This window comes from Blautia sp. OM07-19, from assembly GCF_003481595.1.
Taxonomy (GTDB): domain Bacteria; phylum Bacillota; class Clostridia; order Lachnospirales; family Lachnospiraceae; genus Blautia_A; species Blautia_A intestinihominis.
This window is the reverse complement of record NZ_QULA01000030.1, coordinates 1-42446: the sequence shown is the minus strand read 5'-3', so window position 1 is coordinate 42446 and position 42446 is coordinate 1. Positions and strand designations below refer to the sequence as shown.

Sequence of the window (42446 nt, the reverse complement as noted above, 5' to 3'; positions counted from 1 at the left end):
AAACACTAAAAAATCCTTGATTTTCAAGGAAAAAAGACTTGACTATATAGGGAGGAAAGTGATTTTCCAGATATAAAAATAGGACAGGTATTTGAATGTGTTGTTGTAAAATTTAGTGAACATTTTACAGCACCGCCGAAGCATTATACGGAGGACTTATATTGTAAAGGGTAGTTAAGAAAAAAGCACAAGAAAGGACAAAAAATGAGAACAAAAAAAGCAGAAAATGAAAAGATTACTGCCCTCTACGAAAGACTTTCTCGTGATGATGAAATGGTAGGGGACAGTAACAGTATCGTCAACCAGAAGAAGATGCTTGAGGATTATGCAAAACAGAATGGCTATACTAACATAGAGCATTTCACAGATGACGGTTATTCCGGCGGTTCATTTGACAGACCGGACTGGAAAAGAATGATAGCAGGAATTGAGAACGGAAGCATTGGCACAGTTATTGTAAAGGATATGAGCCGGATAGGGCGTGACTATCTGCAGGTGGGCTTTTATACGGAGGTCATGTCCAAGGAAAAGGAAGTCCACTTTATTGCGATTGCAAACGGAGTTGATAATCAGAAAAGGGAGAGCAGTGAGTTCGCCCCGTTTCTAAACATCATGAATGAGTGGTACATTCGTGACTCCAGCCGGAAAGTGACTACGGTGCTTCGTGCAAGGGGAATGGAGGGAAAACACACCACCAATAATGCCATTTACGGTTACCGGAAAAGTGAGGAAGATAAAAACCAGTGGGTAATTGACGAAGAAGCTGCCGAGGTGGTGCGCAGGATATACCGGATGTCTCTGGAGGGGAAAGGACCCTATGAGATTGCGAGGATACTGTCGGAGGAACAAATCGAGCGTCCATCCTATTATCTTGCCAAGCGGGGACTTGGAACCTGTCGTTCCAACAATAATACTGCAACCCCTTATGTGTGGCGTGGGGCAACGGTGAGGGATATTCTTTCCAAGCCGGAGTATATGGGGCATACCGTAAATTTCCGCTCTTATAAAGAGTCCTACAAGGATAAGAGGGCAAAAAAGACACCAAAAGAGGACTGGGTTATTTTCAAGAATACACAGGAAGCAATCGTTTCTGAAGAAATGTGGAATAAGGTGCAGGAACTGAGAAAGACCGTCCGCAGGACGGATACAGTCGGCGAAGCCAATCCATTTACGGGGCTTTTGTATTGTGCTGATTGCGGTGCGAAAATGTACAACCATCGTGGCGGAGCAGGAAGGGCAAGAAATTGGAAAGGGGAATTAAACGGAAAACGCAGACCGGATCGTGATGAGTATAACTGCTCCACCTATAACTTAAGCAGACAGAGTTATGACAAACAGTGCAGCCAGCATTATATCAGGACAGAGGTTGTAAGAAAGTTGGTGCTGGAAACCATCAAAGCGGTCAGTGATTATGTGATTACCAATGAGGAGGAATTTATCAACAGGATATATTCCTCTTCGAGAGACAAGCAGAAAGAGAGCATAAGGTCTTTAAAGCGAAAAATTGCACAGGATACCAAGCGTGTAAACGAGCTGAATATGCTGATGAAGAAACTGTATGAGGATAATATCAGCGGAAAGCTGTCTGACAAGCGTTTTGAATTTATGCTCAGCGAGTTTGAAAATGAACAGGACACCATTGAAATATCTATGGAAAATGCCAAAGCCGAGATTGAAAAATATGAGAGTGATACAGTCCGGGCAGACAAATTTATAGAACTTGTGAAACGCTATACGGATTTCAGTGAATTAACTACCCCCATGCTGAATGAATTTGTGGAAAAGATACTTGTCCATGAAGCGGATTATTCCAGCGGAGAAAGGGTACAGGAAGTGGAGATTTACCTGAACTTTATCGGGAAGTTTGAACTGCCTGTAAAAGAACCGACTGCGGAAGAAATTGCAGAGCATGAAAAGCTGAAAGCACGCAGGGCAAAAAAAGCAGAATATAACCGCAGATACATGGAAAAGCGGAGAAAGCGTATCGCAGGGGAAGAACAGAAATCAAAGGAAGTCACAGTAAACGGTTAAGGGTATGGAGGATAGAGAGCTTATGAAACAGGAAGAAATCAGAAAGTGTACAAAGGTTGTGGAACTGTTCCGCAGTATGATGGATGAATTGGGAGATATGTGTGTGGTATATGATGTTAGGTTCGGCTTTATTGTACTGGAGTATTACATGGATGGATATTTTGAGAATAATTCCAACTACGACAATGTAGAGGACTTGTATCATCACTTGTTGGATAAATGGAAATTCTGCTGGATTGTGGATAAGGCAAAGGTCAACGGGACAGAAGAATTTGAAGATTATGAACGGTCATTGACAAAGGAACAGCAGACAGAAAGGGATAAGGCTTTAGCACATTTTGAAGCAGCATTCCGGCAGATACAGACGGAATAAGAAAGTGTCACAACATCTGAGGGGGCAATCGGTTTGAACACTGATTGCCTTTCCTGACAGGAAATTGACGATTTAAGGCGTTCCTGATGAAGTGACAGGGAAATATGCCTTGCATATCTTTTGATACGCTTAAAGGGCATAAAAAACGAAAAAAGGCTACATAATTTGAACATTTTGCAGGAGGGTATCGCAGTGGCGAGGATGGGCAAAAAAGAAAAACGGTTGTGGGTGTTCTTTTTGAATGATAAGAACAGGATACAATATAATGATCAGTGCAAGAAGTGTGTGTATGAATGTAAGCAGAGCTTCCGGTGCAGGATTGTGTGGTGTGGGAAATATTACTCTAAGCGGAGGAAATGGGTAGAAGTTTGATACGTTGGTTTTGGAAATCCTTGAGTGATATATCAGCATAGTAGAGTATAATCTTGTTTTGTTCGAGAAAGCGAATTATAATAATATTCGGAGGGATAGATATGGATTATATGACATTAAAAGAAGCTAGTGAAAAATGGGGTGTAACACCTCGTTGGATAAATTATTATTGCTCTGCCGGACGTATTCCCGGCGCTGTAAAGATGGGAACGGTTTGGCTGATACCCAAATCAGCACAAAAACCTAAGGATGGTAGAAGAAAGGAAAATAAACATGAGTAAAATATTACTGCTTGAAGATGATTTAAGTTTGATTAATGGGCTTTCCTTTGCTTTTAGAAAGCAGGGATTTGAGTTAGCTGTTGTCAGAACATTAAAAGAAGCAAATGAGTTATGGGGTGAGGGCAAGTATGATTTACTGGTTTTGGATGTATCTTTGCCCGATGGTACAGGTTATGAATTTTGCAAAAAAGTTAGGCAAGTTTCAAAAGTGCCGATTATCTTTTTGACTGCTTCTGACGAGGAAATGAATATTATTATGGGGCTGGATATTGGCGGTGATGATTACATCACAAAACCATTTAAGTTGGGAGTTTTGGTGTCAAGGATAAATGCTTTGCTTCGGAGAGCAAAGGGCTTTAATTCAACTGATACAGAACTGCAATCAAATGGAATTAAGGTGCTTATGCTGCAAGGACAAGTATTCAAAAATGAGAAGTTGATTGATTTGACTGCCGCAGAATATAAGCTGCTTTGTTTGTTCATGAAAAATCCCAATGTTGTACTTACAAAGGAACAGATACTGGATAAGCTGTGGGATTGTGAGGGTAACTATATTGACAGCAGTACGCTTACTGTATATATGCGCAGATTGAGAATGAAGATTGAAGATAATCCGAGTGAACCGCAAATGTTATTAACGGTACGACGTATGGGTTATAAGTGGAATGTTTTGGGTTGAGGTATTCTATGAAAATATTTGTAAATAAAGACATAAAGCATTTTTTCCTTGCAATAATGGTCGTTCTTGTAAATTTCCTTGTTCTGACAGAAGTATTGATTTGGGTGCTGTATGAGAAATTTTCTTTTTGGTTATTGTTTCTTTCTTTATTGACAACGTTTGCAATTTTGATGGTCTGTTTTTTGTATTTTCGCAGACAAAACAAAATGTTGGAGGATGCAGTGTCACAGATTAATTCTTATCTTGGAGGAAATGCAAATGCCCGTATTGAATGTGATGATGAGGGCGAATTATATAGATTATTCCATTCGGTAAATTCACTAGCTGCGGTGTTAAATGCCCATGCAGCGAATGAAGCAAGGGAAAAGCAATTTTTGAAAAATACCATATCTGATATATCGCATCAATTGAAAACACCGTTGGCAGCACTGAATATATATAATGGTTTGTTGCAGGATGAAGCGGAGAAACTGCCAAATATAAAAGAATTTGCCACACTATCAGAACAGGAACTTGATCGTATTGAAACATTGGTTCAAAGTCTTTTAAAGATTACAAAGCTGGATGCTGGCTCCATTGTGATTGAGAAAAGTATGGAGAGCGTAGCTGATATGATGCAGGATGTTGAACAACATTTTGCATATAGGGCTAGACAGGAACAGAAGGAAATCCTTTTGTCTGAATCAGAGGATATTTCACTCCTTTGTGACCGTGACTGGCTGATCGAAGCCATAGATAATATTGTAAAAAATGCGCTCGACCATACAGCCAATGGAGATACAGTTCGCATTGAATGGAAAGCTTTATCCAATGCCGTTCAAATCGTTGTAAAAGATAACGGCTGCGGGATTCACCCAGAGGATTTACACCATATTTTCAAGCGGTTTTATCGTAGCCGCTTTTCAAAGGATAAGCAAGGAATTGGACTTGGTTTACCTTTGGCAAAAGCAATCGTTGAAGCACATAGCGGCTCCATTGAGGTTGACAGCGAATTAGGCAGAGGGACGACTTTCACAATGAATTTTCTGATTCCTACAAAATTGTAGGCTGACTGTAGCCTTGCAGTAATATTCATGTGCTATTCTTTCAGACATAGGACAGGGGGAAAGTCAACCTGCCTAATATTAAAATCATTGAGAAAGAGGTGTTTGCACTATGAACTTATTAGAGGTCAATAATATTTGTAAGACCTATGGCAGCGGAGAGACTGCTGTGAAGGCATTGAAAAATGTCAGTTTTTCCGTTCCAAAAGGTGAGTATGTAGCGATTGTCGGAGAGTCTGGTTCTGGAAAAAGTACACTCCTAAACATGATTGGTGCTCTGGACACGCCAACATCGGGCAAGGTAATGATTGATGGAAAGGATATTTTCTCCATGAATGATCGAAACCTTACTGTGTTCCGGCGCAGAAATATTGGCTTTATCTTTCAGGCGTTCAATCTTGTTCCAGAGCTTACTGTAGAGCAGAATATTATTTTTCCGGTGCTTCTTGATTATCAGAAACCCGACAAGAAGTATCTGGAAGAACTGCTTACTGTTCTGAACTTGCAGGAGCGCAGAAATCACTTGCCGAGCCAGTTATCCGGTGGTCAACAGCAGAGAGTAGCGATTGGACGAGCACTTATTACCAGACCGTCACTCATACTCGCCGATGAGCCGACAGGAAATCTGGACACACAGAACAGTAGTGAGGTCATTGCATTGCTGAAAGAGGCATCGAAAAAATACGAACAGACTATCATTATGATTACTCACAATCGTAGCATCGCACAGACTGCAGATCGTGTATTGCAGGTATCGGATGGTGTATTGACTGATTTCGGGAGGTGTAGGGAATGAGAAGTTATTTAAGTCTTGTGCCCATCTCTGCAAAAGTGCATAAACGTCAGAGTCGAATGACACGAATTTGTATTATTCTTGCGGTGTTTCTCGTAACATCTATCTTCTCTATGGCTGAGATGTGGACGGATGCAGAAACAACAGCAATGCGTCATAATCATGGGGACTGGCATATTGCTTTACAAAATGTTTCGAAGGATGAAGCAGAACAGATTAGAAAGAACTCTAATGTTGCAGTTTCTTCTTGGTACGATGAGATAAATACCGATGCAGAACAGAATTATTACATAGATGGTAAAAATGCAGTTTTATATGGCATTGAGGAAAGCTACATTACAGATATTATGAAGTATCCGACAGAGGGAGTGTATCCGCAGAATGAAAATGAAGTTGCTCTTAGTGCTGATGCAAAAGAACTTTTTAGTGTTAAGATTGGAGATGAAATTACTTTAGATACTCCTGTGGGAGACGTTAAATATACTATTTCCGGATTTTACGAGGATGATACAGAGTTTAACGATATTATTGGTGGATGCTGTGTGTTTATGAATCGGAAGACTTTTGACGAAATTCGTAGGCTTAATGGTGTAGAGTCTGAGTCTCAATTCTATATTCGTTTCCAAAATGAAAACGGTCTGAAGAAAACGATTGCAGATATGATGCAACAATATAATCTGACTGCAGAAAATGTAAAGGAGAATACAGCTGTTTTAGGAATGTTGGGAGCCAGCAGTAACGAAAGTGTAAATGAACTTTATCCATTGGCAGCGGCTTGTTTTGTTATTATATTGATTGCAGGTGTATTTATGATTTCAAGCTGTATGAATAGCAATGTGGCACAACGGACAAAGTTTTTCGGTATGATGCGTTGTATTGGTGCAAGCAAGCAGCAGATAATCCGTTTTGTCAGGCTTGAAGCACTAAACTGGTGTAAAACGGCAATCCCGATAGGCTGTGCATTGGGGACAGTGACCTGTTGGATATTATGTGCAATCTTAAGGTTTTTTGTGAAAGGTGAATGGGTTGATATGCCACTTTTTGCAGTAAGTATAAACGGTATTCTTTGCGGTGCTTTAGTTGGTGTCATTACTGTATTTATTGCAGCCCATTCTCCGGCAAAGCAAGCGGCTATGGTTTCTCCAGTTGCGGCGGTATCCGGCAATGCAGATATGTCTAAAAATGTTAATCATGCAGCTAAAACAAGATTTTTAAAAGTTGAAACATCTCTGGGCATCCATCATGCAACTGGTACGAAGAAAAATCTATTCCTTATGACAGGATCCTTCGCACTTATGATCGTGCTGTTTTTGGCATTTTCTGCCTGCCTTGATTTTGTGCATAAGCTTCTCCCATCAGTGACCAGCAAATTCACGCCGGATATTACAATTGCAAGCCAAGATGACACGAATTCTTTGGATGGTAATCTTCCGGACAAAATTGCTGAAATAGAGGGCGTAGAATCGGCTTTTGGTATGATGACACGCACAGCATTTTCTGTAGAGGTTAATGGCAATGAGACAGAAATTGATTTGTTTTCCCATGATAAGACTCTGCTTGATACATTCAAGAAGTCAGTAATCAGCGGTGATATATCAAGAGTTTATGAAGATGGAAATTATGCGATGGCAGTGTATAATCAAGATTACCGTTTGGGTGTCGGGGATAAAATTAAGATTGGAAACCAGGAACTTGAGATTGTCTGCGTTACATCCGAGGGTGTAGGAAGTGTCAGCGGTGCACCGACCGTGGTCTGCTCGGAAAAAACCTTTATGCGTCTGACGGGAGAGTGCAGATTTGCTATGATAAGCGTAGTATTGAAAAAAGATGTATCGGAGGCGGCAGTAAGTAAAATTCGTGATTTGGTGGGCGATTGTTTATTTGTAGATAACCGGGAAGAAAATAGTGACATCAACGGTTCTTATTGGGTATTCCGAATTGCATCATATGGCTTTCTGGCAATCATTTCTCTGATTACGGTGCTGAATATTACAAACAGTATTTCCATGGGGGTATCTGCAAGGATAAAGCAATATGGAGCTATGCGTGCTGTTGGTATGGGAAGCGGACAGGTTGCGAAGATGATAACTGCTGAAGCAGTCACATATGCTATCTGTGGCACCGCTGCCGGAATTATACTTGGGCTGCTACTTCACTATCTGATTTATGCAAAGATTGTTATTACTCATTTTGGTGGTTCATGGAATATTCCTTTTGCTACCATTGCAATTGTACTTTTACTGGTTGTTTTCTCATGTATTGTGGCAATATATGCTCCAGCAAAACGTATTCGCAATATGGCAATTACGGCAACAATCAACGAATTATGATGCATAGTTGGTAGGAGAGATATAAAAATGTGAAAGTTTTATTATTAACTTTTGAGGAGAATGAAGAGGATATTCTTACCCGTATTTTGTCGTGTATAGGTAATAGAACAGAGATTTTGGAATATGAAGATAGAGGTATACTTCAATTTGAAGGACTTTGTATTGATAAGTATAAGCGGAACGTGGTTCGTGAGGAAAATGAGATTGAACTGACATATACTGAGTTTGAAATTCTATTGTTGTTAGCTCAAAATGCCGGAGTAGTATTTAGCAAAGAGCAGATATATGATACTGTATGGAAAGAACCATATTTCGGCGATTATAACATTGTCATGAGCCATATCCGCAACATAAGGGAAAAGATAGAGGACAATCCTAGCAAGCCAATTTACATTCAAACGGTCTGGGGAGTTGGCTATCGTTTTAACAAAAATTTAGTAAAGTAATACAAGTATGGAGCAATTAAGAAATAAAAATCTTAGTTGCTCTTTTTATTTACAGCGACAGGGGCAGAAAGGAGACAGGAGTACATTGCAGAAATCAAAACGAATACGGGCAGTCATTTAGGCGGTGTTATCCAATAAAACGGAAGCACCGCTTTTCTGTTTTACCGACAAAAAATATAAAAAAGCAGAGGTAATGAAAGATGAATTTAGAAAATAAAATCGAAGCACAGCGGAAACGCATGGAGCAGGAAAAGAACAAGCTGGATATGCTGATGAAAAAGGCAAAGATGGAGCAGAGGAAAGCAGATAACCACAGAAAGATTGTGGTGGGTGCAAACTTTGAAACATTCCTTAATGAGCCGAGGAGATACAGCGAGGAGCAGACCAGACGGATTATGCAGGTGGCATTTGCCACAAGAGAGGTCAAGAACTGCATGGAGCAGATTGAACGGGAGCTTGCAAGGGCGGAGGAAAAAATGCCGGATACGGCGATAAATGAGGAAGCAGACGAGGACGAAAACGAAGAAGAATAGGGAATGTGCAGCGTTGTAGCCAATTCCCTCAACTTTGTTGAGGGCGCACAGATACACCACCCTTTGGGGCGGTGCTGTGCGTTCTCCGAAGGGTGCAGGATGTCCGGGGGACATCCGTTTGCACGGACCGAAGCGGAGCGGAGACCTTGCAGAGGGCAGTCGGCTACTTCGTATCCGATAACAAGGTGCAGGCACCTTGTTGAACAAAAGGCAAGCCTTTTGTTATAAGGGAGCTACACTCCCTTCGGCGGTAAAAAGAACCGCCTACCCTAGTGAACTTTGCGTTCAGATGAAATCACAAAAAGACGTGCTTTCATCTGCCCACAAAGTCTGCCGATGCAACCCGCTACGTTGTGGGAAAGGAGAGGACAGTGAAGAACGGAACAATTAGCAGCAGGGCATCCATAGTCCAGCGGAGCAAAGGACAGTCGGCGGTTGAGCAGTCAGCCTATATCAGCAGGACATCCCTTTACAGTGATTATTATGGCATGACCTATAACAGAACTGCCAAAGAGGATTTAGTCGGTGCAGGTGTGCTTCTGCCGGAACACGCACCACCGGAATTTGCAGACAGGGCAGTATTATGGAACTCTGTAGAAAAGAACGAGAAAGCGAAGAATGCCCAGCTTGCAAGGAGCCTGAAATATTCCCTGCCCAATGAGTGGGACGAAGCCACCGCAAGGCAGGTCATGGAGCGTTTTATCAAAGAGCAGTTTGTAGATAAGGGAATGTGTGCAGATTATGGTATTCATCGTTCGTACAACGATAAAGGACAGCCTAATCTGCATATCCATATCCTTCTTACCCTCAGACCTCTCAATGAGGATGGTACATGGGGAGCAAAATCAAGAAAAGAATATGTCCTTGACGCAGACGGTAACCAGATACCCAATGCCAGCGGAAAAGGCTATAAAAGCCGGAAAGTAAATGTGATTGACTGGAATGAGAAAGGCAAGGCAAAGGAATGGAGAAATGCCATTGCTGAGGTTATCAATGCCACCAATGAAAAAGCAGGCATAGCCGAGCGTGTTGATCCACGTTCCTATAAGGACAGAGGAATACCTCTTATTCCGACCATTCATTTAGGGGAAAGAGCAAGTGCATTGGAACGAAAAGGCATTCGGACAGAAAGGGGCAATATCAATCGTGCAATCGAGAAATATAATGCCATGATAATGAAGATTTGTGGATTTATCTCTGAACTCAAAGAGGAACTGAAAAAGGGAGTTTTCAGATTTGTTTTTGAGAGAAAAAACCGGACAGAAAAGGACGGTAATCAATCCATCAATCCTTCCGTACCGAAACAAAAGCCAGAGGTTCAGACCGCATTGGAGATGTTGCAGAAACAAAGGTCAGAAATGGTTGTAAGACCGATTTTCCCATATGTACAGAGATTTAAAGACAAGCGGCTTCTGGGTAATGTGGAACTGCTTGCAAAGCTGCTTGACACAAACCGTCTTGAAACATGGGAGGATGTGAGGGCGTTTGAGGAAAAGCAGACGGAGGTGTTGGAGAATTGCAGGGCAGAACTTGCAGAGTTAAGTGTGCGTTATGAGAAGTGGACGCAGGCGGTATCTGACTATGACGATTACAAGCAGTATCAGCCAGTCATGAAAGAATATCAGGCATTAAACGGATTGAGGAAAAATTCCTTTAAGAAAAAGCATGAAACAGAGCTTGAAAACTATGCGATATATCGTGACAGGGTAAAGGCAGTCATGCCGGAAAATATGAAAATATCAAAGCCATATATTGATAAGCAGTTAGCGGAGGTGTTGGCACAGCAGGAGCAGATACAGAGAAATAGCAGTAGGGTTGCTACCGACCTTGCAAGGCTTTCCGTTTTCAAAGGCAATCTCAGGGAAATGGAAGCACAGCAGAGAGCGGACGAGCAGACAAGGGAGCAGAACCCGGATAAGAAACACGAAAATACAATTTAAATACAGCGTGAGGTGCATGGAAAACAGAAGGATTTCATGCACCTTTTTTCGTTGGGAAAAGGAGATTTATGGAACAGACAGAAAAGCAGACAACAGACAAAGAACAGTGTCCGCATATCAAAAAGAAAATCGGAAGAACTACCTACAACGTGGCAATTCATTTCAGCAAAACAAGCAAGGAAACCATGACGGATAAGATTAACAGATTGATATTACATGACATAAACAGTGAAGATTTTTCTTAACTACCCTTGACAAAATCTTTCCGAGGATACACTTCTTAGTGCCATGGAACACGCTGGTAGCTCGGAAATGACAGAAGACGCAGAGAGAAAAGGTCTTGGGACTCCGGCTACCAGGGCGGCGATTATTGAGAAGCTGGTCGAGAAAGGTTTTATTGAGCGTAAAAAGAAGCAGATATTACCGACAACAGATGGAAGAAATCTGATCAGGATTCTTCCGGAAATGATCAAATCGCCAAAACTTACAGCAGAATGGGAAAATGATCTGACACTGATCGCCAAAGGTCAGAAAAATGCAGAAGAGTTTCTTTACGGAATTGAAAAAATGGTTACCAAACTGGTAAGTGATAATGGACAGCCAGTGGAAGAATACCAGAAACTATTTTCAGATGGTCGGAAAGAAATTGGAAAATGCCCAAGATGCGGCAATAAGGTTTATGTGGGAAAGAGAAATTATTATTGTTCAGGAAGTGATTGCAGTTTTACTTTATGGAAAAATAACCGATTTTTTGAGAGTCAGGGAAAAACACTTGATGAAGCAACTGTCAGGAAGCTGCTGAGTGAGAAGCAGGTGCATTTCAAAGATCTGGTATCAGAGAAAACAAAAAGGAAGTATGAAGCAACTATAAAGATGGAGGTTTCAGAAACCGGAAATCCAAAGTTTCAGTTGATTTTCCCGGAACGGAAGAAAGGAAAAAAGAATGAAGAATAAAAAAAATATGAGAAGATTTTTGTCGGGATTCTTGGCAATGCTTACAGTGTTATCTACAATTCTATCTCCAATACTGTCCTATGCGGCAGATGTAGTGCCAGTGCCAGAAGAGCCGCCGTTATACGAAGAGGTAAAAAATGAACTGGATGCAGATGAAGTGGTAAAAGCAAAAGATCTGGAACTGGAAACAGGCAGTATTTTTGAAGTGGAGAAAGATTTTACCGGACTGGAAATACCAGATGAAAAAAAGGTAAAGATCACTTTCCATGAGGCAAAAAATGAGGAAAAACAGGACTTTACAACAGATTATGAAGATACATACAAAGCTGTTTATTATGTGGAGCCAGTAAGTGGACACCCAATTTATCAGATCAATCGTAAGCTGATTGTAAAGGAAGCGGTGGTGCAGGTTGCTGAATCTGAAAATCAGGAATCTGTAAGCAACCAGGAAAATGAGAATGAAGCCGAAGACGAGGATCCAGCTATAGGCTCTGTAGAGAGTGAAGAACCTGTGCAGGATGAGGTAAATGCAGAAATTCCGTCAGAGGATGAAATTTATGAAGAAGTAACTCCGACAGAAATTCCTGTTGAGGAAGAGCCAATAGACACATTAATCCCGGAAAACCCGTCTGAGGAAGTTTCAACAGAAGAACCAGCCATAGATAATCCGGATACAGACAGCACATTTGAAGAAATTGCAGATACAGATCCGAAAGAAATGCCAGAAGCGACAGATGATTCTTTTACAGATGGAACAGAGAAAACAGAAGATGCAGATGAAAATTATCAGGTAAATATTGTTCGTGGAGAGGAATTTCATATTGAGCTGAACCATGAAGATGGACAGTATCAGCCAGGAGAAACCGTTGTATTTTCCGGAGATATGCCGCAAGGCAGCTTAATTGCAGTAGGAACAACAAAAGTACAGGCAAACCAGACAGAGAATACAGAAGATTTATTATATTCAGAGGTGACTTATCACGAAGAATCGGATAAATTCAGTTTTGAAATGCCAGCAGATGACATTGACCTAAGTGTTTCCATGGATCAGGCAGAGAACGGTATCATGTTACTTGCAGCCGATACTCCATGGGATGATGCAACAAATATTGAAGCAAATAAATATTACTATTATTCAGATGGCCAGCTTCATCCGTTTGATACAGTTATGGGTCAGGGTGGAAATGACAGCTACAAATATGTTCGTTATAAAGCAGGCGGAAAGACTTACACAGTTAATGCGTATTGTATGCAGCACTCCATGCAGTCACCTCCAAGTGGGACAACATATAAAAATATGGTTGAACTGGATGAGGGTGGAGATGATAAGTATCTGCGGAAAGCTTTGTTCTATGGATATGGCGGTCCTGGATGGGGACATACATTCAACGGGTACAATGTAAAATCCATCATGGAAAAATATGGATGCAGTTCTGAGACAAGAGCCATGCAGCATTACCTGGTTGATTATTTATATGATGGCGAATCCGGATTTGGAGGTGCGCTTTCTACAACAGCGAAAAACATGCTGAAAGAGATCAAAGCAGCTCTTGCTAAAATGCCTGATCCGACAGCAATGAAACTTCTTCCAGGACTTTCCGTTAATGCAACGGGAAAGGAAACAGAAAGTTTTACCTGGAAGGCGAATGAAGCATTTACCATTACCATTCATCTGGAGAATGGAGTAAGTCTTGTTAATGAAACCACAGGAAAAACGGCATCTGGAAATGTCACTGTAAAGGGTGGAGAGAAATTTCATCTTGTAGCTACAACTGCCAATATGGGCAGTCTGAAAGGAAAGTATGCGATCACATCTAATTTCCCTTTGGATTTCCATGCAATGCTCTTAAAATTGGAGAGTTCACAGGACATTGGTTTTGGCTACTATACAGATTCCTCTGACCTGCAGATTACAGTTAATTGGCCGGAAGAAGCAGTTATCGAAATTACAAAGAAAGACGGCGACACTGGAAAAAATCTGGCTGGAGCAGTGTATGGGGTATATAGTGATAATGCCTGCACAAAACTGATTGTTAAAATGCCACCAACAGACAGTAATGGTTCTTCACGTGTAACACTTACCAAGACACAGGATGCAGTTTACTTAAAAGAAATCACAGCACCGGAAGGTTATGTTGTCCAGGCTTCCTCTTATGGAGTGAAATTAGTAGTTGGCAGTACAACCAAACAGACTGTAACAGACAAGGAGCAGAAAGGAAATCTGACCGTTTATAAAGAAGGAGAAGTTTTTGTAGGAGCTGTATCCGATGAAAATGGAACTTCATTCCAGTATGAGAAACGTCGCCAGAAAGGGGCTGTTTATAACGTATATGCTGCCGAGGACATTGTGACAGCAGGTGGAAAAACAGTTTACAAAAAGGGCGCAGAAGTAGCAAAAAATCTGATCACAGGTGAGGACGGTTCTGTAACTGTAAAGGATCTTCCACTTGGAAGCTATAATGTAACAGAAGCACAGGCACCGGAAAATTTCTATAATGCAAAAGAAACAAAGAAAGTAACCATTTCTTATGCAGGGCAGACTGCAGAAGCGGCTTTCTCAGAGACTACTTTTACAAATGATCGTCAGAAAGCAGTGGTGCAGGTGATAAAGAAAGACAAAGATACTGAAAATGCACTTTCCGGAGGGCATTTTGCCCTGTTTGCAGCACAGGATATGAAAACTGTAGATGGAAAAGTAGCGGTAAAAAAAGATGCTTTGATTGAGACTGCAATTACTGGTTCTGATGGGAAAGCAGCATTTACAGCAGATCTTCCAGTGGGATTTTCTTATTATGTGAAAGAAGTACAGGCTCCGGCGGGCTATGTCAGAAATGAGAAAGATATTTATTCTTTCCAGTTCAATTATACCAATGATGAGCAGGCCAATATTTCTTTCAGTCATACTTTTGTAAATGACAGGATCAGTGCTGCAATCAATTTAAATAAAAAAGATGCCGAGACAAAAGAAAATAAGGCACAGGGAGATGCTTCCCTGGAAAATGCGGTGTATGGACTTTATGCAAGAAACGATATTACCCATCCAGATGGAAACACCGGCGTTATTTATAAAGCCGGAAGCCAGATTGGTACGCTAACTACCGATAAAGAAGGAAAAGCAAGGATAGAGAATCTTTATCTTGGAGAGTATTATATCAAGGAAATTACCCCTTCCGTAGGATATCTGACAGATGAGAATGAATATGACCTTGTATGCAGTGATGAAGGTGATCTGACAGCGGTTGTAGAAAAAGAATGTACTTCGATGGAAACTGTAAAAAAACAGCCGTTTGAACTTATTAAAGCTGCCAATAATGGAGATACAGATGCTGCATTATTATCCGGAGCTGGATTTAGTGCATATCTGGTATCTTCTTTGGTGGTAAAAGAGGATGGAAATTATGATTTTTCCTCTGCAGAGCCAGTTGTGATCGGTGAAAATGGAGCAACGGAAATTTTTACAAATGAGAAAGGCTATGTAAAATCCATTGCAATTCCATATGGAACATATCTGGTGAGAGAAACTACAACACCCCATAATTACAAACCTGTAGATGATTTTATTGTCCGGATTACAGAGAATAAACCAACAGAGCCGCAGACATGGAGAGTTCTTTTGGATAAAGAATTTTCTGCAAAACTGAAAATTATCAAACAGGATGATGAGACTAAAAAATCTGTTCTAATTCCGGGAACAGAGTTTAAAATTTATGATATGGATCATGAAAAATATGTAGAGCAGGTAACTACATACCCGACAACCGTTACACATATCTCTTATTTCACAGATACAGATGGATATCTGATCCTGCCGCAGAATTTAAAAATCGGTCATTATAGAATCGAAGAGGTAACAGCACCGGACGGTTATACCATTAACAAAAATTATGTCGAAATACAGGTGGACACCAATACCCTGTATCAGACTGATCCGATATCAGGTGATGCAATCATTGAAGTTGTATATGAGAATCATCCGGTGAAAGGAAAACTCACTGTACAGAAAAAAGGAGAGGTTCTTTCGACCTATAAAAATGATTTTAAGTATGAAGTTCAGAATCTTTCCGGTGCAGTATATGAAGTGTATGCTGCAGAGGATATTTATACAGCTGATTTCCAGAAAGATGACACAGCAAAAAGAATCCTGGAATATGCAAAGGGTGCAAAAGTTGCAGAACTGACAACGGATGAATCCGGAAAAGCAGATCTTGATAATCTGCCTTTAGGAGAATACAAAGTGGTAGAAAAGACTGCACCAGAGGGATTTGTATTAAATAAAGAAGAACAGAAAATTTCTTTCGTCTATGCAGACCAGGATACACCAGTGATCTCACAGAGTGCAGAGTTTATAAATGACCGCCAGAAAGTAGAAGTGTCAGTTGTGAAAAAAGATGCTGAAAATGAGAAAGGGCTTTCTGGAGCAGAGTTTGGTCTTTACGCAAAAGAGGATATAAAAGCAGGGGATAAGGTACTGGTAAAAGCAGACGAACTGCTTACAAAAGCGGTAACAGGTGAAGATGGAAAAGCTGTTTTTGAGCAGGATCTGCCATTTGGAACTTATTATGTGAAAGAACTGGCAGCCCCAGATGGTTTTGTATCTTCGGATGAGCAGATTGAGGTGACTGCGAAATATCAGGGACAGGAAGTAAAAACAGTAAAACTGGAAACTGTTTTTAGGAATGCGCCGACAACAACTGAATTTACGAAATCAGATATTACAACAGGTGTGGAACTTGACGGAGCAACACTGACGGTTTTGGATTCAGACGGAAAAGAAGTAGAAAAATGGACTTCTGTAAAAGGAAAAGCTCATGTAATAAAAAGACTCCATGTGGGAAAAACCTACACACTTCGGGAAGAGTTTGCACCATATGGTTATCTGCAGGCAGAGGAAGTGAAATTTACAGTTTCTGATACTGCAGATGTTCAAAAAGTAGAAATGAAGGATGCTGTTCCGGTTGGACGAATCATCATCAATAAAAAAGGTGAATTTGTCAAAGAAGTTACCTGGAAAGATATGCTGGCAGGCGGCATGGACGCAGCATTTGGCTATGTTACAGGTTCTTTGAAAGATGTTACTTTTGAAATTTATGCGGCGGAGGATATCAAGGCTGCAGATGGGGAAAGCAGTGATTATTATAAAAAGGACGAATTGGTAGCAACAATTACGACAGATGCTCTTGGATATGCAAGATCAGAAGATCTTCCTTTAGGCAAATATTATGTAAAGGAAAAAGAGACGGCGGATGGATATGTTCTGGATGGAGAAATCAGAGAGGTTGATCTGACTTATCGTGATCAGAATACTCCGGTTGTGACTTATGATGAGGACTGGCAGAATAACCGCCAGAAAGCAAAAGTAACTGTAGTTAAGAAAGAAAAAAATACAGACCGTGTTCTGGAAGGCGGAGTATTTGCACTTTATACAAAGAATGATATTTTAAATGCAGAAGGCGAAGTAATCCTGAAAGCAGATACCATGATCGAGCAGAAAGCTACGGATCAGGATGGAAGGATTGTATTTACGGCAGATCTTCCAATCAATGGCAACTACTATGTAAAAGAAGTGCAGGCTCCTGCTGGATTTGTGACAACAGAAGAAATCAAGGAATTTGATTTTGCTTATGCGGGAGAAGAGGTTGCAGAAGTATCCTTTGAGTTCACTTATGAAGATGAGCCAACTACTTTTGAAATCACAAAATCAGATATTACAACCGGGGAAGAATTACCAGGTGCAAAACTGAAAGTATCCGATTCAGAGGGAAACGTTGTGGATGAGTGGACTTCCGGAAGCACACCACACATCATTAAGGAACTGGAAGTTGGAAAGAAATATACATTAACAGGGACAATTCCTGCTGATGGTTATGCAACTGCAGAATCCATTACGTTTGTAGTAGAAAATACTGCAGATATACAGAAAGTAGAAATGCAGGATGATACAACAAAAATTCTGATCAGTAAAGTTGATATGACAGATGGAAGCAGCGAGGTCAAAGGTGCTAAACTGTATATTCTTAATGAAAACCAGGAAGTTATGGAAAGCTGGACATCTGGTGATCAGCCCCATTATGTAGAGAAACTTTCAGTCGGCACTTATACGTTGTTGGAGGAAACAGCACCGAAAGGCTATATTGTGGCAAATAAAGTGACATTTGAGGTTAAGGACACCGGAGATGTTCAGGGAGCCAAAATGGAAGATGAACAGGCAATGGGCAAGGTAATCTTAAATAAAACGGATAAAGATACCAAGAAGCCAATGAAAGGTGTAGAATTTGCCCTTTGTGACAGCAAAGGTAAAGTTCTGGAAACTCTGGTAACAGACAGTGCTGGCCATGCAGAATCAAAGAATTATCCGATTGCGACTTTTAAGAATGGGCAGTATAAAAAAGCAATCACATATATCCTGAAAGAAACAAAAACACTGGATGGCTATCAGCTTGATGAAACCGAGCATAAGATTCAGTTTGAATATGTCAATGACCGTACTCCTGTGATTGAATATACTCTGGATCTGACAAATAAGAAAGCTCCGGAAAAAGACACTCCGGAAACATCAGAAAACCAGGGAGTCAGCACTCCTGGTTCCCATGGTTCTGATGCGACTTCTGTATCCAATTCACCAAAAACAGGAGATAATACAAATATTGCTATTTTTGTGCTGGCACTTGCAGTATCAGCAGGATGTCTGGGAACTGTAGTGACAGTTAAGAGAAAACGCAAATGATAATATAAATAGTGTTCTGGGGCTGTGGTTACTGCACAGCCCCATTTTGAAAAGGAGAAGAAATTGAAATTAGGAGCAAGAATAAGAAAAATCCGTATGTTTCGCAACATAACTCAAAAGGAATTGGGACGCAGATTAGGATATGGGGAAAGTAGTGCGGATGTGAGAATCGCCCAATATGAAAGTGGACAGCGTACACCGAAGCAGGAAACGCTTATCCGGATAGCAGAAATATTGGAAGTTGATGTCCGAAATTTTTTAAGTCCTGGAATTGCGACAATGGACGAATTAATGGAAACTTTATTCTGGATGGATGAAGAAAATAGAGGGCTTTTTCATCTGTTCCTGCTAAATGATTCAGAAAGTGAAATAGTTGGAATCACAATGAGGGATAAAAAAACAATGTCTTATCTGCAGGAATGGATGGGGAAAAAGCAGAAATTGGGCGATGGAAGAATCACAGAAGAGGAATATCTGGAATGGAAACTGCATTGGCCAGAGGATAAGAGAAAAACAGAATATAAAACCGTATGAAGTAAAAAGGAATTGCTTTGCGGAGAGTTACCTGTTAGAATATTACTGGAGTAACCGTGTACAGGGTTGGTAAAAACCTCCTGGATTTTCAGATTCCGTTAAGGGATACAGAAGAAGGGAGGTGGAGCGAATGGATACATACGAAGTCTTGAGCTTATTGTTCTTAGGCGGTACGTTTCTGATTGCTTTGCTTGCCTATTTGGATAATAGGGACAACAAGCGAAAAAAATAGCCTACCCTGTCTGCCAACAGGATAGGCAGCTCTCTTTGAGAGCAAAATAAATTAAAACCTAATCCAGGAGCATCCACCTTGTGGGCGGTTACTCTTTTCAATTAGAATATAGCATTTTCTCTCCGAAAAGTAAAGTACATTTTATGCAGCCAATTCTAAAAAAGAGTGGGCTGTTTTTTTATTGATAGGAGGGAAGTTTAATGTCTAAACTACAGGACATCCGAAACTTGGTGCAGGAACATGCCGTATCAGTGAGCAGTTCGCCAGGGGATTGGATGGATTATATGGACACAGCATCAAGGTTATATCGTTATTCTTTTTCAGACCAGCTTCTGATCCATGCACAGCGTCCAGACGCAACAGCCTGTGCATCACTGGAACTATGGAATGAAAAGATGTTACGCTGGGTAAATCGTGGTGCAAGAGGAATTGCCTTGTTTGATGAAACCTGGCAGAATACCAAACTTCGTTATGTGTTTGATATTTCGGATACCCACATGGTAGCCGGAGGCAGAAGCCCATATCTTTGGAAGATGCAGGAACACCAGAGAGAAGAGATCCTCACCCATCTGGCAGAAGTCTATGCTCTGGAAGAAAAGGATGCGGCAACTTTGCAGGACGCATTGATGGCGGTCGCAAGGGAAATGGTCAATGACAATCTGGAGGAATACCTGGATGGATTGGAATATGCTGTAGAAGGTACTTATCTGGAAGATCTGGATGAGGTGACGATCCGCAGTGATTTTCGTCAGCTGGCAACAGACAGTGTTTACTATCTGCTTTCCAGGCGATGCGGGCTTGACCCGATGGAACTTCTGGAAGAAGAGGACTTCATGCATATCACAGATTATAACCGTCTGTCAGTTCTCACCTTCCTTGGAAATGCGGCAAGCCAGCTCAGTGAGAGTATTCTGATTGATATTGGAAAGACCGTACATAAAATTTCTCTGGAAGAAGCGAGAAAAGAGGTTGAAAATTCCAATGAAAGGAACTATAATAACTTTACCACGTTAATACGTGAAACTAAAAACCGGGATGCAGAAACGAAAAAAGAAGAAAATATTGAAAATGAAGGAGGAACCGATTATGGAACTGACATATCATCGCAAGGGAGATTACCTGTTTCCGAATCTGACCGTCGAAGAGGAAGAAGTGACGATCGGGAAATACGGGATGCTGCGGAGGACATTTCTGAAGGAACACAAGAACAGCCTTTATCAGAGCCTGTTCCTGACCGGGAAGCTGAACAGCCATCTGGAACAGATCGAGAAAGCAGCACAGGAGAGAATGGACAGCCAGATGGAGAAATTACTGGAGAAGAATCCGGCACCGGACAAGGAAGCAGATCCGATGGCATGGACAGCACACATGAACGCACTGATGGCAACAGCGGAAGAGAGCATCTTGACGGAATTGGTATACAGTTAGTCGAAGATACAAGAGAAAATGGATTGAGTAAAGCAGAGGAAGAGATCGCCTCTGCTTTATCTTTGCCCGAATATCCAACTGCAGATGAACAAAGGCGGAACATCGAGGAAAGGACGGCTGCCCTTTATGCCGGAGAAATCCCGATTCCAGAGGAAGTTGTTGATGAGATCTTACGGACAGGAGGAAACCGGAAAGCAAGCCAGCTCCGGATCATCTATAATTTCATGAGTGAACAGACACCGGAGGAATATACGGAGTTTGTGAAGCGTGAATACCGTAAAGGTGGAAAAGGTTTTCAGATTGATGGAAATGAATATTCAGTCTGGTTTGATGAAACCGGGATGCAGATCGCAGTGGGGCATACGGTTACAGACCATATCTTAGATAAGGCATTTTTATCATGGGAAGATGTCAGCGGACGTATCCATCAGCTTTTAGACCAAGGTGAATATGCACCGCAGTCTGTATTGGATGCGGCAAGAAGTAATGCAGTAAAAGAACACGCCCAGGCTCTTGCCTATATGAAAGGGGATATGGCAGAAGGAGTAGCGGAGATTGTTTTCGATGAGGAGGATTTACCACATCTTCGCAGTATCTATCCGGAGATCACGGATTATCTGGAAGAAAAGCTGGAGAATCCCCAGTGGCTTTCGGAACTGAATGAAAGACTGGATGCACTGGCAGAAGCCTATGAAGAAAATCATTCTATTATGCGTTTCCATCATTATAATCCTATAAATATCTCAAAGCAGTTTCAGAAGTTTGCGGATGAGGTGATTCCTTATCAGGCTAGGGACGGCTTTGCCTGGAAAGAACATCCGATGTTCATTACACAGGATGAGATTGATGCTTATCTTGCAGGAGGTGGAGCATATTCACAGGGCAGGCTCAGGACGTATTCCTTTTATCTGCTGCATGAGGATGAAAGAGAGAGGACAGGTTTTATCAAGGAACAGTATGGGATCGGTGGAAGCAGTCATGCACTGTCTGGTGCCGATGGTTCACATGCAAACTATGATGGAAAAGGATTGTTTCTTGCAAGAGGTACTTATGGAAATCCGCATACGTCAATTCTATTATCCTGGAATAAAGTTGCAAACAGAGTAGCTTATCTGATAAAGAATGACCAGTTCCTGCAGGCAGAAGATTATGGTCGTATGCCGGAATATGAACGGGAACAGATGGCAAATAAGGTACTCCGCTTTTATGACTGTCTTCCGGAAGAGATAGACAGACCATTTACGGATGATTTCTTCTGGGAAAAACCAAGAAAAGAAATGATGGCAGTTTTAGAGAATCCAGAGCAGACAGAAGAACTGTTACAGAAGATGGATGCAGCATTGGCAGCTCTTCCATTGGATTTTGAAGCGTATGGGACAAACTATCAGCAAAAAACAGAACTTCTTTCGGAACTCCACCAGTATGCAGAAGGAACCTATACGATATTCCCGACACCAGAAGCAGAACCATTCTTTACAGAACCGTCAGGGCACCAGATGACCATGTTTGATTTCTTGGATACGAAGGCAGTGGCAGAACCGACCGTAGTCGATATGTCAGATGTGGAGGAAATAGAAGAGGAAGAGGTTACTGCCGAAGAATCTATTCTGGAAAGTCAGGAACAGGAAACAACGAAAGATTCTGAGGGACAGGAACCAACTGAACCAGAAGAAGAGACAACAGCTAAAACAGCAGAAGAACTGGCAGAGTCCTGGGATGAGGGTGTTTTTGAGTATCAGGGGTATCACTTTGAAGCAGTAGGGGTATTGCCGGAAGGACTAGAGGGAAAAGATCTGGTTGCACAGACCCGTTCCAATACAGAACTTCATCTGTCGACCTATCATACAGAAGATTTCCCTAAATATTCGTATGATGAGTTTTATGCAGTCAGCAATGCACCAACTGCCGATGTGTTCCGGTGCCTGGAAACCGGACGCAATTATATTCCCGGAGAAAATGAACTGTTTGGATATGAAGGAGAATTCCAGCCATATTTGAAACCGGAAGCAGAAAAGATTGTAACAGAACCGCATAACTTTCGGATTCAGGATAATGACCTTGGAGCAGGCGGTCCGAAAGCAAAGTATAAAGCAAATATGGAAGCCATCCATTTGTTACAGACTTTGGAGAAAGAAGAACGTCTGGCAACACCCGAAGAACAGGAAATCTTATCCCGTTATGTTGGCTGGGGTGGTATCCCACAGGCATTTGAGGAGAGTAACAGCAGCTGGGCGAATGAGTATCTGGAATTAAAGAATACTTTATCGCCGGAAGAATACAGTGCAGCAAGGGCATCGACCTTAAATGCTTTTTATACGTCCCCGACCGTGATCCGAAGTATGTATGAAGTACTGGAAAATATGGGACTGAAACAGGGAAATATTCTGGAGCCGTCCTGTGGTGTCGGTAACTTTATGGGACTGATCCCGGAGAGTATGGGCAAAGCCAATATGTACGGTGTGGAACTCGACCCGGTTTCGGGAAGAATCGCAAAACAGCTTTACCAGAAAAACAAGATTGCAGTACAGGGATTTGAGGAAACCAGTTATCCGGACAGCTTTTTTGACTGTGTGATAGGCAATGTTCCATTTGGGGCGTATCAGGTCAGTGACCGCAGATATGACCGGCATCATTTTATGATCCATGATTATTTTATTGCAAAATCCCTTGATCTGGTCCGTCCGGGCGGTGTAGTTGCAGTGGTAACTTCCAGTGGAACGATGGATAAGCAGAACCCGGCAGTGAGACAGTATATCGCAAACCGGGCAGAACTGCTTGGAGCCATCCGATTACCGAATAATGCGTTCCAGAGAAATGCCAATACCAGCGTTGTTTCTGATATTCTGTTTTTCCAGAAAAGGGACAGGGCATCCATTGAGGAACCGGAATGGTTAAATTTAAAGGAAACACCGGAAGGCTATTCAGTCAATGCTTATTTTGCAGAGCATCCGGAAATGGTGCTTGGTGAGTTTACTACAGAAAGTACCCAGTATGGAAAGCAGGAAGTGACCGTAAAACCAAAAGAAGGAATTACCTTAGAAGAACAATTAAAAGAAGCTGTCCAGAATATCCATGGTACGATCACGGAACTGGAACTTTCGGATACAGAGCTGGAGGAGGATGTTGTCTCTATCCCGGCAGACCCGGAGGTAAAGAATTTTAGTTTTACTGTGGTAGATGATGAAGTTTATTACCGGGAAAACTCTGTGATGAACCGCATGGAGCTTCCGGCAATGACAGCGGAACGTGTCAAAGGGATGGTGAAGATTCGTGATATTACGAATGAACTGATCCAGTGCCAGATGGAAGAGGGAAGCGATGAACAGATCACAAAGCTGCAGGGAAAACTCAATGAAGAATACGATACCTTTACAGCAAAATATGGTCTTATCAGCAGCAATGCCAATAAGCGGGCATTTAGTCAGGACAGCAGCTATTGTCTTTTGACTTCTCTGGAATTTCTGGATGATAAGGGAGAACTGAAACGGAAAGCGGATATTTTTACCAAAAGGACGATCCGCCGGGCAGAAACGGTGACTTCTGTGGATACTGCCAGTGAAGCCCTTGCTGTTTCCATTGGTGAGAGGGCAGGTGTTGAACTTTCCTATATGGCACAGCTTTCCGGGAAAACAGAAGCAGAGCTTACCGAAGAACTGGCAGGGGTGATCTTTAAGAATCCGATCAGTGAAAAATGGGAGCCGTCGGATGAATATCTTTCTGGAAATGTGAGGGAGAAACTGCAGATCGCAAAACAGTTTGCAGAAGATCACCCGGAATATCAGGTGAATGTGCAGTATTTGGAGCAGGTACAGCCAAAAGATCTGGATGCATCAGAGATTGAAGCAAGACTTGGGGCAACCTGGATCTCCGAGGATTACATTACACGGTTCATGGCAGAAACATTCCATACACCAAGATATTATGTAGGGAGCAAGGTCAAAGTCCAGTATGCCGAAGTGACCGGACAGTGGAATGTTATGGGAAAAAATGTGGACAGCTACGGAAATGCCCTTGTTACTTCCACATATGGAACACAGAGAGCCAATGCCTACCGCCTTTTGGAAGATGCCTTAAACCTTAGAGATACCAAGATTTATGACACGGTACAGGATGCCGATGGGGAACACCGGGAATTAAATCGGAAGGAAACGATGCTGGCACAGCAGAAGCAGGAGCTGATCAAAGAGGAATTTAAGGAGTGGATATTTAAAGACCTGCACCGACGGGAAGATCTCTGTAAAATTTATAATGAACGATTTAACAGCATCCGTCCACGGGAATATGATGGAAGCCATATTCAGTTTGTCGGCATGAACCCGGAGATCACCTTGATGCCGCATCAGAAAAACGCAGTGGCTCATGTGCTGTATGGAAATAATACGTTACTGGCTCATTGCGTAGGAGCAGGAAAGACGTTCCAGATGATCGCAGCCGGTATGGAATCAAAACGGCTGGGACTCTCACAAAAGAATCTTTATGTTGTGCCAAACCATCTGACCGAGCAGTGGGGCAGTGATTTCCTACGTCTCTATCCGGGAGCAAATATCCTGGTGGCAACGAAGAAAGACTTTGAGCCGGCAAACCGAAAACGGTTCTGTTCCCGTATTGCGACAGGGGATTATGATGCCGTGATCATCGGCCATACGCAGTTTGAGAAAATCCCTCTTTCAAGAGAACGGCAGATTGCCATGCTGGAAGATCAGATCGCAGATATTACGTTTTCCATTGAAGAAGCGGCACATCAGGCAGGGCAGAATTATACCATCAAGCAGTTGGAAAAAACAAAGAAGAGTCTGCAGGCGAGGATGAAGAAACTCAATGACCAGACCAGAAAGGATGATGTGGTAACTTTTGAGCAGTTGGGTGTAGACCGGCTGTTTGTGGATGAGAGCCATAGTTTTAAGAACCTTTTTTTGTATACAAAAATGCGGAATGTGGCGGGTATCTCACAGACGGATGCACAGAAAAGTTCGGATATGTTTATGAAATGCCGGTATATGGATGAACTGACAGGCGGCAGAGGAATCACCTTTGCTACAGGTACTCCTGTATCAAATAGTATGACCGAGCTTTACACTATCATGCGTTATCTCCAGTATGACACACTCATGCGTATGGGTATGGGACACTTTGATTCCTGGGCGGCAACGTTTGGGGAGACAGTAACCGCAATCGAGTTCGCTCAAGTATTATAGGCATATGGAAGCAATTTTAATTCCATACAGAAATACGCTAAAAAACAAAGAAAAAGGAAATGTTGGAACAGACAGGAAGCAAGGAAGCCAGAAATAGATATGGATTAGCAAAGAAAAAAGGCAATAAATGAAGCATAAGTGAAAAGCGACAGAAGGTGCGAAAAGCATTTTCTGCTACCTCTTTCAACATTTAAAATGATAATGTAAAAGTAAGTGTTTGTTTAAGATAGTAATTTGAAAAAAGTTGATACTAAAAAAACGAAATACACAAAAACTACAAGAAAAACTGATAAAATAAAAAAAACGGAAAATAAGAGGTAGCTAAGAATGAAAAAAATTTTAATTATAGAAGATGATTTGGATATTCAAGAGCTGATACAGTTTTTTTTAGAGGATCAAGGGTATGAAGTGATTACGGCATCTGATGGAATAGATGGTATTGCGGTTTTTCTGAAAGAACAAATTGACTTGATACTGCTCGATATTTTACTTCCTAAAATGGATGGGTATGCAGTTTGTGAACTAATACGAAAAGAATCGGAAGTACCAATCATTATGATAAGTGCATTGGGAAGAGAAGAAGACCAGATAAAGGGATTTGAAATGCAAATAGATGACTATATCCCCAAGCCGATTTCTCTTCCAATTATGATAAAAAAAATAGAAGCTGTTCTGCGTAGATATGAAGGAGTAGATATAACAAAAGATCACGAGTTAAAATACAGAGAGATAATATTGATTGTAGGAAATTATCAAGTGAAAATAGGGAAAAAGTTAATTGATTTGACACAGAAAGAATATGAAATTTTGAAAGAATTGATTGAAAATCAGGGATGCGTGATAACAAGAGAGAGCTTTTTAAATCGTCTATGGAAATATGAATTTGAAGGTGAAGAACGTGCAGTTGACAATCATATCAAAAATTTGCGGAGAAAATTGGGAAAAGCAGGGGATTATATAAAAACGGTAAGAGGGGTGGGGTATCGAATTGATAAAGCTAATTAGAGAACATTTGTCTACAAAAATATTTATAATTACAGTATGCTTATTGATTACTGTTGGTAGTGCGATTTATGGAATGGTTGCATTGGGGATGTCACGGAGCTATTTTTTAGAGTTGGATAGAAGTTTGAGTAATCAGACGGAAAAAATGGTACTTCAATTATCGAATACTTCAGTGCAGGAAATAGATGGAATATTAAAAATGTTTGCATTGGAGCATGGGATTTCTATTGTCTTAAAAGATAGTGACGAAAAGGTACTTGGTATATATGGAGATATGGAATATTCACTGGCTCCTGGAACAGATGTAGAAGATATTCTGTTAGGCAGTGGGATAACGGAATCTTATTCCTGTAAGTTAACGAATGGAAAAACATATTGGATTCAAGTGTTTGGAAACAAGGAGAAAGTAAATATTGGACTGGAATCATTAAAAAGAATTTTACCTATGTTGGGGGCTATTACTTTTTTGGCAGCATTAGCTATTGCTGCTTTATACACAAAATATATTACGCGTTCAATTTTAAAGGTGAGTGAAGTTTCAAAAAAAATGGCAAATCTTGATTTTCGAGTTCGATATACAGAAGACCGGAGGGACGAGATTGGAATTTTGGGAGAAAATCTGAACGAACTTTCGGAAAAATTAGAGAGTGCTTTGGATGAATTGAAAGAAAAAAATACTGATTTAGAGAAAAGCATCAAACTTGAGCAGCAACTGGAACAACAACAAATGGCTTTTTTTTCAGCTGTTTCGCATGAATTAAAAACTCCGATTACAATTCTAAAAGGACAAATTCAGGGAATGTTATTAGAAGTAGGGGGATATAAAGACCGAGATAGATATTTAAAACGTTCTTTTGAAGTAGCTAATTCCATGGAGAATATGGTGCAGGAAATTCTGTATGTTTCAAAAATTAGAACATCGGGATTTGAGTTGAAATTGATAGATATACCACTTCACCAACTTGTTGAGAATGTGATTAAGGAACAGGAAGATATGGCTATTGATAGGGGATTACAGTTTCATATACGAATAGAAGAATCAACTTGGATACGGGCAGATGAAGCTCTTTTCACGAAGGTCATAAGTAATGTGGTAGGAAATGCAATTAAATATACGAATGAGGATGGAAATATATGGGTTGGAGTGTATAAAAGAGGTGAAGAAATAATTTTTTGGATTGAAAATGAAACGGAATCTATTGATGAGAAAGAAATTCCAAAATTATGTGATGCATTTTATCGTATTGATAAATCCAGAAATAAAAGAACTGGTGGAAGCGGCTTGGGATTATATATTACAAAAATGATTTTAGAACAGCATCAGTTTCCTTATTGTATTGAAAATACAGAAAAAGGCATAAAAGTGGAAATAAGATGTTATGAACCAACCAGAAGGCTGTTGTGACGGAAAATCACAACAGCCTTTTTATACATATAAAATACATAAAAAAAACGGGAAAATCATACATTCAATTTTTATAATATAAAGAAAAAATATGTAATGGAGGATTTTTTATAAATGAAGAAAAAAATATGTATAGTATTATGTTTGGGTTGTATAGGAACCGTATCAGTTGTTGGGTGCAGCAATAAAAATTTTGATTCAAAAGTAACAGGGGATAATCAGACAACTACCGAGAATGTATCTGATATACTGAATGATCAAGAGAAAAAAGAAGGCGGTTACGAGAACGAGTCAAGTAGTAATGCTGATGACAAAGAGAACTCAGCGGACGATTCAGAAGTGTTGGCAAATGCAGATTTGCGTGGAGCTGTTTTGGAATTTTCAGACACAGGATGTAATATCAGCATAGGGACGCAGACGGATGATGCAGAAATGGTTCCTGCTCCGGGAGCGGTTGTTGAAGAAATGAATCAGGTGAAAATAGTATATGGAGAAAATACCTATTTTCAGATTTCTCATTCAACGATGACGGGTATTACGCTTGAGGATTGCCGGAAAGAAGAAGTGAAAAAGCAGTCAATGCTCTATCTGTATGGGGATTACCAGGAGGATGGTACGTTTTTGGCTAAAAGGGTAATTATTGACCGATTTGAAAAGGAAGGAGAATGGGAATGAATTTTGCAGAAAGAGCATTCCGCTACCTTTTCAGGAAAAAAGGAAAAGCGATTATCTTGTTTTGGGTATTGCTTATTACCGAAACAATGATTTTATCTACTGTCACTATATTACGGGCATCCGAAGTAGCAAGAATTGAACTATTAGGGAAATCAAAAGCGAAATTGTTGATCGAACGGGAAAAAGCGGAGGAATTGTTTACGGATGATGAATACAAAAAACTTGAGAAACTGGAAAATGTGAAGGCGGTAAATCGAGTAGCAGAAGTGCAGTTATATCCAATGGATTTTAAAATTATAACGAAAAGTGAGAGTGTTGATGCAGACAACCAAAAATTGCGCATAATGGCCTACGATAGCCTTGAAGATGATGGCCCATTTGCTGACGGGCAAATTCATCTGACGAAAGGAAAATATCCTCGCAAAGAAGGTGAAATAGTAGTAAATCAGTTTCTTGCAGAAGTAAATCAATGGGAAATAGGGGAAACTGTTTGTTTCAAATCTCATTCAGGTGAACAATCACAGGCAAGCATATCAGGAATCTATATTTCGGGTATAGAGGAAAAGCAAGGGAAGGAACCATTAGCAGTAAACAGAATTGAAAATACAATTTATGGAAAACCCGAGTTCGTATGTCATTTACAAGAAACGTGCGGATATGAAAACTTAATCGTATATGTAGATAATCCAGAGCAGTTGAGCAGAACACAGCTAGAAGTAACACGCATTTTGAAAAACTATAGAGTGATGAAAGCAGATAACCTGTTTCAGAAAATGGAAATTCCGCTCTTACAAGTTGTTAGGGTTGTAAAAATGATGTTGGGATTATCGGTTGTATCGTCTGTACTTGTAATAACATTGCTTTTGTCTATGTGGATGAGAGCCAGAAAGAAAGAAATAGCAATTTATGTGAGTCTTGGAAAAACAAAAGTAGATTTGTTTATGCAGATTATTTTGGAATGCTTTTCAGTATTTGGATTTTCTACAATAATAGCTCTTTATACTGGAGATAAGATGCTGATAGTATTGGAAAAGTTTTTAGATTGGAAAAGTATTGGGGCTTTTACATCTATGCAAATATATGCACAAAATAAAGATATATGTTATCTCATATTATCAGGAACAATAATTTTATTGCTTTCTATTTCTATTTCACTTTTTCCAATATTATGTACAAAGCCAAAAAAAATTTTAGCAGAAATGGAGGGATAACATGAATGTTTTACAAAGAGGAGTACGTTCAGTGTTAAGAAAACCGATAAAAAGTATTATTCTATTGTTTATTGTAATTGTTATGAGTGGCCTATTTTTAGGTGCTATGGCAAGCCGTTCAGCAAGTATTTATACACAAGACGCTACAAGACAGGCAATAGGGGCTACCTTTCGCATAGAAGGAAATGAGGAGAATAGGAGAAAGCGATTAGATCAGGCAATGGATGTACTGGGTGATCGGGAGGGCAGTTATGGAGGAGTTACTCATAAATGGTTAGAAAATGGGGCGGATATGGTAGTTACAGATAACTCATTTGAGACGGTTAAGGAAGATGATGTAAAAAAAATAGCTCAGGTGGAGGGGATTGAGGAATATAATTTGATAACAATAGCAACTGTTGTGAATCCGGTCAATTTTTCGAGAATAGAAGATTCAGATATGGATCAAAGTACGGATGTAGGCGGTGTCAACCTACGAGGTAATCGCATAATGGAAATGGATATGGACGTATCTGCAGGTAAGATTTCACTGATTGAAGGAAGAATGATTGAAAAAGATGACAGGGATGTTTGTGTCATCTCGAAAGAATTGGCAGAACTAAACCATTTAAAAACTGGGAACTTATTAAAGTTTAATGATTACCATGACAAAGAACATTCCACAATATACAGTGCCGAGATTATCGGAATTTATGAAACAAAGCAAGAACGAAAATCTATTATGTATGGGGATTCTTATCGTCCAGAAAATACAATATTTACGGATATGAGTTTCCCGGAAAAACCATCCGGAAATGAAGGAAATCCTTTCTATCAGTATGCTATATTCAAAGTCCAAAATGCAGGGAAGTACGATCAAGTTAAAAAGTCTGTACAGAAAGCGAATATAGATTGGTCACGATATGACTTAATTGATAATAATGGAAATATTAAAAATATGACAGAAAATTTTGGGCAGATGGATCAGATGAGTATGGGATTATTACTAATAGTTTCAGTGTCAGGTCTTGTGATTTTAGTTTTAGTTTTTCTGTTTTGGATAAAAAATCGTACGCAAGAAATAGGAATTATGATGTCACTTGGAAAGTGCAAATTTGAAATATGGGTACAGTTTTTATGGGAAGCAGTAATGATAAGTATTATAGGGATGTTGTTATCCTTTGCAATTTCCCCAATTATTGCAGAGACTTCAGCTTCATATTTAGCGAAAGAAACGCAGACCTTAAGGTTAGAACAGCAGGAACAGGAAAATACTGGTACCTATATAGATGGATATATTGCACCGGATTTAAAAATACAAGATGTGGAGGTTCATATAACGAAAGAAATGGTTCTGATGGATATTGGGATGATATCAGGTATTTTGATTATTGCAGTATTAGTAGCAGGAATCACGATAATGAAGAAAAGGCCGAAGCAGATATTAAGTGAAATGAGCTGAATAACGGGGTAGGAGGTTATAGAAATGAGTAAAAATGCAGGAAACATTGTTCTTGAGGCAAAGAATGTTGTCTATTACTATAAGGCGAATAAAGGCAAAAAAGTTTTAGATGATATATCATATGGCTTTGAGATAGGAAAAATGTATGCCATTTTGGGACCAAGTGGTTCCGGTAAGACAACTTTTTTATCGCTTTTGGCAGGTTTGGATTCTCCGACGGATGGGGGAATTTATTATGAAGGGGTAAATATAAGAAAAAAAGGACTACACAACTATCGAAAGAAAAATATGTCATTGGTTTTTCAGAATTATAATCTGATAGATTATTTGACTCCAGAAGAAAATGTGATGCTGGGTGGAAAGAAAGACATAGAGAAAATTTTGGAAGCGGTTGGAATACCGAGGGAAGACTGGAAACGGCAGGTCTTACAGTTATCAGGAGGACAGCAGCAGCGAGTGGCTATTGCAAGAGCATTAGCAAGTCCTGCGAAGGTATTGCTTGCAGATGAACCTACAGGAAATCTGGATGAAGAAATTGCAGACGAAATTATTAAGATATTGATGAAAAGTGCGCATGAAATGGGAAAAAGTGTAATTGTCGTAACACATAGCAAAAAAATAGCTGATGCTGCAGATGTGGTACTTAAAATCCATGAGGGGAAATTGTATCATTTGGTTTAAGTGAATGTAAAGTTATAGTGTTTTATAGCATGAAATAATATGAGGTGAGCTGTATAGGAAAAATTTTATTGCTATCTTTTGATGGAGATGAAGAAAATTTAATAGAATCTGTTATTTCCATTTTGGATGCTGGTAGAGAAAAATTTATATTTCAAAAAATGAATCTAAAATCGAACTTACAACACAAGGGAATAATGCTTGACTTAGAGCGACGAGAGGTTATGCGGAATAATGATAAAATTGCCTTGACTTATACAGAGTTTGAAATCCTCCAGCTTCTCGCTCAAAATCCCGGCAGGGTATTCAGTAAAGAACAGATTTATGATATGGTCTGGCAGGAACCGTATTCCGGTGATTACAACATTGTGATGAGCCATATCAGCCATATTCGGGAAAAAATAGAGGATGATCCGAGTCATCCGGTCTATATTCAGACTGTGTGGGGAGTTGGTTATAAGTTTAATGAAAAAATGTGTGAATAATTAAATCAGATCCAGTGTTGTGTGACTGTCAAAAAATGATAGATATTTCTGATGGTTCGTGGTATGATAAAGACAGAAACATGAGTGCTATTTTAAGAAAGGGTGATGGTTATGGCATTGGCACAGGCAACGAAATCCCGTGAAACAACTTATACGATCAACGATGCAATGGATGTCCTTCTGTCAAAGCTGGATGAAGCCATTGACGATATGGAAAATGGCAGAGTGCAGACAGTGGAAGAAGCATGGGCAGAAATTGATGCAGTATAAGGGGTACGGATGGAAAACAAAAAATACAAAGTTGTCATTGCCCAGAGCGGCAAGCTGGATGTGAAAGAAAAAAAGAAATATATCCTTCAGCAATTTAAGTACCGGGAATATGCAGAAAACTTTTCCAAAAAGATTAAAAAAGCGGTTCTTGCACTTGATACACTTCCGACCGGGTATAATACAACAGGCTTCCGGTATCGTGGTTATGATATTTACATGAAACCGTGTGAATCCTATCTGCTGTTTTATACTGTGGATGAAGCAGTGAAAACAGTTACAGTTCTGCGTGTCATGCAGGATGGAATGGACTGGCAGTATATCATCAATCGGTGGCTGCGGGAAAACGCATAGGATATACAAAAAGATTATAGTGACAGGCAGTATTCAAACAGATTGGGTACCGCCTGTTTTTATGTCCGCTGAAAACAGATGGACAGCAGAAGAAAAATATTAGAAAATAACGGACAGATTGTGAAATTTAAAAGAGAAAAAACTTTTTCAAAAATATTCAAAAATATTGGAACATTTTAATGGGACTTCTGCCATGTATCAGTAGGGGGGGTGATTTTGGATGAAAGATGTAAAAGAACAGAAGCAGAATGACAATGGAGAAATCATTGAAATGAAGCAGGGACAGGTGATAAAAATTCCAAAGAACAGCGGCAAAGCATGGCTGACATTATTTTATAGTCTGCCGCAGGAGTTTGTCAGCAAACGTCCTGTTTATCTGAACTTCCCACGCTGCCCTTATGAGGTGCTGCGGACGGATAAATATGACAGTATGATAAACAATGATACATTTCTGGAACTGGTATGGGATTGTGTGGCATGGAGCGCATGGCAGTATTTTGAAGTTCCATATCAAAAAGGCGGCTACCGGGAGATACCCGGCAGTGCGGCGCAGTATTCCGGGGACTTTCCGTTGTGGCGGCTCTCTTACTCTATGCTTCCGCTCCTGCGTGACAAATTTGAGGTCAGCGGATTTTCTTTCCAGCAGCTTTACAACGTGCCGGAGGGAACGGAACTTCCGTGGCTTACTTATCAGCAGTTTGGCAACCTGATCGGTACCCTCGTGCCGGAAATTATACAGGAACAGAACTGGCAGCCTATGATCGATGAAATCTGGAACAACCGAACCATTGAGGACTTCGATAAAAGGGGAAGTCAGGTAAAACTGGACTTCATGCGTTCGTGGGAACACAGCCGTTCCAGGAAAAAGGCGGTATCCATAGAGCAGCTTGCAGAGGATGCAGAAGAAAATAGCATAGACTTTGATATTCCGGATACAAGGAGTGCGTTTGAAAATTCGGTGTTGTCAGAGCTTCAGATTGCGGAGTTTGCTGCAGGGCTTTCCGAACGTGATAAAAAGATTCTGGAAATGAAAATGAAGGGGCATAGGTTACAGGAGATTGCGGAAGCTGTAGGCTATAAGACACACGGTGCGGTGCTGAAAAGAATCCGCCATATTGCAGACTGTTATGAGGATTTTATCTCGGAAGAATATCAAAAATATCTGGAAACATTCTAATCCATCCATCCCATCGGCGGCTATCCTTACGATAGCTGCTTTCTTTTACCAATTTCCGGACAGGGGGTGATTTTTGTGGGGAAAGAATTATTTGAAACGCTGCCGGACGTGCTGGATGCAAAACTGCTGGCATCGGCCCTTTCTATTTCAAAGGCAGGAGCGTATCAGCTATTAAACCGTCCGGATTTTCCAACCTTGCAGGTGGGAGGGCGGAAACTTGTCACAAAGCAGAAGCTGGCTTTGTGGATGGAACAGCATACAAATAAAGCAAAACAGGCGGGAGCCGGAAAGGAGAAAAAAGCAGATGAAACTGACAAAGTATGAGCAGGAAACGATTATCAATTTTAATAATGATGAACAGGAAGCCAGTATTTATACAGCCAGCCCGCAGATGATGCGAAAACTGGATGCACTGGCTGCAGCTTATCCGGAGCATTACCAGGTGGTAGAGCAGACCGAAGTGAGTAAAACCTATTCCTGTGAAAAACACCTCATCAATCTTCGGAAACCGAGAAAGGTAAACGAGGAGCACAGCCAATGGGCAAGGCAGAGGATGCAGGAAATGAACCGCCATAAAAATGCGGGAAATTTATGAAAGAACCGCACACAGAGGTGACAGCTCTGTGTCAGGAAGAAAGCTGTCCGTGAAAATACGGAAATTAAGAAAAATAGAAAACCAAATGGCAGGAGAGCGGCTATGGACATGGAAAAGGTTCAGGCTGTTTTTTTATGCCATAAAATAAAAAATCAAACAGAAAAATGAGAAAAGGAGTATAAACACATGATAAAAAACAGGAATGAAACCAGTGCTGCAATGGATAAGGCACTGAAAAATCTGGAACAGGCAAAGGCAAGATATGAGGCAGAGCGCAAAAAGGAGAATGAGAAACGCAGGAAAGCACAGAACCATCATAAATATCTGATGGGCGGCATTGTTGCAAAGTATTTCCCGGAATGTTATCAGTATGAAGAAAAAGAACTGAATGTGATCTTGTCAGCGGCTCTTGCTTCGGCAGAGTGCAGGCAGGCGGTGGAAAACGTAAAAAGGATGGAGAAAAATGCGGATGAGATGGAAGATGAAAAAGACAGAAACGGCGGTCACGCCGATGAAACGAAGACAAAAGAAAACAGCGGCGGATACGCCAATTCAAAAGATTTTGCGGGTGGCAGTTTTTCGCAGGGAGTGTAAGCAGTATCTCCGGGAGTATGGGTTCACCCCAGTTATGGGGTGCGCACAGATAGACCACACTCCGTATGGTCTTGTGCGCTCTCCGAGGGCACCTGCGGTGGGCGTTGCCTGCCTTGCACCAGTCAAGAGGGGAAATAACCTTTCCCCTCCGTCCGCTGCGCTTCCTACCCCCTTGTATCCTTTGCATCTGCCCGTAACCCGGAAAACACACCCGGCTTTCGTCCATCTGCAAAGGCTTTTCTTGCAGCCCTCTATTTTACGGTAAGGGAGGAACTTTGTGAGTATGCGCACGAAATATGCCAGCACAAGGTTCAGCATTGTAAAGCGGAGCAAAGGGCAGTCGGCGGTAGATGCAGCTTCTTACATCAGCAGGAGTGTTCTTGTCAGCGAGTATGACGGGAAAACGTATCGCCCGAAATACCATGAAGATTTGGTGCATTGTGAAATCAATCTCCCGGAATATGCACCGGAGGAATGGCTGGACAGGGCAGTGCTGTGGAACTCTGTGGAGCTGAATGAGAAACAGAAAAATGCCCAGCTTTGCCGGACACTGAAAGCAGCACTTCCAAATGACTGGAGCTATGAGCTGGCAGAAGAAACGGTGCGGGATTATGTGCAGCGGAATTTTGTTTCCAAAGGGATGTGTGCGGACTGGGCAATCCATGATTCTGTTAATCAAAATGGCATCCATAACCTGCATTTCCATCTTATGCTCACCCTGCGCCCGGTGGAAGAAAACGGGAAGTGGGGAGCCAAGCAGAGAAAGGAATATATCCTTGATAAAGACGGCAATAAAATCCGCAATAAGTCCGGACGGGGATTTAAGAGCAGGGCGGTAGATGTGAATGACTGGAATGAAAAAGGTAATTCCAGGAAATGGAGAAAGGATTTGACGGACACCATCAATGTGGTGAATGACCGGATCGGACTGCCGGAATACTGGGAACACCGTTCTTTTAAAGAGCTGGGACTGGAGCAGGAGCCGACCAGACACTTAGGCCCGATTGCCAGTGCATTGGAGAGGAAAGGCATCCGTACCGAAAAAGGGGATGCGAACCGGGCAATCATGGAGCATAACCAGACGCTGCAAAGGGCAAGGATGTTCTATGATATTGCATGGAACAGTGTGAAAAATTTGGAGAAATGGGAACAGGAAAAAGCTGCGGAAGCTGCAAAGAATGCCGCAGAAAAGAAAGCAGGAAAAATGGCAGGAGACATCCCTGCGGCACAGGAAGGTGAAGCAGAACAGACGGCAGTTGGTTCGATACAGAAAGAAACTTCCGGTACAAAGGAAGTCAGCGTATTTGCAGCGATGAAAAATGAGGTTCTGGAAATGCTGGAACGTATTCTTGCAGCATTTGGAAGGCTTCATCTGCCGCTGATACAGGCACCGAATTTTAAAAAGGTAAGTAATCGCGCAGTACTGATGGATATTGAAAACGTGCGTAGGTTCGTGGAAGAAAAAGGCATTGACAGCTTTGAAGCACTGGAAACCTTTGCAGTACAGCAAGAAGCATCCAAGAAAGAAGCAGAGGAAATCTGCAACAGAGATGGAAGGGAAATCCGGCGGTTAAAGGAACTGTCAGAGGCTTATGCCGCCTATGCTCCATACATTCCCATCCGTAATGAATATCTGCAGAAGAAAGGAATCGCACAGGCAGTTTATCACAGCCAGCATAAGAAAGAACTGGAAACGGCGAAAGAACTCCGTATTCCGGTCTATGAACTTCTTCGGGAAGGAGAAAAATTCACACCGAAAAAGTGGGAAGCACAGATCAAAGAGCTGACACAGGAATACGAGAAACAGTCCAGACGTTACGGCAGGAGTACCGTCAATCTTGCCTATGTGGAGCTGCTTCGTCATAACCGGAAGATGGATGAGCGGGATCAGAAGAACAAAGACCAGTCCCAGAGCCGACAGCATGAAAAAATGGACAGGGGGCAGAAGCAAAAGAAGAAACATCAGGAAATGGAACTTTAGATTTATACATCGTTAAGGAAAATCTGCCGGGATGTTCCCCGGCAGGCAGAAAGGAGATTGCAATGAGTAAAGATTGCAGGACTACGAAAAACAGAAACAATAGTTTGACAGTTGGTGTGCTGGCAGGGATAATCCTCTGCCAGCATTGGTATTTATGGAGGGATTTTATGCAGAGAAAAGCAGGGAACCGTCGGAGAGAACCCATCCGCTATGTGGTGGAACACGTTTATTCCGGCAAGGAGAGCATGGAAAAGGTACTGACTGCCGTTAGTGAAGAAGCGGCGAAACAGAATGTAAAGGAGAAACTGGAAAATCAGAAAAAGGTGGGATGAGAAAAGATGCAGATTTCACCGGAAAAATAAAATCAGCAGTTGCAGGAGGTGGCAGGAATCGCTATAATAAAGACAGCGTATTTCTGTCACTGGATATTGAAGAAACCACAGGAGGTCAATATGCAGATAACAGAAATCAGAGAAACATGGACAGCACTTTATGCAAGATTATCATTGGATGACGGCAATGTGGGCGAGAGCATGAGCATCCAGAGCCAGAAGGCGATCCTTACAAGAAAAGCAGAAGAACTGGGAATTTATAATTATCGGTTTTATGTAGATGATGGTTATTCCGGTACGAATTTCAACCGTCCGTCCTTTCAGCAGATGATAGCGGACATTGAAGCAGGAAAAGTTACCTGTGTGATCACGAAAGATCTTTCAAGGCTAGGTAGGAACTATCTGGAGAGTGGCGCTTATATCGAGGTATTTTTCCCAAAACATCAGGTACGGTATATCGCCGTCAATGACGGTGTGGATTCTGCAAACAGCGGGGAGATGGATATTACCCCGTTTAAGAACATTCTTAATGAGTTTTATTCAAGGGATGTTTCCAAAAAGGTGAAGTCAGGTAAATACATCCGGGCAAGCCAGGGAAAATTCATGGGAACACACGCACCATTCGGGTATCAGAAAGACCCGGAGGACAAAAACCACCTGATTGCCGATGAGGAAACCGCACCAACCGTCCGTTATATTTTCCAGCTTGCACTTCAGGGAATGGGAAACAATAAAATCGGGAAAATCCTTTATGAACAGAAAATCCCAAAGCCGGCATATTATAAGCCGGAATACTTCGGAAAGTTTCTGGTAAAAGAAGATGATGCCTATAACTGGAAACAGGAGACCATCATCCGGATTTTACGAAACCCGCTTTACAAAGGCTATTTCTGGGTGCAGAAATATGATAAGAAGCATTTCAAGCAGGAAACAAGGGGGTATATCCCCATGAGTGAGCGTACCATTATTCCCAGTGACCATGATGCACTTGTTGATGAACACACATGGGATACGGTGCAGGAAATCCTTGACCGTCATACGAAAGTCAAGCCCTGTACTTCCGGGTATGAGAATAAGTTCCGGGGCATTTTAAAATGTGCCGACTGCGGAAGTACCCTGATGGTGCATACCGATGGCAGGAATAAGGAGAAGCCAGTCATTGAACGGACTTTTTACCAGTGCCGCATTTACCGTGTGAGGGGAACCGGGTTCTGCAGCCAGCACCGCATCAATGCGGACGATCTGGAGGAACTTGTACTTGCGGACATCCAGACCCATGCAAAAAGGGTCATAAAAAACAGGGAGAAATTCATGCGGAAGGTATTGGGGCAGATGGATACGACAGCGGCGAATAACCGGGAAAATATCCAGAAAAAGCTGGAGAAACTGGAGAAAAAGCTCCTCGAATCGGACAGACAGTTCATCAAGCTGTATGAGGATTTTACAAAGCAGCTTGTGTCAGAACAGCAGTTCCGGATGTTGTCCACTCATTTTGAACAGGAAAAGAAAGAAACAACCGAAGAAATTGAAAAACTGAAAACTACGGCTGACAATCTGAAGGACAGCACCTGCAAAGCGGAACAGCTTGCCAATGAAATGGTGGAATGTGCAGAGATCAAAGAGCTGACCACAGCCATAGTAAATCGTCTTATCGAAAAGATTGAGGTATCTGAACCTCAGACCATCGACGGAGAGAAAGTCCAGAATATCAGGATTTTCTACAAGTTCGTTGGAGAAATCAATTAAATTTCCATAATGTACCTATAATTCAAGAGCCATTGAATTATCACCGGAAGGAACGGGCTATCGTGCGAAAACACGATTTGCCCGTTTTTTCAATCTTCCGGAGCTGATATCCATTTTTAAGGAAGCTGCGGATATTCAGACTTCGGATATGCTGAATCTTCCTGTACCGGAAGCAGAGTTTATCAATGAGGTCTTGAAGCCAAGTGAAGAACAGCAGGAAATGGTCAGTGCTTTTTCAGAACGTGCCGAAAGTGTAAGAGGCGGTCTTGTGAATCCGACAGAGGATAACATGCTTAAGATTACCAATGACGGAAGAAAATGTGCCCTTGACCAGAGATTATTGAATGAGCTTCTTCCGGATACAGAAAAAAGCAAGGTCAATACCTGTGTAGAAAATGCTTTCCAGGTATGGGAGGAAGGAAAGGCAGACCGGACAACCCAGCTAATCTTCTGTGACTTGTCCACACCAAAAGGAGACGGGACTTTCAACGTATATGATGATGTCCGGAACAAACTGACAGAAAAAGGAATCCCGAAAGAAGAGATTGCTTTTATCCATGAATACAACACGGAGGCAAAGAAAGCGGAACTGTTTGCAAAGGTACGGGCTGGGCAGGTGAGAATCCTCATGGGTTCCACTCCAAAACTCGGTGCTGGTACCAACGTACAGGACAGGCTCATTGCTCTCCATCACCTCGACTGTCCGTGGAAGCCGTCTGATCTGGAACAGCAGGAAGGACGTATCTTAAGACAGGGAAACCAGAATGACAAAGTAAAGATATTCCGGTATGTGACGGAGAACACTTTTGATGCGTATATGTGGCAGATTTTGGAGAATAAGCAGAAGTTCATCAGCCAGATTATGACCAGTAAATCCCCGGTCAGAGCTTGTGAAGATGTGGATGATACGGCACTGTCCTATGCAGAGATCAAGGCACTTGCTACAGGCAATCCGTACATTAAAGAAAAAATGGATCTGGATGTGCAGGTGAGTAAGCTGAAACTTCTAAAGGCAAACCATACCAGTCAGATTTACCGTCTGGAATCTGATATTGCAAAGAATTTCCCGGTACAGATCAGTGCATTGAAAGAGCGGATTGCCGGGATGCAGGTGGATTCGCAGGTAGTAAAAAGCGTGGATTTACAGGATAATGACACGTTTGCCATGACGGTAGGGAATGTCCTTTATGAAGATAAGAAAGAAGCAGGCGAAGCGTTGATCGCTGCCTGTGCAGGGTTAAAAACCGTCAGCACCGGCGGAAAGGTCGGGGAATATCATGGGTTTACGTTATCTGCTTCCTACAATATGTTTTCCAATGCGTTTGAACTGACGATCAAAGGAAAATGCTCTTATAAGCTGGAGATTGGAAAAGACCCGGTAGGAAATATGCAGCGTATCCATAACACCCTTTCTTCTATCGACAGGAAGCTGACGGAAAGTGAGCAGAAATTGGAAACCGTACAACAGCAGCTTGCTACTGCACAGGAAGAGGTAAAGAAACCATACCCGAAAGAAGCAGAGCTGAATGAAAAGATGGAACGGTTATCCGAGTTAAATGCATTGCTGAACATGGATGAAAAGGGCAATGAGACGATTATGGCAGATGAGGATATTGGCAGAGAAAGAAGCAGCACAGATAGCAGGGATGCTGTAGAAGAAAAAGAACTTCCGGAAACAGCAGACAGAATCCATAAGCCATCTATTCTGGAACGCTTAAAGCAGGAGAAGGCACAGCAGAATACGGCGGAACAGCCACCTGTACAGAAAACTGCAAAGAAAAAACACGAGCAGGAGTTATAAAAGATTTCCCGTCAGAGTTTTCTCTGGCGGGGACATAAAATGGAGGGTTTGTTTATGGCAAATAATATAGAAAAACAGTTAAAAGAAATATCGGAACGGCTGGAGCAGGGAGTAAAAGAAATCTTTACTTCGGAGAGATATACAGAATATCTGAATACCATGTCCAAGTTTCATAATTACAGTTTTAATAACACCCTTCTGATCACCATGCAGAAACCGGAGGCTACTCTGGTGGCAGGGTATCAGGCATGGCAGAAGAAGTTTAACCGCCATGTAAAGAGAGGGGAAAAAGGAATCCAGATCATCGCACCGGCACCCATCCGTGAGAAACAGGAGATTGAAAAGATTGACCCTGTAACAAAAGAGCCAGTGATCGGGGATGACGGTCAGCCGGAAACAGAGATTGTGGAGATGGTCATTCCAAGGTTTCGTGTGACAACAGTATTTGATGTCAGCCAGACAGAGGGAGATCCGATTGCAGAACTGGAAGTACCGGAACTTACCGGGAGCGTACAGTTTTATGACACGTTCATGGAAGCATTGCAGAACATTTCCCCTGTGCCAATCCGCATGATGCAGATAGAAGGGGAAGCAAAGGGGTATTACCATCAGACAGAAAAGTATATCGCAATTCAGGAAGATATGAGCAATCTCCAGACCATGAAAACCGGAGTCCATGAGGTGAGCCACGCATTGCTGCATGACCGGGAGGTAATGGATGCGGAAGGAGTCTTAAAAGACCAGACAACAAAGGAAGTGGAAGCATTATACTCAGCATTCCAAAATGTTAATCATTTTAAAGAATGCTGAG

General features: G+C 41.4%; 33 protein-coding genes and 2 pseudogenes. All 35 read left to right on the top strand.

Annotation, left to right across the window (positions count from 1 at the left end):
* The first annotated feature begins 204 nt into the window (after positions 1-204).
* Positions 205-2031 carry a recombinase family protein gene (locus DXC01_RS16045; RefSeq protein ID WP_118699302.1) on the top strand — a complete coding sequence of 609 codons (1827 nt, stop codon included), beginning with the start codon at positions 205-207 and terminating at the stop codon, positions 2029-2031.
* 22 nt (positions 2032-2053) lie between these two features.
* Complete coding sequence (locus DXC01_RS16040) at positions 2054-2404, top strand: hypothetical protein (protein ID WP_118699301.1); 351 nt, start codon at positions 2054-2056, stop codon at positions 2402-2404.
* Positions 2405-2877: 473 nt separating this feature from the next.
* Positions 2878-3057 (top strand): helix-turn-helix domain-containing protein, encoded by a 180-nt coding sequence (locus tag DXC01_RS16030; RefSeq protein ID WP_118093863.1) that lies wholly within the window; start codon positions 2878-2880, stop codon positions 3055-3057.
* Positions 3050-3736 carry a response regulator transcription factor gene (locus tag DXC01_RS16025; RefSeq protein ID WP_118093862.1) on the top strand — a complete coding sequence of 229 codons (687 nt, stop codon included), beginning with the start codon at positions 3050-3052 and terminating at the stop codon, positions 3734-3736. The genes DXC01_RS16030 and DXC01_RS16025 overlap by 8 nt, the downstream gene beginning before the upstream one ends.
* An 8-nt stretch (positions 3737-3744) precedes the next feature.
* Positions 3745-4782: a sensor histidine kinase gene (locus tag DXC01_RS16020; RefSeq protein ID WP_118093861.1), complete on the top strand. Its 1038-nt coding sequence runs from the start codon at positions 3745-3747 to the stop codon at positions 4780-4782.
* A gap of 109 nt (positions 4783-4891) precedes the next feature.
* Entirely contained in the window at positions 4892-5575 is a 684-nt protein-coding gene (locus DXC01_RS16015) for an ABC transporter ATP-binding protein (RefSeq protein WP_118699299.1), read from the top strand.
* Complete coding sequence (locus DXC01_RS16010; protein WP_118699298.1) at positions 5572-7902, top strand: ABC transporter permease; 2331 nt, start codon at positions 5572-5574, stop codon at positions 7900-7902. The genes DXC01_RS16015 and DXC01_RS16010 overlap by 4 nt, the downstream gene beginning before the upstream one ends.
* Before the next feature lie 29 nt (positions 7903-7931).
* The gene (locus DXC01_RS16005; RefSeq protein WP_118093858.1) at positions 7932-8348 is read left to right on the top strand and encodes a winged helix-turn-helix domain-containing protein; all 417 of its coding nucleotides are present in this window, start codon (positions 7932-7934) and stop codon (positions 8346-8348) included.
* Positions 8349-8548: 200 nt separating this feature from the next.
* A complete protein-coding gene (locus tag DXC01_RS16000; RefSeq protein WP_118699297.1) occupies positions 8549-8881 on the top strand; it encodes a DUF3847 domain-containing protein in 333 nt (110 codons plus the stop codon).
* A gap of 371 nt (positions 8882-9252) precedes the next feature.
* Complete coding sequence (gene mobQ / locus DXC01_RS15995) at positions 9253-10821, top strand: MobQ family relaxase (RefSeq protein WP_158583642.1); 1569 nt, start codon at positions 9253-9255, stop codon at positions 10819-10821.
* Between the two features lie 68 nt (positions 10822-10889).
* On the top strand, positions 10890-11066 hold the full coding sequence (locus tag DXC01_RS15990; protein WP_118699295.1) for a transposon-encoded TnpW family protein: 177 nt from the start codon (positions 10890-10892) through the stop codon (positions 11064-11066).
* Between the two features lie 25 nt (positions 11067-11091).
* Positions 11092-11775 (top strand): annotated as a pseudogene (locus DXC01_RS15985) (DNA topoisomerase); the annotation flags it as partial.
* Positions 11765-18499 (top strand): SpaA isopeptide-forming pilin-related protein, encoded by a 6735-nt coding sequence (locus DXC01_RS15980; protein WP_118699293.1) that lies wholly within the window; start codon positions 11765-11767, stop codon positions 18497-18499. The pseudogene DXC01_RS15985 and the gene DXC01_RS15980, both read left to right, overlap by 11 nt.
* A gap of 24 nt (positions 18500-18523) precedes the next feature.
* Positions 18524-19033 carry a helix-turn-helix domain-containing protein gene (locus DXC01_RS20900; RefSeq protein WP_279221581.1) on the top strand — a complete coding sequence of 170 codons (510 nt, stop codon included), beginning with the start codon at positions 18524-18526 and terminating at the stop codon, positions 19031-19033.
* Between the two features lie 130 nt (positions 19034-19163).
* On the top strand, positions 19164-19265 hold the full coding sequence (locus DXC01_RS20710; protein ID WP_015524590.1) for a putative holin-like toxin: 102 nt from the start codon (positions 19164-19166) through the stop codon (positions 19263-19265).
* A 200-nt stretch (positions 19266-19465) separates the two neighbouring features.
* Positions 19466-25888, top strand: a complete 6423-nt coding sequence (locus DXC01_RS21090; protein ID WP_330427689.1) for a DEAD/DEAH box helicase family protein — start codon at positions 19466-19468, stop codon at positions 25886-25888.
* A gap of 327 nt (positions 25889-26215) precedes the next feature.
* A complete protein-coding gene (locus tag DXC01_RS15965; protein WP_055056588.1) occupies positions 26216-26893 on the top strand; it encodes a response regulator transcription factor in 678 nt (225 codons plus the stop codon).
* Positions 26877-28298, top strand: a complete 1422-nt coding sequence (locus DXC01_RS15960; protein WP_055056589.1) for a HAMP domain-containing sensor histidine kinase — start codon at positions 26877-26879, stop codon at positions 28296-28298. Before DXC01_RS15965 ends, DXC01_RS15960 begins: the two co-directional genes overlap by 17 nt.
* 114 nt (positions 28299-28412) lie before the next feature.
* Positions 28413-28973 (top strand): hypothetical protein, encoded by a 561-nt coding sequence (locus DXC01_RS15955; protein ID WP_055056590.1) that lies wholly within the window; start codon positions 28413-28415, stop codon positions 28971-28973.
* Complete coding sequence (locus tag DXC01_RS15950; RefSeq protein WP_055056591.1) at positions 28970-30184, top strand: FtsX-like permease family protein; 1215 nt, start codon at positions 28970-28972, stop codon at positions 30182-30184. The genes DXC01_RS15955 and DXC01_RS15950 overlap by 4 nt, the downstream gene beginning before the upstream one ends.
* A 1-nt stretch (position 30185) precedes the next feature.
* Entirely contained in the window at positions 30186-31625 is a 1440-nt protein-coding gene (locus tag DXC01_RS15945) for an ABC transporter permease (RefSeq protein WP_055056592.1), read from the top strand.
* Positions 31626-31670: 45 nt separating this feature from the next.
* Positions 31671-32306, top strand: coding sequence for an ABC transporter ATP-binding protein (locus DXC01_RS15940; protein WP_055056639.1), 636 nt, complete (start codon positions 31671-31673; stop codon positions 32304-32306).
* 44 nt (positions 32307-32350) lie between these two features.
* On the top strand, positions 32351-32788 hold the full coding sequence (locus DXC01_RS15935) for a winged helix-turn-helix domain-containing protein (protein ID WP_330416431.1): 438 nt from the start codon (positions 32351-32353) through the stop codon (positions 32786-32788).
* 111 nt (positions 32789-32899) lie between these two features.
* Positions 32900-33058, top strand: a complete 159-nt coding sequence (locus DXC01_RS20175; RefSeq protein WP_154108127.1) for a hypothetical protein — start codon at positions 32900-32902, stop codon at positions 33056-33058.
* Between the two features lie 9 nt (positions 33059-33067).
* A complete protein-coding gene (locus DXC01_RS15930) occupies positions 33068-33409 on the top strand; it encodes a type II toxin-antitoxin system RelE/ParE family toxin (protein WP_055056593.1) in 342 nt (113 codons plus the stop codon).
* 220 nt (positions 33410-33629) lie between these two features.
* Entirely contained in the window at positions 33630-34586 is a 957-nt protein-coding gene (locus DXC01_RS15925; RefSeq protein WP_055056594.1) for a hypothetical protein, read from the top strand.
* Positions 34587-34661: 75 nt separating this feature from the next.
* The gene (locus tag DXC01_RS15920) at positions 34662-34910 is read left to right on the top strand and encodes a hypothetical protein (protein WP_055056595.1); all 249 of its coding nucleotides are present in this window, start codon (positions 34662-34664) and stop codon (positions 34908-34910) included.
* Positions 34891-35181, top strand: a complete 291-nt coding sequence (locus tag DXC01_RS15915; protein WP_055056596.1) for a hypothetical protein — start codon at positions 34891-34893, stop codon at positions 35179-35181. The genes DXC01_RS15920 and DXC01_RS15915 overlap by 20 nt, the downstream gene beginning before the upstream one ends.
* 186 nt (positions 35182-35367) lie before the next feature.
* Positions 35368-35775: a hypothetical protein gene (locus DXC01_RS15910; RefSeq protein ID WP_070102271.1), complete on the top strand. Its 408-nt coding sequence runs from the start codon at positions 35368-35370 to the stop codon at positions 35773-35775.
* Between the two features lie 283 nt (positions 35776-36058).
* On the top strand, positions 36059-37756 hold the full coding sequence (locus DXC01_RS15905; RefSeq protein WP_243111639.1) for a MobA/MobL family protein: 1698 nt from the start codon (positions 36059-36061) through the stop codon (positions 37754-37756).
* A 167-nt stretch (positions 37757-37923) separates the two neighbouring features.
* A complete protein-coding gene (locus tag DXC01_RS20170) occupies positions 37924-38088 on the top strand; it encodes a hypothetical protein (protein ID WP_155512691.1) in 165 nt (54 codons plus the stop codon).
* Positions 38085-38270, top strand: a complete 186-nt coding sequence (locus DXC01_RS20165) for a hypothetical protein (protein ID WP_055056597.1) — start codon at positions 38085-38087, stop codon at positions 38268-38270. The genes DXC01_RS20170 and DXC01_RS20165 overlap by 4 nt, the downstream gene beginning before the upstream one ends.
* Positions 38209-39834: a recombinase family protein gene (locus DXC01_RS15895; protein WP_118699291.1), complete on the top strand. Its 1626-nt coding sequence runs from the start codon at positions 38209-38211 to the stop codon at positions 39832-39834. Before DXC01_RS20165 ends, DXC01_RS15895 begins: the two co-directional genes overlap by 62 nt.
* Positions 39835-39982: 148 nt before the next feature.
* Positions 39983-41635: a helicase C-terminal domain-containing protein gene (locus DXC01_RS15890; RefSeq protein ID WP_243111637.1), complete on the top strand. Its 1653-nt coding sequence runs from the start codon at positions 39983-39985 to the stop codon at positions 41633-41635.
* Positions 41636-41689: 54 nt separating this feature from the next.
* Positions 41690-42433: pseudogene (locus tag DXC01_RS15885) on the top strand (ArdC family protein); the annotation flags it as partial.
* Positions 42434-42446 lie beyond the last annotated feature (13 nt).

What these genes read in the sequence shown, in the direction of transcription:
- DXC01_RS16045 (WP_118699302.1), top strand. Translation starts at nt 205, where the DNA reads ATGAGAACAAAAAAAGCAGAAAATGAAAAGATTACTGCCCTCTACGAA.
- DXC01_RS16040 (WP_118699301.1), top strand. Translation starts at nt 2,054, where the DNA reads ATGAAACAGGAAGAAATCAGAAAGTGTACAAAGGTTGTGGAACTGTTC.
- DXC01_RS16030 (WP_118093863.1), top strand. Translation starts at nt 2,878, where the DNA reads ATGGATTATATGACATTAAAAGAAGCTAGTGAAAAATGGGGTGTAACA.
- DXC01_RS16025 (WP_118093862.1), top strand. Translation starts at nt 3,050, where the DNA reads ATGAGTAAAATATTACTGCTTGAAGATGATTTAAGTTTGATTAATGGG.
- DXC01_RS16020 (WP_118093861.1), top strand. Translation starts at nt 3,745, where the DNA reads ATGAAAATATTTGTAAATAAAGACATAAAGCATTTTTTCCTTGCAATA.
- DXC01_RS16015 (WP_118699299.1), top strand. Translation starts at nt 4,892, where the DNA reads ATGAACTTATTAGAGGTCAATAATATTTGTAAGACCTATGGCAGCGGA.
- DXC01_RS16010 (WP_118699298.1), top strand. Translation starts at nt 5,572, where the DNA reads ATGAGAAGTTATTTAAGTCTTGTGCCCATCTCTGCAAAAGTGCATAAA.
- DXC01_RS16000 (WP_118699297.1), top strand. Translation starts at nt 8,549, where the DNA reads ATGAATTTAGAAAATAAAATCGAAGCACAGCGGAAACGCATGGAGCAG.
- DXC01_RS15990 (WP_118699295.1), top strand. Translation starts at nt 10,890, where the DNA reads ATGGAACAGACAGAAAAGCAGACAACAGACAAAGAACAGTGTCCGCAT.
- DXC01_RS15980 (WP_118699293.1), top strand. Translation starts at nt 11,765, where the DNA reads ATGAAGAATAAAAAAAATATGAGAAGATTTTTGTCGGGATTCTTGGCA.
- DXC01_RS20710 (WP_015524590.1), top strand. Translation starts at nt 19,164, where the DNA reads ATGGATACATACGAAGTCTTGAGCTTATTGTTCTTAGGCGGTACGTTT.
- DXC01_RS21090 (WP_330427689.1), top strand. Translation starts at nt 19,466, where the DNA reads ATGTCTAAACTACAGGACATCCGAAACTTGGTGCAGGAACATGCCGTA.
- DXC01_RS15965 (WP_055056588.1), top strand. Translation starts at nt 26,216, where the DNA reads ATGAAAAAAATTTTAATTATAGAAGATGATTTGGATATTCAAGAGCTG.
- DXC01_RS15955 (WP_055056590.1), top strand. Translation starts at nt 28,413, where the DNA reads ATGAAGAAAAAAATATGTATAGTATTATGTTTGGGTTGTATAGGAACC.
- DXC01_RS15950 (WP_055056591.1), top strand. Translation starts at nt 28,970, where the DNA reads ATGAATTTTGCAGAAAGAGCATTCCGCTACCTTTTCAGGAAAAAAGGA.
- DXC01_RS15945 (WP_055056592.1), top strand. Translation starts at nt 30,186, where the DNA reads ATGAATGTTTTACAAAGAGGAGTACGTTCAGTGTTAAGAAAACCGATA.
- DXC01_RS20175 (WP_154108127.1), top strand. Translation starts at nt 32,900, where the DNA reads ATGGCATTGGCACAGGCAACGAAATCCCGTGAAACAACTTATACGATC.
- DXC01_RS15930 (WP_055056593.1), top strand. Translation starts at nt 33,068, where the DNA reads ATGGAAAACAAAAAATACAAAGTTGTCATTGCCCAGAGCGGCAAGCTG.
- DXC01_RS15925 (WP_055056594.1), top strand. Translation starts at nt 33,630, where the DNA reads ATGAAAGATGTAAAAGAACAGAAGCAGAATGACAATGGAGAAATCATT.
- DXC01_RS15915 (WP_055056596.1), top strand. Translation starts at nt 34,891, where the DNA reads ATGAAACTGACAAAGTATGAGCAGGAAACGATTATCAATTTTAATAAT.
- DXC01_RS15910 (WP_070102271.1), top strand. Translation starts at nt 35,368, where the DNA reads ATGATAAAAAACAGGAATGAAACCAGTGCTGCAATGGATAAGGCACTG.
- DXC01_RS15905 (WP_243111639.1), top strand. Translation starts at nt 36,059, where the DNA reads ATGCGCACGAAATATGCCAGCACAAGGTTCAGCATTGTAAAGCGGAGC.
- DXC01_RS20170 (WP_155512691.1), top strand. Translation starts at nt 37,924, where the DNA reads ATGCAGAGAAAAGCAGGGAACCGTCGGAGAGAACCCATCCGCTATGTG.
- DXC01_RS20165 (WP_055056597.1), top strand. Translation starts at nt 38,085, where the DNA reads ATGAGAAAAGATGCAGATTTCACCGGAAAAATAAAATCAGCAGTTGCA.
- DXC01_RS15895 (WP_118699291.1), top strand. Translation starts at nt 38,209, where the DNA reads ATGCAGATAACAGAAATCAGAGAAACATGGACAGCACTTTATGCAAGA.
- DXC01_RS15890 (WP_243111637.1), top strand. Translation starts at nt 39,983, where the DNA reads ATGCTGAATCTTCCTGTACCGGAAGCAGAGTTTATCAATGAGGTCTTG.